The organism is Paraburkholderia sp. BGA-UO-ETr-F21, assembly GCF_059567925.1.
The window spans coordinates 454,648-512,318 of sequence record NZ_JCAQOY010000029.1 but is presented as its reverse complement, the minus strand read 5'-3'; the positions used below and the strand labels follow the sequence as shown (position 1 = coordinate 512,318).

The following is a 57,671-nucleotide window of genomic DNA, read 5'->3' as shown; positions in this document are numbered from 1 at the left end:
GGCTGGCCGAGCTACTTCAAGCCGATCGACGGCGAAGTGATCGCCGAGAAAACCGACCGCTCGCACGGCATGTTGCGCATCGAGGTGCAATGCAAGAACTGCGGTGCGCATCTGGGCCACGTATTCGAAGACGGACCCGCGCCGACCGGCCTGCGCTACTGCATCAATTCGGCTGCGTTACAATTCGAGCCCAAGTAACGCAGCGCGGAGTCCGGCGCGTTGCCGGCCGGCGTCTGCTCAATCGCGCGCACGCCGGCCGCGACACCCTTCATCCAGCTTGCGAGCCGGTCGATCCGGTCGACCCGTTCCGCACCGCGTCCCTATTCTCCGACTCGCTCTCCGATTCCCCGACCAGATAATGAAATTCCTGTTCGATCTGTTCCCGATCATCCTGTTTTTCGTCGCCTTCAAGATCTGGGGCATTTTCACGGCGACGGCAGTGGCGATCGTCGCCACGCTGGTGCAGATCGCATGGGTGGCTTTCCGCCACCGTAAGGTCGACCCGATGCTGTGGGTGAGCCTCGGCGTCGTCACCGTGTTCGGCGGCGCCACGCTCGTGCTGCACAACGACACGTTCATCAAATGGAAGCCGACCGTGCTGTACTGGGCTTTCTCGGTCGCGCTGATCGTCTCGCAACTGGCCTTCAACAAGAACCTGATCGAGGCGATGATGGGCAAGCAGATCACGCTGCCGCATGCGATCTGGGGCAAGCTGAATGTGGTGTGGGCGATCTTTTTCGTGCTGCTCGGACTCGTCAATCTCTTCGTCGCGTACAACTACACGACCGACCAGTGGGTCAATTTCAAGCTGTTCGGCGCAACCGGCTGCCTCGTCGTGTTCATCGTCGGACAGAGTTTGTGGCTGTCGAAGTATATGAAGGAAGAGTGACATGTCGAGCAACGCCGATGTATTCATGCACGCTACCACCGCCGAGCGCGCCGCGCTGATCGAGGCCCGCCTCGTCGCCGCTCTCGCGCCGGTCACTTCCATCCAGATCACCGACGACAGCGCGCAGCACGCAGGCCATGCCGGCGCGTCGGCCGGCGGTCATTTCAGTGTCACGATCGTGGCTGCCGCATTTGCCGGCAAGGCCCGCGTGGCGCGGCATCGCATGGTGTATGATGCGCTGGCCGATGCCATGCAGCGCGGCATTCACGCCCTTGCAATCACGGCGTACACGCCCGAAGAATTCGCTTTGTTGCCCCGCTAGGAAAATTTTCGATGACCTTGAAGAAAACCCGCCTCTGGGTATTGCTGGCTGCATTTGCGGCCGCACCTGCATTCGCACAGAACATCGCCGTCGTGAACGGCACGCCGATTCCGAAAGCGCGTGCCGATGCGCTGATCGATCAACTGGTCCATCAAGGCCAGCAAAATACGCCGCAACTGCAAACGGCTGTCCGCGAAGAGCTGGTGAACCGCGAGATCCTGATGCAGGAAGCGCTGCGCCGTGGCCTGCCGAACCGTCCGGACATCAAGGCCCAAATCGCCGTCGCCCAGCAAACCGTCGTGCTGCGCGCGCTGATCGAAGATTTCGTGAAGAACAACCAGCCGACCGACGCCGAAGTCACCGCACGCTACAACGCGCTGATCAAGGACGCAGGCGGCAAGGAATATCACCTGCACCACATTCTCGTGGACAACGAACAGCAGGCCAAAGACCTGATCGCGAAGATCAAGGCCGGCGCGAGCTTCGAAGACCTGGCCAAGCAATACTCTAAGGATCCGGGATCGGGCAAGAACGGCGGCGATCTGGACTGGTCGGACCCGAAGGCCTACGTACCTGAATTCGCGGACGCGGCCACGCATCTGCAGAAAGGCCAGATGACCGACACGCCGGTGCATACGCAATTCGGCTGGCACATCATCCGTGTCGACGACGTGCGCAGCATTACGCCTCCGCCGCTCGAACAGGTGCGCCCGCAGATCGTGCAACAGATCCAGCAGGAAAAACTGCAAGCGTTCGAAGAAGGTCTGCGTAAGAACGCGAAGATTCAGTAAGCGGAGTTGGCCGCTGGATCAACGTGGCGCTTCGCATTAGCGCTTCCGCTGATCAGCGGCATTCGAGTCTGCGCAAGGCGCTGTTCGGTCAATGACTGAACAGCGCTTTTTCATTTGGGATTGGGATTGACCGTCCCGGCGTAACCGCCGCACTTACTTGCGCAAGGCTGCGCTCATCTCCGCAAGCGGCATCGCCACTATCGAGTCGAGCAGCCGGACTTCGCCGGCATTCGGCCGCGCGATCTCGTCGACGGCACGCCGTGTGTCGGCCACGCGCGCGTCGAGCGTGACGAGCATGTCATCCAGCAACTTTTCCGAGCCCTTTCGCGCAAGACGAAGCGCCTCGCCGAATGCAAGCATGTTCTTTCTGGACATGTCTGCGAACTGCGTGGCGTCGCCCACGGGCATGGTCAGGTCGCAGCGCGGCCAACGGTCACGCTGTTGCGGCTGGTAGGTCGGCGTATGGTAGACGACCGTGCTCACCAGATCGTAAAACGGAGCCAGCATGTAGCCGCGCGGGCTGACAAAGAACGAGAGGTTCTTCAGATGCGAGTCGGCGTTGCCAATCAGTACGTTGAAAACCGCCCATCGAAAAACGTCGAGACGCGCCATTGCCCGAGTGCTCGTTTTTTCGATGGCATCACTCAGTACCTGCGCCGTCGCGTTCTGATATTTGAAGCTGCGGTCGTAGTTCAACAACTGCATGGCGTCGACGGTATGCAGTCGCCGAGCCGGCTCGCTGGTCGTGTCACGGTCAAAGCGATCGATCACGTAACAGGCCGAAGGCACGCGCAAGAAATGCGTAGGCGGTACGCGCACACCCATTGCGCGGGCAAGACGCATGCAGAAAAATTCGTTGATCGCCGAGTGGGGATAGCCCGTGCTTCGCATGTCGGGCTTGAGCAGATGCATGGACGGCTCACTGCCCACAGGCTCGAAGAGCGCGTAATCCGGCGCGTCGCCTCGCAAGGTCAGAAGCAGCTTCTGTTGGGCGCCCGCCGCGGACATGCGTTTAGGTGCCGTGGCGGTAAGCGCATGCTGCGGCATGGCCTGGATGCGCGCCTCCAGATTCGCGTATGACAAAGGCTGCAGACCGCTCGATGCCTCCTGTTCACCCTCTGCAAGCAGCGTCAAGGCACCCGCCGACTCACGGCCGTAATAAGCAAGGAGCCCCCACGCATCGCTCGCATCGACTTTGGCTTCGCGAGCGAGCGCAATGCGCATCTCCTCTTCCGGCAACAGGTTGTCGAAGAACCATTGCACCGGACGCTGGCTCGAGGCGTCTATGAAAGACTGGGCATTCAGCGGGAATGCGGGTGAAAGCGCAAACGCGTCCTCACGACCCAGCCAGTCCTTGTCGTAGGTCAATGACCAGATACCGTTGTCATCGCTGACGGTGCCTACGCGCAGGCCGTTCGCATAGGCGACGAGCGTTCTAGCGGCCATGCGTAGTCCGCCTGCGATGAAGCGCCTTGGTGGCCGAGTCTGGGGGAATGTCCACGGAAACTTGCGCGCGCAGCCTGATGCCCAGTTCGCTGAGGAGATGCAGCACCTTGCCGATCTGCGCTGTCGGCTTACCGGCCTCGATATGCGTGATGAACTTGGGAGACAGACCCGTCGCAATGGCGACGTCGTCGCGTGTCAGCCCTTGGGCGAGCCTCGATGCCCGGACAAGATCGCCGAGCGCCGTCATGTCGTCAATGAAAACGTCGGATTGCGGCACTGTCACCCCTTTGTACGTTCGTACCCGCTCGGGAACATTATGCCACGTCACAAGGGTGTCGGCCTGATCTCGTACCCGATCGGGTACGAAATGGCGTATTAGCGGCTCATGCACCGATTTCGTACCCGCTCGGGTACGAACAGCAAAAGATTATGGAGCGCCCGCCCTTCACGTACCAGAGCGGATACGCGGCGGGTGTCGCTCGTCTTTCTGATTACTGCGGCAAGGCGGGCGGCGCGGGCCCTGACCGGCTTGCTCGCGCCACGGCGGCACAGCCGCGTGGCGCGTCACATCATCAACCCAGCCAGCGGCGCGCGTTCTGGAATACGCGCATCCACGGGCTCGCGTCAGTGCCGCCCTCGCCCCAACCTTCCGGATGCCAGCTCATCTGCACCGCGCGATGGACGCGCTCCGTATGCGGCATCAGCACCGTAAAGCGACCATCCGGCGTCGTCACCGAGGTGATGCCGTCCGGCGAACCGTTCGGGTTGAACGGATATTGCTCGGTTGCCTGACCACGGTGATCGACATAGCGCATCGCCACCGCGACCTTCGACGCATCGCCTTGCTGCGAGAAGTCCGCGTAGCCTTCGCCGTGCGCGATCGCCACCGGAATGCGCGAGCCTTCCATGCCGTTGAAGAAGATCGACGGGGATGCCTGCACTTCCACCAGCGAGAAGCGCGCTTCGAACTTCTCCGACTTGTTGCGCGTGAACTTAGGCCAGGCTTCGGCACCCGGAATCATCGAGGCGAGGCTGCTCATCATCTGGCAGCCGTTGCAGATGCCGAGTGCGAACGTGTCTTCGCGGCCGAAGAACGCGGCAAACATGTCGGCCAGTTGCGCGTTGAAGCGGATCGCCTTTGCCCAGCCTTCGCCGGCGCCCAGCGTGTCGCCGTACGAGAAGCCGCCGCACGCCACCGCGCCGGCAAAATCCGCCAGATTGGCGCGGCCGGTCAGCAGGTCGCTCATGTGCACGTCGTGCGCGTCGAAGCCGGCGCGGTCGAATGCGTAAGCCGTTTCGAGGTGCGAGTTGACGCCCTGCTCGCGCAGAATCGCCACACGCGGACGCGCGCTCCTGCCGATGAACGGCGCGGCGACGTCTTCCGTCGGATCGAAGCTCAGCACCGGCGTGATGCCCGGATCGGCCGCGTCGGCGAGCGCCTCGTATTCGGCGTCGGCGCAAGCCGGGTTGTCGCGCAGACGCGAAATCCGCCAGCTCACTTCGCTCCACGTGCGATGCAGATCGGTACGCGGCGCTTCGTAAATCTTCTTGGCGTCGCGATAAATTTCGATCGTGTCGCGCTCGTTGATCTTGCCGATCACATGCGAGCACGCCGACAGGCCGTGTTCACGCAACGCGCCCAACACCGCGTCACGTTCGGACGCGCGCACCTGAACGACAGCGCCGAGTTCCTCGGTGAACAGCGCGCGGATCGTGCGGTCTTCGCGGCGGCCGCTGGTCTGCTTCGCCCAGTCCTTGGCGTCGCCGTAATCGGATTCATGGGTCGGATCGAGCACCAGCATGTCGACGTTCAACGACACGCCGACGTGGCCCGCGAACGCCATTTCGCACACCGTCGCCCACAGGCCGCCGTCCGAACGGTCGTGATAGGCGAGCAGCTTGCCGTCCTGGTTCAGCGCCTGGATCGCGGCGAAGAAACGCTTCAGGTCTTCCGGATCGTCCACGTCCGGCACCGTGTCACCGACCTGCTGCGTGACCTGCGCGAGAATACTGCCGCCCAGGCGATGCTTGCCGCGGCCGAGGTCGATCGCGATCAGCACCGATTCGCCCACGTCGCTCGCGCGGCGCAGTTGCGGCGTGAGATGGCGGCGCACGTCTTCGACCGGCGCGAACGCCGAGATGATCAGCGAGACCGGCGCGACCACTTCCTTCGCGACGCCGCGGTCTTCCCACTTCGTGCGCATGGACAGCGAATCCTTGCCGACCGGAATGCTGATGCCGAGCGCCGGGCACAATTCCATGCCGATCGCCTTGACCGTGTCGTAAAGCGCGGCGTCTTCGCCCGCTGCGCCGCACGCGGCCATCCAGTTTGCCGACAGCTTGAGCTTGTCGAGCGACGCGATCGGCGCCGCCGCGATGTTGGTCACCGCCTCGCCGACCGCCATGCGGCCCGACGCCGGCGCGTCGATCACGGCGAGCGGCGTGCGCTCGGCCATGGTCATGGCTTCACCACGGAAACCCGCATAGTCCATGGTGGTGATTGCGACGTCGGCCACCGGGACTTGCCACGGGCCGACCATCTGGTCACGCGCGGTCGTGCCGCCCACCGAGCGGTCGCCGATCGTGATCAGGAACGACTTGCTCGCCACCGTGGGGTGACGCAGCACGCTAGTCGCCACCTCCGACAGTGCGAGGCCGGTGACGTCGACCGGTTCGAGCTTCTGCTCGACGCGTTTGACGTCGCGATGCATGCGAGGCGCCTTGCCGAGCAGCACTTCCATCGGCATGTCCACCGGTTGGTGCGCCGCGTCGTCGTTCAGTTCGGAGTCGATCAGCTTGAGTTGACGCTCGGCGGTGGCCGTGCCAATCACGGCAAACGGGCAGCGCTCGCGCTGGCACATGGCTTCGAAGGCCGGCAGATCGGCCGGCGCGATGGCCAGCACGTAGCGTTCTTGCGCCTCGTTCGACCAGATTTCGCGCGGCGACAAGCCGCTCTCTTCCAGCTGAATCTTGCGCAGGTCGAAGCGCGCACCCTTGCCGGCGCCGTCCACCACTTCCGGGAAGGCGTTGGAGAGACCGCCCGCGCCGACGTCGTGAATGCTCAGAATCGGGTTCTTCTCGCCGAGCTGCCAGCACGCATTGATGACTTCCTGCGCGCGGCGTTCGATTTCCGGGTTGCCGCGTTGGACCGAGTCGAAGTCGAGTTCAGCGGTGTTCGTGCCGGTCGCCATTGAACTCGCCGCGCCGCCGCCCATGCCGATGCGCATGCCCGGGCCGCCGATCTGGATCAGCAGCGAGCCTTCCGGCAGATCGTGCTTGTGCGTGTGCTGGTCCGAAATGTTGCCGATACCGCCGGCGATCATGATCGGCTTGTGATAGCCGCGCACCAGACCCGCGACATTCTGCTCGTAAGCGCGGAAATAGCCGCCCAGGTTGGGCCGGCCGAATTCGTTGTTGAACGCGGCGCCGCCGAGCGGGCCGTCGATCATGATCTGCAGCGGCGAAGCGATGCGGTCGGGCCGGCCATAGGCTTCGTGCTTGTCGTCCGGATTGCGGTGCGCGAGCGGCTGCGCGGCGTCGCGCGCGTTTTCCCACGTCTCGACGCCGTCCGGCAGTTCCAGATTCGACACCGTGAAGCCCGCCAATCCAGCCTTCGGACGCGCGCCGCGGCCCGTCGCGCCTTCGTCGCGGATTTCGCCGCCCGCGCCGGTCGCGGCACCTGGGAACGGCGAGATCGCGGTCGGGTGGTTGTGCGTCTCCACCTTCATCAAGGTGTGCGTGAGTTCGGTGCTGCGGCGATAGTGCTCCGGCAATTCGCTCGCGCCGAGGTCGGCGGGCGTGCGCGGGAACCAGCGCTCGGCCATGCCGCCCGCCATGATCGCCGAGTTGTCCGAGTAGGCGACGATCGTGCCTTGCGGATTGAGCTTCTCGGTGTTGCGGATCATGTTGAACAGCGAGATGTCCTGCTTTTCGCCGTCGATGGTCCAGTCCGCGTTGAAGATCTTGTGGCGGCAGTGTTCGCTGTTGGCCTGCGCGAACATCATCAGTTCCACGTCGGTCGGGTTGCGGCCGAGTTTCGTGAACGCGTCCACCAGATAGTCGATTTCGTCCTCGGCGAGCGCGAGGCCCAGTTCCGTGTTCGCCGCCACCAGCGCGCCGCGGCCCTGGCCGAGCACGTCGACGGTTTGCAGCGGCTTGGCCGGCAGTTCGTCGAACAGGTGCAGCGCGTGGTCGCGCGACGGCGACACGCTCTCGGTCATGCGGTCGTACAAGGCTGCCGCGACGGCCGCGCGGGCTTCGTCGGAAAGCGCCTTCTTGCCGCCCAGCAGGCCGCTTTTCAGCGTGACCGTGTACTCGACGCCGCGCTCGATGCGGCGCACCTGCGTGAGGCCGCACAGATGCGCGATATCCGTTGCCTTGCTCGCCCACGGCGACACCGTGCCGAAACGCGGCACCACGAGGAAGGTCTCGGCCGTGCCGCGCTCTTTGGTTTCTTCGAGCGGATCGCCGTAGTGCATCAGCGCTTCGATCTTCGCGTTGTCTTCAGCGGAGAGCGGCGACTGGGCGTTGACGAAGTGCAGATATTGCCCGCGCACGCCGGTGATGTTCGGATCGATGCGCGTAAGCGTTTCGAGCAGGCGGGTTTGACGGAAATCGGAAAGGGCCGAAGCGCCGGGGAAACACGAGAAGTGGGCCATGGACTTGACGTTGCGTCGCTAATGATGCCGATGAGTGATGCCGATGAATCGCGCGTGAAGGCGACGTGAGGCGGAACGGAAGTCCGAGATTATACCCCGGGAACGGGCTTCCGGCGGCCACGCGGCGTGTCCGGGCGGCCGGCGGCCGCGTGCTTGCGAATGTGTTCTTCCGATACGACATCCCGTCGACATGCCGATGCTTTAATCGACGCGCAAGTGGGGCAATTCATTCGCCCGGACGCGTCGGCGGGGCCGCGTGATGCGCGAACCCGCCCGCGGCGCGAACCGCAAACTCATCTGAACAGGCATGTCATGAACGTGAACCGCTATGGCAGTACCCATCAGACTTCGCATCCGCTGGCTTCGATGCAGCCGCCGCGGGGCATGGCCGCAGCACCCACGCGGCAGGCGCCTCGCATCCATGCGCCGGACGAGACGCTGCGTGCGCCGGTTGGCAATGCGCCGGACTGGACTCGACACGGCAAGACGGACGACCGGGCACCGAGGGTTGGAGGCGGGGCTGAGCCGCTTGAGCGCATCGCCGGCACAGCGGTGCCGTATACGCTGGACGGTTCGGGTGAGCGGGTCCGGGACACCAAGGATGCCAAAGGCAATCCAGTTCGCGACACGTGGGACGCGGACGGCAAGCACACCCGCGACAGCGTGGACGTCAACGGTGCCCCTATTCACGACACGTGGGACTCGGATGGCAAGCACACTCGCGACAGCGTAGACGTCAACGGTGCCCGCATTCGCGACACATGGGACTCGGACGGCAAGCACACTCGCGACAGCGTGGACGTCAACGGCGAACACATCCGCGAGAGTTGGGACGCCAACGGCGAACACATCCGCGAGAGTTCCAACGAAAGCGGCAAACATGTTCGCGACAAATGGGATTCGAGCGGCAACCATCTACGCGACACTTGGGACGCGAACGGCAACCACATCCGTGACGTCTGGGACGTAAACGGCAAGCACAAACGCATCGCCTGGCACGAAAAGCCCGACAACATACCTCCTTCGATGGACGCCGAGGGTCTCACGCCCGAACCTGCGGGCCGCAACGGACGCCCGATGCCTCCACCCGTGGCCGGCGGCGCTCCGGCGTCATCGCCACTCCCGGGTCATGGCGACGGCAGCAGCGAGCCGTCGGCACCTGGGGGCGGCGGCCAGCCCTCAGCGCCAATTGGCAACGGTGGCGGTCAACCCTCCGCGCCTATCGGCAACGGCGGCGCCCAACTCCCCGTGCCCATCGGCGATGGCGGCGGCCAGCCCTCCGCGCCTGCCGGCAACGGCGGCGCTCAACTCCCCGCGCCGATCAGCGATGGCGAGGGCCAGCCCTCCACGCCCACAGGCGATAGTGGCGGCCAGCCCTCCATGCCCACAGACGGCGATAGTGGCGACATCCAGGCGCCCGACAACAACAACGACCACACCGACTACGATCAACCCGCCCCCGGCTCCGCGCCGACCCCGGCGCTGATCGGATTCACGCCGGCGCAAGGCGGCATAGTGAACCGCGCCTATCAACACGTGAAGCGCATGATCGACAGCGCGCTCGACAAGCTCGAATCCGGTCATCCGGACAGCAACTTTGCGCGCTGGTTCGGCAGCCCGACTCAGCGGAACGTGCAGAAAGTCGAACAGGTCTTCACCCGCATGCAGCACGCCATGTCGCACGACCGGTTCACCTTCGTCCTCGGCGCGGCGCACGACAACTCGGAGCTGGCGCACGTGCAATCCAGTTCCCCGCATCAGATCAACCTCAAACCGCATTTCTTCGATCACGCGTTCGGCGCCAACACGCCGGAAGCGACGATCGCCCATGAATTGAGCCATTTCCCGTACATCGGCAACACCAAGGATCACCTGTATGGCCCGGCCGCCGTCGCCGGCCTCGCGGCACGGAACAGCGACATAGCCACAGACAACGCCGAAAACTACGGCATGTTCATTCGCGCGCAGGCAACGGCATGAGCCTCTGAGCAGCACCGGCACTCGCCGCGTCCGCGACGGATCACGAAGGACGACGACGCGTCCCGTGCGCTCCGGGGCCCTCGCCGTTCCGCCCGCCGCGGCCGGAGCCCGCGCCGCGCGCGTGGCAGGCGGGCCGGTTTGACTGCTATCATTCGCCCTTTCACCAGATCGGCGCGGACGGCCCGAGCAGGCCGGGCAGCGCGCCGCATGTCACGCTCAATGGGAATACGCCGCTTCGGCGCCCCGTCGGCAAATCGAATCAGAACATGGATGTCATCGTCATTGGCGGCGGGATTTCGGGCGTCGCCACCGCTTATCAACTGCGCGCGGCCGGCCACCGGGTATGCGTCGTCGAGCGCCACGCCACTGTCGCGCAGGGCGCGACCTACGGACACGGCGGCACCGTGCTGCCCACCCCGCTGGACGTCTGGTTCGGCCCGACCTTCATGGCGAGCCGTCAAAACGCCAAGAACGGCGTAGTCAATAAAACCGGTTTCAACGGACCGGCGCGCCAGCTGGTCAAACAACTCGCCGAACTGCAGGACCCCGACGCTTTCGGCCATCAATTCGGACTGCTGCGACCGCTGATCGAGCTGTCGCGCGACACCATGGCCGACATGGAAGCGCGCTTCGGGCTCGAGTTCGAACAGGCAAGCGGCGTGCTCTATCTGGTGCGCTCTGAACAGGAGTGGCAACAGACGCGGCCGGCCCTCGGCCTGCTCCGGCTCTTCGAAGTGCCGCACCACGAGTTGACACCCGAGCAATGCGCCGCGTTCGAGCATTCCGTACGCACGGAGCCGGAATTCGCGGGCGGCGTGCTGTTCGACCAGGAGCGCACGGCCAACTGCCCGCTGTTCACGAAACTGATCAAACAGACGCTGGATACCCAGGGCGACGTCCAGTTCATGCTGGGCTGCGAAGTCTCCTCGATCCGCCTCGAAGGCCAGCGCGCCGCGGTCGAGTTGGCGCCGCGGCCGGGCGCGGCATCCCGCTCGCGCGAAGTGGATGTGATCCACGCCGACGCCGTGGTCGTGGCCGCGGGCCACGGCAGCCTGCCTCTTCTCGAGCGCCTTGGCTTGCGGCTGCCGCTGCATCCGCTGCGCCTGCACACGCTGGTCGCACCGATCGCGCATGAGGAATGCGCGCCGCACGTCGCCATCGTGGATGCGGTAAAGCGGATCGCGATCAGCCGGATGAACCATCGCCTGCGAATCGCGGGCGGCGCAGTTTTGCAAAGCGCCGGCCAGATCGACAAGCCGCTGGGCGAAGCCGTGACGAAAGAAGCGCTCGCCCTGCTCGGCCAGGCCACGCACGACTGGATTCCGGGCGCGGCGCGCATCTCCGCGGCCTTGCCGTGGGAAGGCGCCAAACTGTTGTCGCCGGACGGCTTGCCGGTGATCGGCAATGCGCTGCATCCGCGCCTTTTCGTCAATGTCGGTCACGGCCCTGCGGGCTGGGGCCTCGCCTGCGGGGCCGGCAAACTGGTTGCCGACCTGATTTCGGGCGGCACGCCGGACGTTCCCGCGGACACGCTGGCCGCATTGCGCGCGGACCGCTTCCACTGAACGAGGTAGGCCCGCGCATGAGCGGGCTGCTTCCACTGACTGTGAGGCGGGAGCGCGCATGAGCGAGCCGCTCGCTACCGCTGACTGAGGCAGGCGCGCGCATGAGCACGCCGCAAGAGGCGCCCGCCGGGCGCCTATCGGCACTACCATAGCGATTCCCAAGCTTTCTCACCTAACTCCAGGTGAACCGCCGAGCCCCGCCATGACAGATGCCGACCACACGCCGCCAACGCTCATCAGCCCGCACAACCGCGCATTGCCGCTACTGACGCTGACTGACCTGCGAATCGCGGAATCGCAGGCGGCGACAGCGTTGCCGCAGCACACGCTGATGTCGCGCGCCGGGAAATCCGCCGCGAGCTTCCTGCAGGAGCAGATCACCCGCGACACCTCGATCGGCAAATCCAGACAGAAGGTGTGGCTCATCGCGGGGCCGGGCAATAACGGCGGTGATGCGCTGATTCTCGCGACGGAACTGCACGAAGCCGGCATTGCCGTCGAACTGTGCATGCCGGTCGAAGTGAAGCCGGACGACGCCCGCTGGGCTCTCGATACGGCGCGCGCGGCGGGCGTCGCGATCACCGCAACAGTGCCCACCTCGCTCGACGGCTATACGTGGCTCGTGGACGGCATGTTCGGCATCGGTCTGACACGTCCGCTCGAAGGTGTCTTCGCGGACGTCGCGCGCCGCCTCTCGCAACGAACGAAAACGCGCCCCCGCAAAGGCGGCGTGCTGGCGCTCGACGTGCCGAGCGGACTCGACAGCGACACCGGCACGGTCGTAGCCAATGGCGACGGCGCCGCCGTCCATGCCACGCATACGATCACCTTCATCGGCGCCAAGCCGGGACTCTTCACTGCGCAAGGCCGCGACCTCGCGGGCGCGGTCACTGTCGCGCCGATCGGCGTGGACACCAGCGGCCGTACGGCCGTCCAATTGAACGCGCCCGAACTCTTCGCCGCCTATTTGCCGCCGCGTGATTTCGCGACCAACAAAGGCAGCTTCGGCAGCCTTGCCGTGGTCGGCGGCGACACCGGCATGTGCGGCGCGCCGATTCTCGCTTCGCGCGCGGCGCTATACAGCGGCGCGGGCAAGGTACATGTCGCGCTTCTGGGCGAAGGCGCCCCGCCCTACGACCCGCCGCACCCCGAACTCATGCTGCATGCGATCGACGCTCTGCCGCTCGATCAGATGGACGCGCTCGCAGTCGGCTGCGGCATGGGTCACCGCGACCGCGCCACCCAGGTCATGCACGACGTGCTGCGCCTCGACGTGCCCAAGCTGTTCGACGCGGACGCGTTGAACCTGATCGCGAAAGATCCCGCGCTCGCCGCCGAAGTCACCGCGCGCGGCGTACAGGGCGACCCGTGCATCCTCACGCCGCACCCGCTCGAAGCCGCGCGCCTGCTCGGCACCGACGCGCCGGGCGTGCAGCGCGACCGCCTCACCGCGGCACGCGCGCTTGCCGCACGCTTTGCCAGCGTCGTGGTCCTGAAAGGCACCGGCACGGTCGTCGCGGCACCGGACGGCCGTCTCGCGATCAATCCGACCGGCAACGCCGCGCTCGCGACGGGCGGCACCGGCGACGTGCTCGGTGGCATCATCGGCGCGCTGCTCGCGCAACATCTGCCGCGCTACGAAGCGGCGCTTGCGGGCGTCTATCTGCACGGCCTCGCCGCCGACACGCTGAGCGCACAAGGCCACGGTCCCGCCGGCCTGACTGCGGGCGAACTGGCGCCGATGGTGCGCACCTTGCTGAACCGTCTGTTCTATCCGGCAGCGGAGTCCTGAAAGCGTTCGTCCCAACCTATGGGCGCACCGTCCAAAGCGCTGCCGCCCGTCACGCAACGCCGTTATACTGACTGACTGCGCCGCGCGTCGGAGCCAGCACGGGTAACGGCGAAGTTTCTCCCGAGATTTCCGCCGAAGCTTCGCCGCCACCCACGGCGAACCCGGCCGCGCGGCATCGCTCTAACAGCATCGTTGCATCATCCTCGGCAGCGCTTCACGCGCGCGCCTTTCTTCGTGCCCCTTGGTTAGACGGACGCTATGACCCAGAACTCGCTCCCCTCCTGGTCCTCGCTGCAAACGCATTACGAGAAGATTCGCGATGCGCACCTGCGCGACTGGTTCGCCCCCGAGAACGATCCCGCTCCTACCCGTGCCGAGCGCTTTGCGTTCGCGGGCGGCGGTCTCGCGGCCGATTTCTCGAAGAACCGCATCACCGACGAGACGCTGAAACTGCTCGTGCAACTCGCGCGCGAAGCCGGCGTCGAAAAACGCCGCGACGCCATGTTCGCGGGTGAAGTCGTCAACCCGACGGAAGGCCGCGCCGCGCTGCACACGGCACTGCGCGCCACGGATCCGAAAGCGCCGTTCTACGACCAGATTCAGGCCGAGCGCGCCAAGATGGCCGCGTTCGCCGATCAGGTGCGCAGCGGCGAGTGGAAAGGCTATACCGGCAAGCGGATCCGCTACGTGGTCAACATCGGCATCGGCGGCTCGGACCTCGGGCCGAAGATGGTCGTGCACGCGCTGCATCATCTGGCCTCACCGGAGATCACCACGCACTTCGTGTCGAACGTCGACGGCGCCGATCTGTACAACGTGATGCAGCAGATCGATCCGGAAGAAACGCTCGCGATCATCGTCTCCAAGACTTTCACCACGCTCGAAACCATGACCAACGCGCGCTCGCTGCGCGACTGGTTCGTCGAGAAAGGCTGCCCGGAAAGCGCGCTGGCGAAACACTTCGTCGGCGTGTCGGCCAATCCTGCGGAAGTGGTCAAGTTCGGCATCGCGAAAGAGAATGTGTTCGAGATGTGGGACTGGGTCGGCGGGCGCTATTCGTTGTGGTCGGCGGTGGGACTGTCGATCATGATCGCGATCGGACCGCAGCAGTTCGGCGAACTGCTCGCGGGCGCCAACGAGATGGACCAGCATTTCCGCGACGCGCCGCTCGAAAAAAATCTGCCGGTGCTGCTCGGCATGATCGGCATCTGGTATCGCAACTTCTTCGGCTCGCAAAGCTACCTGGTCGCGCCGTATTCGGAAGCACTGCATTTCCTGCCCTCGTATCTGCAACAGCTCGAAATGGAGAGCAACGGCAAGTCCGCGCGCCTCGACGGCGCGATGGTCGACTATCCGACCGCCGCGGTGACGTGGGGTGAACCAGGCACGAACGGTCAGCATGCTTTCTTCCAGATGCTGCACCAGGGTCCGACGATCGTGCCGATCGATTTCATCGCCGTGTTGACGCCGGAGCATCCGCTCGTCAGCCATCATCCGAAGCTGCTCGCCAATTGCTTTGCGCAGAGTGAAGCGTTGATGCTCGGCCGCACGCTCGAGGAAGCGAAGAAAGTGGCCGGCGCGGACAAGCCGGAGCTGGCGCCACACCTTGTGTTTCCGGGTAACCGCCCGACCAGCACGTTGCTGGTCGATGCGCTCACCGCGCGGTCGCTCGGCGCATTGATCGCGTTGTACGAGCACAAGGTGCTGGTGCAAGCCTCCGTGTGGGATATCAACCCGTTCGATCAATGGGGCGTCGAGTTGGGCAAGATCCTCGGCAAGGTGGTCGAGGCTGATCTGACCGCGCCGAGCGTCGATGAAAAGAAGCATGACTCGTCGACGTCCGCGTTGATCGCGCGAGCACGCGCGGCGTTGAAGAAGTGACGGTGAGCGGCGCGGCGTATCGCGCCGTCGAGTCGGTGATGAATTTGCCCTGAATGTGTTTCGACTCTGCGCTGAACCTGGTCAGTGCGCTCACCTGCCGACGCGGTAAGCCTCCGCAATGAAAAAGCGGGCCCCTGTGGCCCGCTTTTGCTTTGGCTGCGACGCCTTTTGCGCCCACGGCTCGCTCACACGAGACGCCCCGCCTCGATCGTCACCGTCGTATCGCAGCGGCGCGCCAGTTCGATGTCATGCGTGACGAGAATCAACGTCGCGCCGTTCGCGCGGTTCATTTCGAACATCAGATCGATCACCGCGTGACCAGTGGCCGCGTCGAGACTGCCGGTCGGTTCGTCGGCGAACAGGATCGCCGGATGCGTGACGAACGCACGCGCGAGCGCGACACGTTGTTGCTCGCCACCCGACAGCAGCTTGGGGTAGTGACCGGTCCGCTTGCCGAGCCCCACCTGCTCCAGCAAGCCACGCGCACGCGTCGCAGCTTCGCGGGTGCTGATGCCGCCCTGCAGTTCCAGCGGCAAGGTGACGTTTTCAAGAGCCGTTAAATGCGGCATGAGTTGAAACGACTGAAACACGAAACCGACGGAGCCGCTACGCAATGCGGCCCGCTCGTCTTCGTTCAGCTCTCCGAGTTCTCGGCCGAGTAGCCGAACCGAGCCCGAACTCGCGCTGTCCAATCCTGCGAGCAAGCCGAGCAGCGTAGACTTGCCCGACCCGGATGCACCGACGATAGCCACACTGCTGCCGGCAGCGATAGCAAGATCGATGTCGTCGAGAATCGTCAGTTCGCCCGTTGCATCCTTAACCTTCTTGCACAAACCCCGCACTTCAATGACTGGATCAGTTTTGTTTAGCATGGTGAAGCGTAGGTTGAAAGTGCGTGCCATGACGTCTCGCGCCACGGCGCTGACGAAGGCTTGCGGCTGCACCGTGATGGCCGCCACCCTGTTTTCAGCGAGCTTCGCGGCCCGGGCCGCCAATGCGCCCGAACCGGCCAAGCCGGTGATCGTCGTGCTCGGCGACAGCATCTCCGCCGAATACGGCCTGCCCCGCGACACTGGCTGGGTTGCGTTGATGCGCCAGCGTCTCACTGACGAGCGAATCGATTATAGCGTCGCCAATGCGAGCATCAGCGGCGACACCACGAGCGGCGGACGCGCCCGCTTACCCGCGCTCATGCAGCGCCTGAAGCCGAGCATCGTGATCGTCGAACTCGGCGCCAACGACGCATTGCGCGGCGTGCCCCTTTCCACCACCGAAGACAACCTGCGCACGATCATCGAGCAGGCTCAGCAAGGTCACGCGAAAGTCGTACTGGTCGGCATGTATGTGCCACCCAATTACGGCCCCGACTACACGCAAAAGTTCCACGGCCTGTACGGCGAGTTGTCGAAGCAACTGCGCGTGCCGCTCGTGCCGTTTCTGCTCGCCGGCATCGCCGACAAACCGGAGATGTTCCAGGCCGATCAGATTCATCCCACCCAGCAGGCACAGCCAGTGCTACTTAACAACGTGTGGCCCGCAGTCAAGCCACTCCTTCGCACAAGTTCGCCGCGCTGAAAAGCCTGCTAACAACTTGTTTCCAGAACTTCGGGAACGCGGATCGGTAAGTTCTATCTGACACTTTCGTAATCCCGTGTAGCCCGGCTCGATTTTGAGCGACTTTTGAGGAGATAACGTGAAATATTTACCGTTAATCGCTTTGACCGTGGCAATTTCCGCCTGTGCCGCTCAACCGCCTGCTGGCGTTCAGTCCGTTGGGCAAAGCCAGCAGCCGCCTAAGGCTGTTGCAACCTGCATCGCGCAAAAATGGGCAGACAGCTCGCAGCAACAAGTCGTGTCGCAAGACACGCTGGCTAACGATCAAGCCATGGACGTGTATGTTCCGGGTCAGCAGCCGCCTAACGGCGCCGCGGCTGTCGTACGCCCTTCGTACACCGGCAAGGGCACCTGGGTCGGCTTCCGCGCCAATGGCGCCGCAGGCAGCGACGCCACGAGTGCAATCAGCGGTTGCCTGTAACGCGCTGCTGCCAACCGTTTGACGAGCTTGCACTCGTCAAATGAAAAAGCCCCGCCATAGCGGGGCTTTTTTGCGTTCGCGCGTGGGCTTACGCGTGGGCGTTACTCGCCGCTTGCTTGCGCATTGCTGCTGTCGAGCGAACCGTAGAACTTCACCTTGGAACGCGCGCGCACGGCTGCGACATACGCCTCTGCTTCAGATTGCGCATCGACCTGCGCGATCTGTTGCTGTGCGGCGGCCAAACGCTGCGGATCGACCGTCGTGCCGGCTACCACCGCGTTCACACGGTAGATCGCATAGCCGTCGTCACCCAGATCCACACCGACATAAGCGGGCAATTTTTGCGCGTCCGCCTTGTAGATTGCACTCAATGCCGCCGGCGGCACGCCCTGCGCGTCGTTGCGCGATACCTTAAGCGACGACGAGAATCCCGTGGTCGCCTTCGACTTCTCGAACTCGGCGAGTTTGGCCACGCCGTCTTTGTGAGCCGCGTCATTCGATTGAACCGCGATCACCTTTTGACGCACGGCGTCCTTGACGGCCTCGAGTGACGGCACCGCTGCCGCCTTGTAGTCAGTCACGCGCGCCGCGATCAACGTATTGCCGCCGACGTCGATGGCCTGCGTGTTGTTGCGCGCCGTCACCGCGTCGTTCGCGAACACCGCGGCGAGGAATTTCGCGTTGTTCAGCGGGCTGTCAGGTGCAAGCTTCGGGTCCGGCTGCGGCGTGACCGTAGCTGTTTGCAATTGCAGCTTGTACTTGTCGGCAGCCGGCTGGAGGCTCTTCGCCTTTTCGTAGACGATCGACGTGAAGCCTTCCGAATCGTCGCTGAAAGCCTTGCTTGCCAACTGCGACTTCAGGTCTTTCGAGATCTGATCTTTCACTTCGTCGAACGGCTTCGTAACGGCCGGCTTCACGTCTGTCACCTTGACGATGTGATAGCCGAAATCGGTCTGCACGATGCCGCTGACTTCGTCTTTCTTCAGCGCGAACACAGCGTCGTCGAACGCCTGGCCGCCCGCGATCATGCCGCGGCCGAAGTAGCCCAGATCGCCGCCCTTCGACGCCGAACCCGGATCCTGCGAATTCTGCTGCGCGATCTGCGCGAACTGGTCCGGATGCGCCTTGATCTGCGCGAGCAACTCCTCGGCCTTCTGCTTCGCCTTGGCCTTGTCGGCCGCGCTCGCGTCTTTCGGCGCTGCGATCAGGATGTGGCTCGCACGCACCTGACCGTCGGTACGGTAGTGCGCGATGTTGTCGTCGTAGAACTTTTTCAGGTCGGCGTCGCTCGGTTGCACGGAAGCGGCGAGCGTTGCCGGCGACATCACGAGATACTGGATCGTGCCGGTGGCCGGCGTGGCGAATTCATTGCGATGCGCGTCGTAATACGCTTGCAGTTGCGCGTCGGTAGGCTGCACCTTCGCCGCGTAATCGCGCGGATGGAACGCGATGCCCTGCACTTCGCGCTGCTGTTCCGCGAGTTCGGTCAGATGCTGCGCGAGCGTCTTCGACGTGAACGCACTGCCTTGAATGCTGGCCGGCAATTGCTGCGTGGCGATGCTGTAGCGCACGCGTTCGTCGTACTGGTCGGGCGTCATGCCCTGCATGGCGAGCAGCTGCTTGTAGCGGTCGACGTCGATCGTGCCGTCAGGATTCTTCAGCGACGAGATCACCGGATCGTTGAGCAACACGCGACGCACAGCGTCGTCGGATGCGGTCAGGTGCAGGCGCTGCGTTTCATCGGCCAGCACACGCTGTTCGATTAGACCGTCGAGCATTTCGCTGCGACGCTCCGGCGTGTCGAACGACTTCATGTCGAACTGGGCGCCGAGCATCTGACGGGCGCGGTCGAGTTGCTGACGCATCGCGTTATCGTATTCAGCGCGCGTGATCTTGTGACCGTTGACGCTCGCGACGTTTGCACTTTCGTCAAAGAAGCCGCGAAAGCCCTGAATACCCACAAAACCCAACCCCGGCACAATGACGAGGATGAGCATGAACATCATCAGGCGTTTGTGATTGCGGAAAAAATCGAGCATGCGTGAGGAGTGCCAAAAACAGAACGCCCGATCTTACAACAGCGGGCAATAAAAAAGGCGAACCGGAGTTCGCCTTTCGAGGATACTGGCGGAGTGGACGGGACTCGAACCCGCGACCCCCGGCGTGACAGGCCGGTATTCTAACCGACTGAACTACCACTCCTTATGCAGCAACTGCGCTGCGCTGAAACATTCAGCCGAATCTGAAACTGGTGGGTGCTGAGAGGCTCGAACTCCCGACCTACGCCTTGTAAGGGCGCCGCTCTACCAACTGAGCTAAGCACCCGTTTCACGATTCAGTGCTGCCGCTGCGTGACTTCCGCCTACTGACTTCTATCTACCGACGTCCCTCAAGCAGCGAGCCCATTAGTTTAGCGCATCCTTCAGAGCTTTGCCAGGCCTAAATTTAGGAACCTTTGCTGCCTTGATTTTGATGGCGGCGCCGGTGCGCGGATTGCGCCCGGTGCGCGCGGTACGCTTGCCGACCGCGAACGTGCCGAAACCGACCAGCGTGACCGAACCGCCCTTCTTCAACGTACCTTTGACACCACCGATCACCGCATCAAGTGCACGGCCCGCCGCTGCCTTCGAAATGTCGGCTTCCTGTGCAATGTGATCGATCAATTCCGTCTTATTCATCCCAACCCCCGAGAATGTTATGGCGATCGTGACGGCGCTCTATAGCGCCTGATATCACGCGGCCGGCGGCCAACGCCGGGCGCAATCATTAGAATGGGCCGAAACCCTTGTGTCAAGCGGGGTTGAGCCTGATTCGAGTGGTTTTCGAGCGGGCTTTTCATAACCGGATGTTGCCGCAATTCGATGCGCACACAACCAATCGGCCGACGCATCAAGGCTTTGCTCAATAGATGGGAAAACGTGTCTCACGACACTACTGGCCGGCATTGAGCGAACAATAAAAAAAACCCGCGGCCGTGACCGCGGGTTTTGTTCCAGCTAGCAGCTTCGTTGCCGGCTGCGTTAGTGCTTAACGACTTCGGTTGCTGCGGCGTCTTTGCCAGGTTCCGCTGCAACCGGCGCAGCAGGCTTCGGCTCTTCATCCGGCAACGCCGACGGCACACGTTCGAGCGCAAGTTCGAGCACCTTGTCGATCCACCGGACCGGCACGATTTCGATCGCGTTTTTCACGTTGTCCGGAATCTCCGTCAGATCCTTGACGTTTTCTTCCGGAATCAGCACCAGCTTGATACCACCGCGATGCGCCGCCAGCAGTTTTTCCTTCAGGCCGCCGATCGGCAGAACTTCGCCACGCAGCGTGATTTCGCCCGTCATTGCGACATCGGCACGCACCGGAATACCGGTCAACACCGACACCAGCGCGGTCGTCATCGCGATACCGGCAGACGGACCGTCTTTCGGCGTCGCACCTTCCGGTACGTGGATGTGAATGTCCTGCTTCTCGAACGCTTCGTCCTTGATACCGAGACGACGCGAGCGCGAACGAACCACCGAGCGTGCCGCTTCGACGGATTCCTTCATCACGTCGCCCAGCGAACCCGTGCGGATCACATTGCCCTTACCCGGCATCACCGCGGCTTCAATGGTCAGCAGATCGCCACCCACTTCCGTCCACGCAAGACCCGTAACCTGGCCAACCTGATTTTCCTTCGCAGCCAGACCGAAGTCATACTTGCGCACGCCGAGGAACGTGTCGAGGTTGCTGCCGTCCACCTTCACCGCGCCTTCCGCCTTCTTCAGCAGAAGCATCTTCACGACCTTGCGGCAGATCTTCGAAATTTCACGCTCGAGCGAACGTACGCCCGCTTCACGCGTGTAATAACGAATGATGTCGCGGATCGCGGTTTCCGTCACATCGACCTCGCCGTCCTTGAGGCCGTTGTTCTTCTTCTGCTTGGGCAAAAGATAACGTTGCGCGATGCTGACCTTCTCGTCTTCCGTATAACCCGACAGACGGATCACTTCCATCCGGTCGAGCAACGGCGGCGGAATGTTCAGCGAGTTCGACGTCGCCACGAACATCACGTCCGACAGATCGAAGTCCACTTCGACGTAGTGGTCGGCGAACGTATGGTTCTGTTCCGGATCGAGCACTTCCAGCAGAGCCGACGACGGATCGCCGCGGAAATCCTGACCCATCTTGTCGACTTCGTCGAGCAGGAAGAGCGGATTGCGCACGCCGACCTTCGTCAGGCTTTGCAGAATCTTGCCGGGCATAGACCCAATGTACGTACGACGGTGGCCGCGAATCTCGGCTTCGTCGCGCACGCCGCCGAGCGCCATACGCACGAACTTGCGGTTCGTGGCGCGAGCGATCGACTGACCCAGCGACGTCTTACCGACACCCGGAGGCCCAACGAGGCACAGGATCGGCGCTTTAACCTTGTCGACACGTTGCTGGACCGCGAGATACTCGAGAATGCGTTCCTTCACTTTCTCGAGACCGAAGTGGTCTTCGTCGAGCACGCGCTCCGCATTCGAGAGGTCGTTGTTGACCTTGCTCTTCTTGCGCCACGGCAGGCCGATCAGCGTGTCGATGTAGTTACGCACGACGGTCGCTTCAGCCGACATCGGCGACATAAGCTTGAGCTTTTTCAGCTCGGCGTCGGCCTTCTTCTTGGCTTCCTTCGGCATGCGGGCAGCCGTGATGCGCTTCTCGAGTTCTTCGAGGTCCGCACCTTCTTCGCCTTCGCCGAGTTCCTTCTGGATCGCCTTGACCTGTTCGTTCAGGTAGTACTCGCGCTGGCTCTTCTCCATCTGGCGTTTGACACGTCCACGGATGCGCTTTTCAACCTGCAGGATGTCGATCTCGGCTTCGAGTTGCGCGAGCAGATGCTCGAGGCGCTCGATGACCGGGAACATTTCGAGGATGTGCTGCTTCTGGTCGAGCTTGAGCGGCAGATGCGCCGCGATCGTGTCGGCCAGACGACCGGCTTCGTCGATACCCGACAGCGATGTCAGGATCTCCGGCGGGATCTTCTTGTTCAGCTTCACATACTGGTCGAACTGCGACACGATCGCGCGGCGCAGCGCTTCGGTTTCAGCGCTGTCGGCGTGGTCGGGTTCGAGCGGCATGACTTCGCACGAGAACTGCGTTTCCTGTTCTTCGATGGAAAGCGTTTTCGCGCGCTGCAAGCCTTCGACCAGCACCTTGACGGTGCCATCGGGCAGCTTGAGCATTTGCAGGATGTTAGCAACGCACCCTACTTCGTACATGTCCTTTTCGGTCGGCTCATCTTTCGCAGCCGTTTTTTGGGCGACGAGCATGATGTGCTTGCCGCCTTCCATCGCTGCTTCGAGAGCCTTGATCGACTTCGGGCGGCCTACGAAGAGCGGAATCACCATGTGCGGGAAGACGACTACGTCACGCAGCGGGAGCAGCGGGAGCGTAATGCGTTCCGGCGGAAGGAGTTGGGTTCCTGACATTTCATTTCCCCATGAGTGGAATCAGTTCGTTCGATAGGTGAGGCCAGCAGAAAAGATTGCAAGCCTCCGCGTGTGGGAAAAGTTCAGTGACTCCGAAGGTTCAGTGACTCCATAGTGAAAACAACCATCCTGACCACACGATAAACGAAAAAAGCCGTTCACGTTGCCATGAACGGCTTTTTTTGCAAGAACCCGAAAGCCGATCAGTTCGAACCCGCGACCTTGGGCGCGTCTTCGTAGATCAACAGAGGTTTGCCGTCGCCGTCAATAACGTTGTCGTCGATGATGACCTTGCTAACGCCTTTCATCTGCGGCAGGTCGTACATCACATCAAGCAACGCCTGTTCCAGGATGGAGCGCAGACCACGAGCACCCGTCTTGCGACGAATTGCCTTACGCGCCACAGCTTGCAACGCCGCCGGGCGAATTTCTAGCTCGACGCGTTCCATATTGAACAGCTTGTGGTACTGCTTCACCAGAGCGTTCTTCGGTTCGACGAGAATTTTCATCAACGCGACTTCGTCTAGCTTGCCGAGCGTGGCGACCACCGGCAGACGGCCGATCAGTTCGGGAATCAGGCCGAATTTGATCAGATCTTCCGGTTCCACTTCGCGCAGCACTTCGCCAGCGTCGCGGTCCTGCTTGCTCTTTACGCTTGCGCCGAAGCCAATGCCGGTCTTCTCGGTACGATCGACGATGACCTTTTCGAGGCCGTCGAAAGCGCCACCGCAAATAAACAGAATATTGGTGGTATCGACCTGGATGAAGTCCTGATTCGGATGCTTACGCCCGCCCTGCGGCGGCACCGACGCCATCGTCCCTTCAACCAGCTTCAGCAGCGCCTGCTGCACGCCCTCACCCGAAACGTCGCGGGTGATCGACGGGTTGTCGGACTTGCGGCTGATCTTGTCGATTTCGTCGATGTAGACAATGCCGCGCTGGGCCTTGTCGACTTCATAATTGCAGTTTTGCAGCAGCTTCTGAATGATGTTCTCGACGTCTTCACCGACGTAGCCGGCTTCCGTCAGCGTGGTTGCGTCGGCAATCACGAACGGAACGTTCAGAAGGCGCGCGAGCGTCTGCGCAAGCAATGTCTTGCCGGAACCGGTCGGGCCGATCAGCAGAATGTTGCTCTTGGACAGCTCGATCTCATCCTTCTTGTCGAGATGCTTCAGGCGCTTGTAGTGGTTGTACACCGCCACGGCGAGAATTTTCTTCGCGCGCTCCTGACCAATCACATACTGATCGAGGATTTCACGGATTTCCTGCGGACTCGGCAGATCGGACTTGGACAAGCCCGCCTCGATGCCCGCACCTGCAGCCTCATCGCGGATGATTTCGTTGCACAGGTCGATGCATTCATCGCAGATGAACACCGACGGGCCGGCAATCAGCTTTTTGACTTCATGCTGGCTCTTGCCGCAAAACGAGCAATACAACAGCTTTTCGCTGTTAGAACCTTTCTTGTCCGCCATAGATGTGTGAGCCTCCGGACACTCGATTACATAATACGCCGTTTGCCCCCGCCTCGCAGTTTGGGCGCGGCAGGGACTGAGCCAAGGTGACGGCGTTTGCCGCAGGCGCTCAAACGAGTCTTGATTGTTTCACAATAGATCGTGTAACGGTTTTGCCCCAATTCAGGGCAAAACCGCACCAGATCAAGGACGCTTGTGCGCCACCTGGTCAACCAGACCGTAAGCTTGCGCGTCGTCGCCGGACATGAAGTTGTCGCGATCGGTGTCGCGTGCAATACGTTCGACCGGTTGGCCGGTGTGATGCGCCAGCAGATGATTCAGCCGCTCCTTCAAATACAGGATTTCGCGCGCCTGAATTTCAATGTCTGACGCCTGACCGCGAGCACCGCCGAGCGGCTGGTGAATCATCACCCGCGAATTCGGCAGAGCAAAGCGCTTGCCCTTCGCGCCTGCTGCCAGCAGGAACGCGCCCATACTGGCAGCGAGACCCATGCACAGCGTGGAGACGTCCGGCTTGATGAACTGCATCGTATCGTAAATCGCCATACCGGCAGAAACCGAACCACCCGGGCTGTTGATATAGAAACTGATGTCCTTGTCCGGGTTCTCACTTTCAAGGAACAGCATCTGCGCAACCACGAGATTAGCCGTCTGATCGTTCACTTCGCCGACCAGGAACACAATGCGTTCCTTCAGCAGACGCGAATAAATGTCATACGAGCGTTCGCCCCGGCCGCTCGTCTCCACGACGATCGGCACCAGACCGAGCGCCTGCGCTTCGAGATCCCGCGACGACTGGGAGGTCAACGTGTCCAGCATTTGAGCGCGAAAGGTCATGCAGTGGATCCTTGTCTGAAATATTCTGAATATTAGATGCTAGACAGGTGTGGTCGACGACCCCGTATTCAAGTGCGCGATCAGTGCGAGCGGAATGCCTGTGCCTCGCACAACGCTCCACACTTTTGCAGCACAAAAAAACGGCGTGCGGGCCGTCGCTCCGACAGCCGGCACGCCGTTGCAGCGACGCTTACGCTTGCGCCGTTGCGCTTGCCAGTTCTTCGAAGCTCACTTCCTTGTCCGTCACCTTGGCCTTGCCAAGGACGAAATCGACGACGTTGGCTTCAACGACGTACGCTTCCATTTCGGCAAGGCGTTGCTGGTTGGAATAATACCAGCGGACGACTTCCTTCGGGTCTTCATAGCTTTTCGCGAATTCGTCCACTTCGGCACGAATCTGCTCCGGCTTGGCTTGCAGTTCATTGGCCTTGACCAGCTCGGCCAGCACGAGGCCCAGCTTGACACGGCGCTCAGCCTGTTCCTTGAACATGGCAGCCGGAATCGGTGCGTCTTTGGCGTTCGGCACGCCACGTTGCTCCAGATCCTGACGCGCCATCGCGACGAGGCGCTCCTGATCCTGCTCGATCAGCGCGTTCGGTACGTCGAGTTCCGAAATCTTCAAGAGCGCATCCATCACCTGGTTCTTGACGATGGCTTGCGTGCGGCGCTTCGCTTCACGTTCGAGATTGTCTTTGATCTCAGCGCGCATCTTGGTCAGGTCGCCGTCTTCGATACCGAGCGACTTGGCGAATTCGCCGTCGATTTCCGGCAGATGCGGCCACTCGATCTTCTTCATCGTGATCGTGAATTGCGCGGTCTTGCCGGCGACTTCCTTGCCGTGATAGTCCTCGGGGAAAGCCAGGTCGAATTCCTTCGCTTCGCCGACCTTCAGGCCAGTGGCTGCCTTTTCGAATTCCGGCAGCATGCGGCCTTCGCCCAGCACGAACGCGAAGTCCTCAGCGCTGCCGCCCTGGAACACTTCACCGTCGATCTTGCCGACGAAGTCGACCGTCACGCGATCGCCTTCTTTGGCTGCCGTGTCCGCGCCGCCGTCACCGTGCTCGCCGGATTCACCGCGAGCGTGGAAGTGCACGCGCTGCTTGCGCAGGATCTCCAGCGTGCGGTCGATTTCCGCTTCGCTGATCGTGGTCGTGGTGCGCTCGATTTCCGCCGTGGCGACGTCGCCCAGCTTCACTTCCGGATACACCTCGAAGGTCGCGTCGAACGCGTAGTCGCCTTCAGTGGCGTCTGTCTTCGGCGCGAAGCTCGGCTGACCAGCGACGCGCAGGTTTTCGGCGCGGCTGATGTCGAAGAATTCCTTGCCGACCTTGTCGCTCAGCACTTCGGCTTCCACCTGGCCCGAATACTGTTGCGTCACCATCTTGAGCGGCACCTTGCCCGGGCGGAAACCCGGCATGCGCACGTTCTTCGCGAGTTGACGGATACGCGAGTCCACTTCCTTCTGCACGGCGTCCTTCGGCAGGGAAATCGTGACGCGGCGTTCGAGCTTGCCGAGGTTTTCAACAACGTTAGCCATGGCTTCAATCGTCCTAAAATTATTCGAGCGAATCAGTTATCTTCTCCGTGCCGCTTTTCGATGCTGCGCGGTGTCGCGCAGTGTGGCGATCACGTCTTTAGCATCGATTGCGCGCCTGCGCCGCGGGCTTGCAGGCCACCGGCAGCACGGTTGGGTCCAAAGAGCCGAATATTTTAGCAAACTATTTGCGCGACTAGCCGGGATTCGATGAATGCGCGCTTTTTTATCGGGATTTTGATCGGTTTCCGGCCGCTTTCCGATCTGTTTGATGCCAGTTTCCGCCCCGTTCCGGTGCGCCCCCGGCGGCGTGCCGCCGCCCCTGCGCCACCTGCTCTCACGCGCAAGCCGGGCGCTTTGCGCCACTTCACATCGATCATTCAGCGTCGCCGGACTGATGCGCCGCGTGGTAGCGCGCGCCGCCGCCGACGATGCCCGCTATGCCGTTCGACATATTCAGTCAGCGCGCCCATGCTGATAAGCTAATGGACGCGCTCGGGGCTGCGCCCGCATCGTCATTTCACCCGCCCTCGCAACGACTCCAACCATTCAGAGACACCATGCCGAATTCGCCGTCCTCGCCCGTCGTCGTCATTGCTCCCGATTCCTTCAAAGGCTCGCTTAGCGCGGAACAGGTCGCCCAAGCAATCGCGTCGGGCATCCAGCGCGCCCGCCCCGACGCGAGCGTGCGCATCTGCCCGATGGCCGACGGCGGCGAAGGTACGCTCGACGCCATGCTCACGAGCGGCGGCGAGCGCCGCAAGCTAATCGTGCGCGGTGCGGCCGGTCCGGTGCGCGAAGCGCTCACGGGCCTCCTTGCGGACGGCAGCGCGATCATCGAAACGGCGGAGATCGTCGGCATTACGGATCCGGTGGGAATGGGCGTGCCCGTCGAGGCGCGCAGCACACGCGGCATGGGCGAAGCGATTCGCGCGCTGATGGACGCCGGCGTGCGGCGCTTTTTCGTCGCGCTTGGCGGCAGCAGCACGAACGACGGCGGCGCGGGCCTGCTGGCGGGCCTCGGGCTCAAACTGTTCGACGCGCAGGACAAGGAACTCGACGCCACGCCTGAACAACTCGCGCGGCTTGCGCGAGTGGACGTGTCGCAACTCGACGCGCGCCTGGCGAACACGCTGTTCGTCGGCATGTCGGACGTCGACAATCCGCTTACTGGCGACCACGGCGCAACCGCGGTGTTCGGTCCGCAAAAGGGCGTGAAACCCGAGCAGATTGCTTCAATCGACGCAGCGCTTGCCCGCTTCGCCGATCTGCTCGAACCGGCGCTCGGCCGCACGGCGCGCGACCAGCCTGGCGCGGGCGCGGCCGGCGGCCTCGGCTTCGCGCTGCATATGCTCGGCGCGCAGTTCGAACCGGGCGCGGAAACCGTCGCGCGGCAAATCGGTCTGGACGCCGCGCTCGAAGGCGCGAACTGGCTGATCACCGGCGAAGGCCGCTCGGACGTGCAAACGCTGCACGGCAAAGCGCCCTTCATCGCGTGCCGTCATGCGCAGGCAGCGGGCGTGCCGGCCACGCTGCTCTCGGGCGGGGTCGACTCCGCGGCCTTGCCGCGCCTTGCCGAATATTTCAGCGGGTGCTTCTCGCCGGCACCCGGGCCGATCACGCTCGAGGTCGCGATTCGCGACGCGGCACGCCTTCTGGCGGACGAAGCCGAACAGTTGACGCGCCTGAAGTACGGCACGCGTTGACCGGCAGGACGGTTGCGGCAACAATCACAGCGCCGCGACCGCTCACTCACTACGGGAAGACCATGAAGGCACCCAAAGCCGGGCTCGAACAATTCCTCACGTACCGTCTGCATGTTCTCAACAAACTCGCCGAGCGCGGCATCAGCGAACGCTATCAGGACAAGCTCGGCGTCACGTTGCCCGAGGCGCGGGTGATTGCGTCGGTGGGATCGTTCGGCCCGTTCTCGATCATGGAACTGGCAAGGCATGCCAATCTCGACAAAAGCCAGGCAAGCCGCGCCGCTGAAGCATTGATCAAACAAGGACTCGTGAAGCGCGAAGCGAGCGCCGAAGACGGCCGTGTCGTGCTGGTCTCCCTCACGCCCGAGGGCCGCGCGTTGTATCGCAAGGTGATGCCGATCGCGCGCAAGTGGAACGGCGACATGTTCGGCTGCCTCGACGAGCAGGAACAACTCGCGTTCGGCCACGCGCTCGACAAGATCATCGGCACAATGACCGCGCGCGAGGAAGAGTGACCGGCGCGGCAAAGGCGCGCGCCGAGTTCAGCCGTTGCCGCCTTGCCCGTTCGTGTCGCCCGTGGCGGCATCGTGAGTCGTCGCGCTCGCCACGCCGGACCCTGTGGACCCGCCAGACACGCCACCAGACGCAACGCCCGCTCGAACCTGAGCGCGGCGCGCGAGTCGCCAGGCGATCGCCCCGAGCGAACCGACGGCCAGCAGCAGCGCCGCCCACACCAAATAGCGGCGCATCGCATCCGGATCGTGGCTCGCGGCCTGCGCGCTCGCCACCTGCTCCGCAGATAGCGCGTCACCCAGACGGGCCGTCGCGGGCACTGCTGAGGCGCCCATCAACAACTCGCTCCGGCTCACCGCTGCGGATGCCGTTGCCGCGCTCCCCACGGCCAGCGTGAACGGCGCGGCGCCACGCGCGGCGAAAGTCAGCGTGGCCGGACGCCAGCCCGCGGCAATAGTAAGCACTCCGCTGCCAAGCCCACCGTTGCGCGTGTCGACCACCACACGCCATTGCCGATCCGCGTCGGGCGTCAATTCGAGTGAAGGATTGCTCTGCTCCACCGCGCCGTTGTGCAAGCGGAACAACATCGCACCGGCGACTTCGCGCCACGGCGCCTCCAGCCCCGAGCGTGAATAGACGACGGCAGGCGCGACGGTATTCGGCTGAGGCAGATTCAGCCGCAGCCGGTCGACGGGATACGGGCCGCCGGTGTTGAAGAAGTACTCGCCGGGTTTCACGCCCGCGTGGGCGACGATGCCTTCGCGCCACGCCCGCTCCGCGCGTTGCACGGGCTCGACGGCAAGCGCCTGCACCTCCATCTCCATCGAGTCGACGTACGGCGCGCCGTCGAGCCAGCGCATTCGCAGGTACCGCGCAGGTGTGCCGCCCAGTTCGATCCGGTCCTGACTCAGTGTGCTGCCGTTGTAGCTGACCTTGAGGAGTTGTGCGTCGCCCGCGGGCTGCCAGTGACGCAAATCGTCACTGGCTTCGACGCTCACGCGCCCCTGGTAATTGTCGTCGCGCAGATGCACGAGCAACGCGCTCACGCGGCTCGTGCGCGACACGCGCCCGGTATCGATCAGGTCGGTGTCGTGCTGCGCGCGGGACGGCGGCGCCGACGTTGCGCGCAACGAACCATCGCCGGCAATCGTCACTCCGAGCGGCGCGCCAGCGCTTTTGGCGGCCGTGGACGGCAACGGAAACCAACGCGCCGGACGCAGCGTGGGCGGCGTGCGAGCGGGTTCGCGAGGCGCGTCGAGCGAGTACGGCACCGGCTCGCCCGCACCGTTGAAGATGCGCACGTCACCCAGATCGCTGCGCTGGCTTGCCGCGTAGACGGCTGCCGGCAACGTCATGCTGTAATGCGCGGCGCCCTCGTCGAGTTGGAGCGCAAAGCGTTGTGCGAAATCATCTGCCGCAAATGCGGGCGCGCACGTCCATGCCGCGACGATCGCAACACCCCAGCCAGTCAATGCGAAGACATGTTTCATTGTTCAGTTTCCAGGACCATAGCCTTGGGCAGCAACGGCGAGAAGAAGCCGATGAAGCCGATCAACAGCACCATCGACCCGATGCCGATAAACGATGCGGTCCTCCCGATTTCCGTCACGTGGGACAGGTCGAACAGAACCCGCTTGAGCAAAGTCGCCGCGAGCAGCGCGGCGCCAATGAGCCAGAACAGCCGGCTCAACAGGCTCACCCGGCTCACCCGGCGCTTCGCCCAGATCGTCACGGCGAAGCGCGCACACCGTCCAGAATACCGATATTGACGCCTGCACGAGCATGAAGTGACATTGCATCGAGCGCATACGGCAGGCGGCCACGATAAGCCGCCAACCATGTCAAAATTCGGCACCGGCCATCGAGCCTCCAATCTCCCACATTTCATCCAAGGAAGTTGCAGTGGACATCAACAAACAGGTCGCGGCCCTCACCGCTTCGGAACTCCAGACGGCCGGCGCAAGCCAGGCCACGGCGATTGCGGTCAGCGTGCTGCTGCGTCATCTTCGCTCGCCTGAGCTCGCGAAACTATTGTCGTCGGCCTTCGAAAATCACCAGGCGGTCATGCTGCAAACGCCGTGGCCCGATCAGATGCTGCAGGCGTTCGAATCGACCCGTCGCTTTCTCGAAGGCGCCGCACAAGCGGATCTGCCAGGCGCGCAAGCGCCTGCGCAAACACCGGAGGCCTGAGCGCGGCCGAATCGCGCCTGCGGCATTGCCGAAAAAGCAAAAAACCCCGTCAGCCCAAAGACTTGACGGGGTTTTTCACTACGAATAAATGGTGCGAGGGAGGGGACTCGAACCCCTACACCCTTGCGGGCGTCAGGACCTAAACCTGGTGCGTCTACCAATTTCGCCACCCTCGCAGCCGGGCAATGCGCGATGCGTTTGCCCGTTGTCCTGCATACTGTCAGCCGCGTCTGAAACACGCGCCCGAAAGCGTAAGCGCGAGATTCTAACCGATTGATTCGCGCTTGTCTGCATTTGCCCGGCATCTGTCGAAGCGGCGCCGATGCTACAATTTTTGGCTTGATGCACGCACGACGTGCCCCCTCTTCGCCTGCCCTTCCCCACATTCCCAATCCAGTGAATTTCGAAGAATATTGCCAGCAGAAAGCGGCGCCGCCCGGATCGAGCATTTACTATGCGCTTCGGCAGGCGCCCGCGGCCAGCCAGCCGCTGTTGACCGCGCTGTTCGCGCTGCGCCGCGAGTTCGAGGAAACGGTCAAGGAGACGAGCGATCCTGCCATTGGCCGCACGAAACTCGCATGGTGGCAAAACGAAATCGCCGCGCTGGCTTCGGGTTCGCCGTCGCATCCGGTGTCCAAGGCGCTGGCCGCGCATCTGCCCGACGTGAAAGCCGAGTATCCGGCGCTGCAAACGTTGCTCGCGGGGTTCGAAATGGACCTCGACCAGGCCCGTTACCTCGATTACCCGAATTTGCGGCGCTATGTGCAAGGCGTGGGCGGCACGTTCGCCTCGCTGGTCGCGCGCGCCACGGCGAAAGACGCCGCCCAGGCGTCGAACTGGTCCGCACCGCTCGGCGAGGCGCTAATGCTTGCGCAATTCGTCGTGGAAACGGGCCATGACGCGCGCCACGGCCGCATCTATATTCCGATCGACGAAATGCAGCGCTTCAATGTGACCGCCGCGGATCTGATCAATCGGAAATACACCGAGGCATTCACGGAGTTGATGCGCTTCGAGACGAAGCGCGCACGCGATGCACTGCAAAGCGCCCTCGGCGCCGTGCCCGCCAACGAGCGCCGCACGCAACGCACACTCGTCGCGCAAGCCGCCTTGGCGTTGGCTCTGCTGGATGAAATCGAACGTGACGGCTATCACGTGCTGCATCAACGCATCGCATTGACGCCGATTCGCAAGCTTTGGATCGCGTGGCGCGCAAAGTGACCAGGCGGCGCGTCGATCTGGCGGCGGTCTGGCGTCGGAAGCGGTCGGCGTCTCACTCACCGCGTCGCTAGAAAAGGACGTCGGTAGACGGGTTCGCAAAAAACCGCTGCCTAGGTGTCGACAAAAGCTGCCGTCAAACCCGCAGCAACGGCAGCGGCTCGAACCGCTGCTGCAGAATCGCCGGCGCGTCGAGCCCCCACCACGGCCCGAGCACCGTGGCATAAAGCTGCCGGAAATCGACACCGACCGGCAAGTTGCCATTGCCGTCGAGCCGCGCCAGCACCGGCGGCACGCCGTACAGACCACCTCGCACGCGTCCGCCCATGACAAAATGCGGCGCCACGGTGCCGTGGTCCGTGCCGTTGCTCTGGTTCTCACGCGGACGCCGGCCGAACTCGGCATAAGTCATCACCAGGGTATCGTCCCAGCGACCGAGTTCAACGAGCGCCGATTTCATCGACGCGACTCCTTCCGCCAGTTGCTTGAGCAGCACCGCCTGCTGACCCGGCTGATTCTGGTGTGTATCGAAACCGTTCAGCGTCAGGCGGATCACCGCAACGCCGTGGTCGTTTTTTGGTGCGTCGCCGGCCGCGAGCACTTGCATCGCTGCCTTGATCGAACTGCCAAAAGCTCCACCCGGAAACACGGTTTTCAACTGAGGCTGCCCTTGCGTTGGACGCAGCCGGTCGGCGGCTCTCACAATGTCGTTTTCGACGTCGAGAATATGCGCCAGCTCGGGATTGCGCTCGTGCAGCGATACGGGCGTGGCGAGCCGCGAAGCCGCCACGAACTGCGCCGGATTGACCAGCGCGATGGCGCGCGCGCCGTTCGCGAGCGGCCCCATCTCGGCGCTGCCGATCACCACGCCGTCGGCGGCGAACCCGGCGGGCACCGGCATTTGTGCAAACGCGCGGGTGAGCCATCCTTCGCGCAGATACTGGTCGGAACGCGACGCGGTGTCCCAGATCTCGATCGAACGGAAATGCGACAGGTTGGGCTGGGCATAGCTCACGCCCTGCACGATCGCCAGTTGCCGGTCGCGCCACAGCGGCATGAGCGGTTGCAAAGACGGATGCAATCCGGTGCGCTCGTCGAGTTGAATCGCCTGGTCGCGTTTGATGCCGATGTTCTTGCGCAACTGATAGTAAGCAGGATCGGCAAACGGAATCACGGTATTCAAACCGTCGTTGCCGCCTTTCAATTCGATGAGGATCAACAGGTTCTCGTAGCCGCGCGCCGACGATGCGTACGGTTCGGCCGGCTGCGCGCCGTATGCGCGTGGCAGCCAGAACGTGACGCTCGAAGCCGCGCACATCGAGAGAAAGCTGCGTCGTTTCATCCTGCACCTCGTTCGATTGTCACGGCGCGGGTCATGTCGGCTTCGACACTCCCATTCTTTTTCACCGCTTGGCGCGTACCTGTTTCAGTGGCTCACTTCAATTGATACGCCGGGTCCATCAGCAATGCTTGCAAATAGGCGCCCGCGGTCGAATCGGTCTCGATCGCGTCCACCGGCGTGAGCGGCAAGACCGCGTGTTGCAACTGCAACTCGGCCGACAATCCGGGGCGCGCCGTCGGTGCGGTGTTGTAACGCGCGAGCCATGTTCCAATGTCGAAGCGTACGCCACCTTTGCCACCCTGAGCGGCATGCACCGTTGCGCGCTGCAGCGGCGCTGCGGTCTGCATGCCGGACATCGTGTCGCTTGCCGCGATCCTCACGCCCGCCAGATTCGCCGTACGCGGCGGACCCGCGGCCTCGGTCGCGCGGAACAACTGCTCGACGAACTGCTTGCGGGCAAGCAGTGTGGAACTGTTGATCCATGTCGTGCCGCCCGGCCATCCTTTGACGTTCGGCGGATAGAACAGGTTTTCGCCGAGCGTGCGGATTTGCGCGGCAAACGGCGCGGTATTCTCATAGCCGATGTCAAATGCGCGCAGCGTGCCGACCACGAACTCCGCAGGTGACTTCACGAGGACGCCGCGATGATCGTCGTCCCAGAACGCGTCGCTCAGGAAAATGCCGCGCAACGCCACCTTGATATCGTAGCGGCTCGCGTGGAAGCGCGCCGCGATCGGCGCGATACTCTGCGGGTCCGGCGTATCCGAGACGAACTCGCGCCACAATTTCGTGGTCACGAAGGTGGAGGTCTCTGGCTGCGCCAGCAGAATATCGAGCACCTGATCGCCATCGAACGGCCCGGTCTTGCCAAGCACGGTCTTCTCACCTTCGTCATGCTGGTTGGAGCGCCACACGTAGGCCTGCGTGTCGGGATCGAGACTCCACCCGGTGTAAGCGCGCGCCGCCTCGGACACGTCACGTTGCGAGTAATGCCCCTCGCCAAGCGTGAATAACTCCATCACCTCACGGGCGAAATTTTCGTTGGGCTTGCCCTTGCGATTACTCGCGCCATCGAGGTACTGCAGCATCGCAGGATCTTTCGCGACGTCGTGCAGAAGCTCGCCGAAATTGCCGAGCGCGTTTCGGCGCAACAGCAGGTTCTGCAGCGCCATTTGCTGCGGATACTGGACCTTGTCTTGCCCCGACGTGAAGTGGTTATGCCAGAACAGCGTCATGCGCTCGGTAAGCGGCGACGGTGTGGCCAGCATCTCGCGCACCCACCATGCGCGTAATAGTTCGTAACGCTGTCCGCGCAATCGCTGCGCTTCGCGACGCTGATCATCGGTCCATGCCTTGCGCGTTTCGCGTGTCGGTATCGGCTCGAGGACCCAGTCGGGCAGCGGCGTGACCGCCTCGGTTCTGGCGCTCGCGAGCACTGTGTCGACGGCCTGCACTCGCGTGAGTCCGACGTATTGCGCGAGCTCGGCGGCATCTGGTGCGAAGCCGACGCGCGTCAGAAAGAAGCGCGCGTCGTCGGCATCGAGAATGCTCTGCTCGCGTTCGGAAGCCGCACTGTCGCCGGCAGTGGGCGCATGATGAGTGCGATGCCCGACATGCGACGCTGCCGACGGCACGGCGGCGGGCGGCAAACCCACGGCCGCAGCCGGTAAACCGATTGCGAGGACCGTCATGGCAGTGGCCCATGCTGCCAACCTGCGGCGGCAATTACCACCTGTGAGCAATCTCATCATCGATCATCCGGATTGACGGGACACGTTGAACAAGCGGCGGCGCACGCAATGCATGCTTAGCGCGATTCGCATTGACGATTCAATGGCAGACGGGCCGGGAAGTTGACGAGGGAAGTGCAACGAATTTTTTCACGCACGGCGGAACGCGAAAGATGTTGCGGGACGAAGAGTGAAGCGCGTGCCAACGCAGGCACGAAAATAGCTACCGCTTATAGAGTTCGCGGACAGCGTCTTCGATATGCTGCCGTAACAGACGCCGTTCGTCGGGCGTCATATGACCATCACGACGGCGTTGATCGAGATCGGGGGGAACAGCGGTGCGCAAAATCACATCCGACGCGGGCCGTTCGGTCGAAGGATCGTGGCGATTGGATCTGCCTGACTTAGGCGCGCGCTCGCTCGCAGCTCTGTCGGCCGAAGGCTGGGCATGGGCGAGCGTTGGTCCCAGTGAGCCTGCAAGCGTACCGGCTACCGCCAGTGCAATCACGCTGAGGCGCACATTCGGCCAAACCCCTCCCTTCATGTTGTTCCCTTCGTGGCGCGGCAACCGGCTACCTCAAATGCGTATACAGACCCCGGTAACGGGCCGGGTACGAGAGTTTTATTCGAGTGAAGTATCCACCGAACAGCCGCATTCAGTAAAGGAGTCTACCTGCCCCCGCTTTACGTCGTGCCACACTGCGGGTAAATTTTGTAACTGACTGTAACCCCGAAAACGATGCAAACGCGCACCACTTTCTAATCGCGCTAAGATGCCGACCATGGAAACCAAAAACCCTTCGAAAATTCTCGTCGTCGACGACGATCCGCGCCTGCGCGATCTGCTGCGCCGCTACCTCGGTGAACAGGGCTTCAATGTCTATGTCGCCGAGAACGCTCCCTCCATGAACAAGCTCTGGGTGCGTGAGCGCTTCGACCTGCTGGTGCTCGATCTGATGCTGCCCGGCGAAGACGGTCTGTCGATCTGCCGCCGTCTGCGCGGCAGCAACGACCGTACGCCGATCATCATGCTCACGGCCAAGGGTGAAGACGTCGATCGTATCGTCGGCCTCGAGATGGGCGCCGACGACTATCTGCCCAAGCCGTTCAATCCGCGCGAACTGGTTGCGCGGATCCACGCGGTGTTGCGCCGCCAGTCGCCTTCGGAGTTGCCGGGCGCGCCGTCCGAAACCACCGAGGTGTTCGAGTTCGGTGAGTTCGCATTGAATCTCGCTACGCGCACGCTCACCAAGGCCGGCCAGGAAATTCCGCTGACCACGGGCGAGTTCTCGGTGCTCAAGGTGTTCGCGCGTCATCCGCGTCAGCCGCTGTCGCGTGAAAAACTCATGGAGCTCGCACGCGGCCGTGAGTACGAAGTCTTCGACCGCAGTCTCGACGTGCAGATTTCGCGTCTGCGCAAGCTGATCGAACCTGATCCGGGCAGCCCGCGTTTCATCCAGACGGTTTGGGGTCTGGGTTACGTGTTCATCCCGGACGGTGCAGCCTGAGTTTGCTCTCACCTCCAGTGTCGACCAGAGTGGGCGCTTCAGCGCTTACTCTGGTCCCATGCAAGGCCATTGCCTGCTTTGATTTCAGATAAGAAGGGCCCATGCGGATCGACCGGCGCCTCCTGACGCTCGCGTTCGGTGGCCTTTTCTGGCGGACCTTTCTGTTGATCGCGCTGTTGATCGCAGTCAGTCTCGCCGCGTGGTTCCAGAGCTTCCGGGTGATCGAACGCGAGCCGCGCGCGCAGCGCGTCGCGTTGCAGCTCGTCGCGATCGTCAAGCTGACGCGCACCGCACTCCTCTATTCCGATCCCGACCTGCGGCGCGCCCTGCTGCAGGATTTGGAAAGCAATGAGGGCGTGCGCGTGTACCCGCGCGAAACCACCGACAAGTACAAGCTGCAGCCCGACGAGTCGCTGAACCGGCTGATCGAACACGACATTCGCGGCCGCCTCGGCGACGACACCGTAATCGCGCAAAGCGTGAACGACATTCCCGGCGTGTGGATCAGCTTCAAGATCGACGACGACGATTACTGGGTCGCGCTCGACCGCGATCAGCTCGACAACGCCACCGGCTTGCAGTGGGCGGGCTGGGGTGTGTTCGCGCTGGCGTTGTCGCTGTTCGGCGCGGCATTCATCACGAGTCTCGTGAATCGTCCGTTCGCGCGCCTCGCCATGGCCGCTCGCAAAGTCGGCTCGGGGCAATCGCCAGAGCCGCTGCCCGAACGCGGCATGGGTGTGGCCGCGGAAACCAATCGCAGTTTCAACCAGATGGTGCAGGACCTCGAACAGCTCGAGGCCGACCGCGCGCTGATGCTCGCGGGTATCTCGCACGATCTGCGCACGCCGCTCGCGCGGCTGCGTCTCGAAACCGAAATGAGTCCGTCGGATCAGGCCACCAAAGACGCAATGGTCGACGACATCGAGCAGATGGACATGATCATCGGCCGGTTCCTCGATTACGCGCGGCCGGTGCAGCGCGTGCCGGAACCTGTCGACCTTTCCGTGATCGCAGGAGAACTGGCCGCGCGCATGCAGAGCGAAGACAGCATGCGGCTGATTACGCGGCTCGCGCCGTCGGCGGTGATCGAGGCCGACGAAACCGACATGCGGCGCGTGGTCGGCAACCTGCTGGAAAACGCGCGCAAATACGGCCTGAGCGACGGCGACGGCATTCCGCACGTGATTCTCGAGACGCGGGTGTCGCACTCGCGGGTCGAACTTTCCGTGGTCGATGAAGGGCCGGGCATTCCAGAAGACCAACTGGCGCTTGTCACGCGGCCGTTCTATCGTGTGAATTCGGCGCGCACCCAGGCGAACGGCACTGGACTCGGCATGGCCATCGTTCAGCGCCTCGTGGGCCGATACCGCGGCGCGCTGCGCTTGCGTAACCGCACGCCAGGACCGGGGCTCGAAGTGACTATCGAGTTTCCACTGGCCAAGGGTGTCTGAGCGCAATAGCCTCATCCGCCCTTTTCCGCCATCTGCCGCACTGGATAACAACTATTTCGATAGTTAGTTAAAAACTATTGGATTAATATATCAATAGAGTTATAGTGAATCACGTGTAACGCGCTCGTCTGCACGAGCTGGTAGCCTCAACATGCTGTTTTTCCAACACACGAAGGAGCACTCGCATGAAAACCGTTGGCGATAAACTCGAAGCGTTCACCGTCACTGCTGCAAAGCCGGGCTTCAACCATCCTGAGGAAAACGGCGTCTCGGCGTTCGAAGACATCACGGAGCAGTCGTTCCCGGGCAAGTGGAAGATCATTTATTTCTACCCGAAGGACTTCACGTTCGTGTGCCCGACGGAAATCGTCGAGTTCGGCAAGCTGGCCAAAGATTTTGAGGAACGCGACGCGGTGCTGCTGGGCGGCAGCGTCGATAACGAATTCGTGAAGCTGGCCTGGCGCCGCGAGCACAAGGATCTGGACAAGCTGAACCATTACGCGTTCGGCGACGTGAAAGGCGAGTTGATCGACCAGCTCGGCGTGCGTGACAAGGAAGCAGGCGTCGCGCTGCGCGCCACTTTCATTGTCGATCCGGACAATACGATCCAGCACGTTTCGGTAAATAACCTGAACGTCGGCCGCAACCCGGAAGAAGTGCTGCGTATTCTGGACGGCCTGCAAACGGACGAGCTGTGTCCTTGCAACCGCGCAGTCGGCGGCGCAACGCTCTAAACCGTGCTACCTGTCAAAAGCCCGCTGAGCTTGAACGAGCCGCGGGCTTTTTTTATCGACGAACTGATAGGAGATCTCAATGGAATTCCTGGCTTCGATTAAGGCGCGTGTGCCTGACTATGCGAAAGACATCCGGCTGAATCTGGATGGGACGATCGCGCGCTCATCGCTCGAAGGCAATGACGCCGTCGGGGTCGCGCTAGCGGCCGCCTTCGCAGCGAAGAGCACGGTGATCGTCGACGCGATTCGCAATGCCGGCGTGTTGTCGGCCGAAGAGACCCAAGGCGCGCTGACGGCCGCTGCGCTGATGGGCATGAATAACGTCTGGTATCCGTACGTCGAGATGACGGAAAGCGCTGACCTGAAGTCGCAGCCGGCGCAGTTGCGCATGAACGCTTATGCGTCGCACGGCGGAGTGGATAAGCGGCGCTTCGAGATGTATGCGTTGGCGGCGTCGATTATCGGCAAGTGCCATTTTTGCGTGAAGTCGCACTTCGACACGCTGGTCGCCGAAGGCATGAGTTCCACGCAATTGCGTGACGTTGGCCGGATCGCCGCTGTGATCAATGCGACCGCGCAGTGCATTGCCGCCGAAGACAAGTAAGCCTCGATATGCGCGCAGTGCGATGCCTTTCCCGCAGCTGCGCGCGATCTCAAACCAATCAGTTCTTGACCAGCAGAACGGCGGCCTGAGCCTCAATGCCCTCGCCTCGGCCGAGGTAGCCGAGCTTCTCGTTGGTCTTGGCCTTGACGTTGACCCGCTCGACCGGCAAACCCAGGTCGGCGGCGATATTGGCGCGCATGCCCTCGATATGCGGTGCCAGCTTCGGCGCCTGCGCCACCACGCTGCTATCCACGTTGGCGATGGAAAAACCCGCCGCCTTTACGCGCGCGACGCATTCGCGCAGCAAAACCCGGCTGTCCGCGCCGGCGAACTTCGCATCGGTATCGGAGAAATGGCGGCCGATATCGCCCATCGCGGCCGCACCGAACAGGGCATCGGTAATGGCGTGCAGCAACACGTCCGCGTCCGAATGACCGAGCAAGCCACGCTCATAGGGAATCGTCACGCCGCCGATAATCAACGGACGTCCCGGCACCAGCGCGTGCACGTCGTAGCCTTGCCCAATTCTGAAATCCATATGCGTCAAATCCTCAAGTCCGCTCGTTAAATTTGAAATTGCCCGTCATGAAGCCGCGGGGCGGCTGAGAATCGCCTCGGCCAGATCGAAGTCTTCCGGATAAGTCACCTTGAAGTTGCGCAAGCTGCCCTGCACCAGTTTCGGCGCATGACCCAGCCACTCGATTGCGCTTGCTTCGTCGGTCAGGTCGTGACCGTCGGCCTGCGCGCGCAGGATCGCCTCGCGCAACATGCCGATGCGGAACATCTGCGGCGTCTGCGCCTGCCACAAGCCGTCGCGCGCCTCGGTGCGCGCGATCCGGCCGTCGGTCGAGTTCGCGTCGATCCGTTTGAGCGTGTCCGCGACCGGCAAGGCCATGATGCCGCCCACCGCGTCGTCCTTCAGCGCGCCGATCAGCGTGCGGATCAGCGCGGGGGTAATGCCGGGGCGCGCCGCGTCGTGCACCAGCACCCAGTCGTCGTCATGGGCGCCGAACTCGGCGAGCGCGTGCAGGCCGTTGAGCACCGAGGCCTGGCGCGACGCTCCACCGCTGCGGCGCACGGCGAAACGCAAGCCGCCGAAGCGGCGGGCGTCGAAATGGGCGTCGTCAGGGGCGATCACGACGACGGTTTGCGCAAACTCGCTGCAGGCGTCGAACGCCGCCAGCGAGTAATGCAACATGTCGCGGCCGGCGACAGTGCGATATTGTTTGGGCATCGCGGCGCCGGAACGGCTGCCGGTGCCTGCGCACGGAATCAGGGCAAATAGACGGGAAGTCACGAGTGCGGATGCCGCGAAGTCAAAGTAAAGGACGGATTTTATAATAGGTCCTTCGCATCCACGCCCCGACACGCGTAAACTTGCCGGTCACGTGTGAGCCTGAGGCCGTTTTTTCTCATCTATGCCAGACATCGCCGCATCATCGCAGTACTCCCCGCCCGTCGCGCTCGTCAAGGCCGGCCAGCGTTTCGCCTTCGACGGCACGCACGGCTCGTCCGACGCGCTGCTGATCGCCCGCTACCATCTCGCCTATCGCGAGAAGGTGCCGCTGCTCGCGGTCGTGTGCGAAAGCGCCGTCGATGCGCAGCGACTGGCGCAGGAAATCGGCTTCTTCGCGCCCGAGGCGCGCGTGCGCCTGCTGCCGGACTGGGAAACGCTGCCTTACGATACCTTTTCACCGCACCAGGACCTGGTCTCGGAGCGTCTCGCCACGCTGCACGATCTCGGCGAAGGCCGTTGCGACATCCTGCTGGTGCCCGCCACCACAGCGTTGTACCGCATGCCGCCCGCGTCGTTCCTCGCGGCTTATACGTTCTCCTTCTCGCAGGGCCAGCGCCTCGACGAAGCCAAACTCAAGGCCCAGTTGACGCTGGCCGGCTACGAGCACGTGAGCCAGGTGGTGCGCCCGGGCGAGTACTGCGTACGCGGCTCGCTGCTCGATCTCTATCCGATGGGCTCGCCCTTGCCCTACCGGATCGACCTGTTCGACGACCAGGTCGACTCGATTCGCGCATTCGACCCGGACACCCAGCGCAGCCTGTATCCGGTGAAAGACGTGCGCCTGCTGCCGGGCCGCGAATTTCCGTTCGATGAAGCCGCCCGCACCGCTTTTCGCAGCCGCTGGCGCGAGACCTTCGAGGGCGACCCGAGCCGCGCGTCGATTTACAAGGACATCGGCAACGGCGTGCCGTCCGCGGGCATCGAATACTATCTGCCGCTCTTCTTCGACGAAACCGCCACGCTGTTCCACTATCTGCCAGAAGGCGCGCAACTGGCATTCGTCGGCGATCTGGACGCGGCGATCCGGCGCTTTACCAACGACACGAAGCAGCGCTACAACTTCCTGTCGCATGACCGCGACCGGCCGATTCTGGAACCGCAGCGGCTGTTCCTGTCGGACGAAGATTTCTTCACGTTCGCCAAACCCTTCGCGCGGCTCGCGCTGCCTGCGAACGCCGCCGGTGGCTGGTCGACGCCATTGCCCAATCTCGCGATCGACCGTCACGCGGAAGATCCCGTCGCGGCCTTGCGCACGTATCTCGACACCACGCCCAATCGCGTGCTGTTCGCCACCGAATCGGCAGGCCGGCGCGAAACGCTGTTGCAGTTGCTCGCCGACAATCATCTGCGACCGGTATCGAGCGACAGCTTCCAGGACTGGCTCACGAGCGACGAGCGCTTTTCATTGGGCGTCGCGCCGCTCGCCAACGGTTTTGCCGTGCCCGTCGACGGTATCGCGATCATCACCGAGACCGAGCTGTATGGTCCGCTTGCGCGTCGCGCGGGGCGCCGCCGCCAGGAACAGGCGAGCAACGTCGATTCGATGGTGCGCGATCTGTCCGAGCTGAAAGTCGGCGATCCGGTCGTGCATTCGCAGCACGGCATCGGGCGCTATATGGGCCTCGTCACCATGGATCTCGGCGAAGGCGAGACCGAGTTCCTGCACCTCGAATACGCCGGCGACAGCAAGCTGTATGTGCCGGTCGCACAGTTGCACGTAATCTCGCGCTATAGCGGCGCTGATCCGGAAAGCGCGCCGTTGCACTCGCTCGGCTCGGGCCAGTGGGAAAAGGCCAAACGCAAAGCCGCGCAACAGATTCGCGATACCGCCGCCGAATTGCTGAACCTGTACGCCCGTCGCGCGCTGCGCGAAGGCCATGCGTTCGCGCTCGAACCGAAAGACTATGTGAAGTTCGCGGAGAGCTTCGGCTTCGAGGAAACGCCGGACCAGGCCGCCGCGATCGCGGCCGTGATCGGCGACATGACGAGCGGCAAACCGATGGATCGGCTCGTGTGCGGCGACGTCGGCTTCGGCAAGACGGAGGTCGCGTTGCGGGCCGCGTTCATCGCGGTGATGGGCGGCAAGCAGGTGGCGCTCCTCTCGCCCACCACGCTGCTCGCCGAACAGCACACGCAAACTTTCAGCGACCGTTTCTCCGACTGGCCGGTGCGGATCGCCGAACTGTCGCGCTTCAAGTCGACCAAGGAAGTCAACGCGGCGATCCAGCAGATCAACGAAGGCACGGTCGATATCGTGATCGGCACGCACAAGCTGCTCTCGTCCGACGTGCAGTTCAAGCGGCTGGGCCTTGTGATCATCGACGAGGAACACCGTTTCGGCGTGCGCCAGAAAGAAGCGTTGAAGGCGTTGCGCGCCGAAGTGGACGTGCTCACGCTTACGGCCACACCGATCCCGCGCACGCTCGGCATGGCACTCGAAGGCCTGCGCGATTTCTCCGTGATCGCCACCGCGCCGCAAAAGCGCCTTGCGATCAAAACCTTCGTGCGCCGCGAAGAAGACAGCGTGATTCGCGAAGCCATGTTGCGCGAGTTGAAGCGTGGCGGCCAGGTGTACTTCCTGCACAACGAAGTCGAGACGATCGAGAATCGCCGGCAAATGCTCGAAGCGTTGGTGCCCGAAGCACGTATCGCGGTCGCGCATGGTCAGATGCATGAACGCGAACTCGAACGCGTGATGCGCGACTTCGTTGCGCAACGTGCCAACGTATTGCTGTGCACGACGATTATCGAAACCGGCATCGACGTGCCGAGCGCCAACACGATCCTGATTCACCGCGCCGACAAGTTCGGTCTCGCGCAGCTGCATCAGTTGCGTGGCCGTGTGGGCCGCTCGCACCACCAGGCGTATTCGTATCTGCTGGTCCACGATCCGCAAGGGCTCACCAAGCAGGCGCAGCGCCGCCTCGAAGCGATCCAGCAGATGGAGGAACTCGGCTCGGGCTTCTATCTGGCCATGCACGACCTGGAAATTCGCGGCACGGGCGAAGTGCTTGGCGACAAGCAATCGGGCGAGATTCACGAGATCGGCTTCCAGCTTTATACCGACATGCTGAACGACGCCGTGAAGGCGCTCAAGGAAGGCAAGGAGCCCGACCTCACCGCGCCGCTCGCTGCGACCACGGAGATCAACCTGCATGCGCCGGCAATTTTGCCAGCGGACTATTGCGGCGATGTGCAGGAGCGTCTGTCGCTGTACAAGCGGCTGGCTAATTGCGAACACAACGATTCGATCGACAGCATTCAGGAAGAGTTGATCGACCGTTTCGGCAAGCTGCCGCCGCAAGCGCACGCCCTCGTGGAGACGCATCGTTTGCGGCTTGCCGCGAAGCCGCTGGGCATTTCGAAGATCGATGCCGGCGAAGCCGTGATCGGCTTGCAGTTCATTCCCAATCCGCCGATCGACGCGATGCGGATCATCGAGATGGTGCAGAAACACAAGCACATCAAGCTCGCGGGCCAGGACAAGCTGCGTATCGAAACGCGCAGCCCCGATCTCGCGGTGCGTGTCGCCACCGTCAAGGAAACCTTGCGCGCACTCGGCACACCGAGCCGCGGCACCGCCGCCAGTGTCGCCGCACGCTGAGACCGTGGACGGCGACGGCCTGGCGCCGCGTTGAAAAACCGCGGTACGTGTAGCATTTTTCGTTCATGCTGCGGTGCGCAAACGCGCACCGCAGCGTACGGACGGGCTTTTTTTTGGGTATGATCGAAAGACTCAAATGCCGGAGTCTTGTCATGTCGCACGTCGCTGAATCAGCGCAGTCTTCCCCGTCTCCCGACTCTGTTTCGAATCCCGCCTCCTCTGCGTCACTACCCGCTTCACTGCCTTGGGTCACCCGTCTCGTGTCGATGGACACGGTCAGCCGCAACCCGAATCTCGGCCTGATCGAAACCGTGCGCGACGAGCTGCGCGCCGTTGGTATCGAGGCCACGCTCACGCACGACGAGAGCGGCAAATGGGCCAACCTGTTCGCGACGATTCCCGCACACGACGGCGAAACGAACGGCGGCGTGGTGCTGTCGGGTCACACGGACGTCGTACCCGTGGACGGCCAGCAATGGGACAGCGATCCGTTCAAGCCGGAAATTCGCGGCGACAAACTCTACGGCCGCGGCACTTGCGATATGAAAGGCTTTATCGGCGCGGCGCTCGCGCTCGTGCCGGACATGCAGCGCACCAAACTCGCCAAGCCGATTCACTTCGCCCTGTCGTTCGACGAGGAAGTGGGCTGTGCGGGCGCGCCCCTACTGATTGCCGACCTGATGAAGCGCGGTGTGAAGCCGGACGGCTGCATTGTCGGCGAGCCGACCAGCATGCGGCCCATCGTGGCGCACAAAGGCATCAACGCCTACCAGTGCTGCGTGCGCGGTCAGGCCGCGCACTCGTCGCTCACGCCGAAGGGGTTGAACGCGATCGAATACGCCGCGCGTCTGATCTGCTACATCCGCGACATGGCCGACCAGTTCCGCGAGCAAGGCCCGTTCGACGAACTGTACGACGTGCCCTTCACCACCGCGCAAACCAGCACGATCGTGGGCGGCAATGCGATCAACACGGTGCCGGCCGAATGCAAGTTCCAGTTCGAATTCCGCAACCTGCCCACGCTCGATCCCGAGCCGATTTTTGCGCGCATCGATCAATACGCGCGCGAAACGCTGCTGCCGAAAATGTTGCGCGAGCATCCATCGGCGGCGATTGAAATTACAAAGATTGCCGCTGCGCCCGGCCTCGATTCGTCTGAACAAGCCGCGATCACGCAACTGGTGCGCGCGTTGACCGCCGATCAGGACAAGCGCAAGGTCGCTTACGGCACGGAAGCCGGCCTCTTCTCGCTGGCGGGGATTCCGAGCATCGTCTGCGGTCCGGGCAACATCGAACAGGCGCACAAGGCCAACGAATTCGTCGCGCTGGATCAACTGGTGGCGTGCGAGCGCTTCCTGCAGAAATTCATTCACAGCATGTCGGTCGACGCGCACGCGCACTGAAACCGAGCCGCCCGAAAAGAGTCTTACTCATACCGACTTTCGCACACCCACGCCATGTCAACTGCCGCGCCGCAACACACCGACCATACGATCGACGGCGAGCCGATCCCCACGCTCGACGACATCGCCGCGCAGCACTTTGCGTTGACGCCGTGGGTGACGCGAACGCCGGTATTCGACAGGGTGGACTTTCCGTCGCTGGAAGGCACGCTGGTGAATTTCAAGTTCGAACTGCTGCAGGCGGGCGGCAGCTTCAAGGCGCGCGGCGCATTCACCAATCTGCTCGCACTCGACGAAGCCCAACGCAGCGCGGGCGTTACGTGCGTGTCGGGCGGCAATCATGCGGTGGCGGTCGCGTATGCGGCCATGCGCCTTGGCATCAGCGCCAAGGTCGTGCTGTTTCGCGCGGCCAATCCGGCGCGCGTGGCGCTGTGCCGGCAGTATCGCGCCGAGATCGTATTCGCGGAGAACATTGCCGAGGCATTCGAACTGGTCCGCCGCATCGAGGCGGAAGAAGGCCGCTATTTCGTGCATCCCTTCAACGGCTATCGCACGGTGCTGGGTTCGGCCACGCTCGGCTACGAGTGGGCCACGCAAACGCCCGATCTCGAAGCGGTGATCGTGCCGATCGGCGGCGGCGGCCTCGCCGCCGGTGTCGCGACGGCCATGCGGCTCGCGAATCCGAACGTGCATATCTATGGCGTGGAGCCGGAAGGCGCAGACGTGATGGGCAAGAGTTTCGCCGCCAATCACACGGTCAAGATGGGCCAGATGCACGGCATTGCCGATTCGCTCATGTCGCCGCACACCGAGGAATACAGCTACGAATTGTGCCGCCGTCATATCGATCAGCTCGTCACGGTGTCCGACGACCAGTTGCGCGCGGCGATGCTCACCTTGTTCGGACAACTGAAGCTTGCCGTCGAACCGGCCTGCGCGGCAGCCACCGCCGGCTTGCTCGGCCCGCTGCGCGAACAGTTGCAAGGCAAGCGCGTGGGCGTTCTGCTGTGCGGCACCAATACCGACCCGGTCACATTTGCAGCGCATATCGAGCGCGCGCGGCATAGCGAGTCACTGTTTCCGCAATAAAGAAACAAACGTCGCGTTCCTGGCCAAAAGACTAGCCTATCCTTCTCAGGTTGGTATCATTCGAACATCGACTTCTGGGAGGAACCTCTATGAGCATGGTCAAGGAATTCAAGGAATTTGCCCTCAAGGGCAACGTGATGGATCTCGCGGTCGGTGTGATTATCGGCGGCGCGTTCTCCACCATCGTCAATTCGATTGTCAAAGACCTGATCATGCCGGTTGTCGGGGTTGCCACCGGCGGCCTCGATTTCTCCAATAAGTTTGTTCGCCTCGGCGAGATTCCTCCTAGCTTCAAAGGCAGCCCCGAGTCGTATAAAGACTTGCAAACGGCGGGCGTCGCCGTATTCGGTTATGGCTCGTTCATCACCGTACTGATCAACTTCCTGATTCTCGCGTTCATCATTTTCCTGATGGTCAAGTTCATCAACAATCTGCGCAAGCCGGCTGAAGCCGCACCGGCAGCACCGCCGCCGACACCGGAAGACGTGCTGCTGCTGCGCGAAATCCGCGATTCGTTGAAGAACTCACCGCGTTAAACGTTCCGGCGCGTCAGCCGCCGGCAAAGCAAAAGGCCTGTTGCGAGTCAATCGCAACAGGCCTTTTTCATATCGTGAGCCGATGCGCGCGGCGTGCATCCTTAAATCTCTTTCTGCTCCTTCCGACTGACCGCGCCTTCGATCATCGTCTCGAGCTGGCTGAAATTGACAGGTTTGGTCAAATGCGAAGTAAAGCCGGCACTGAGGCAACGACGCACGTCTTCGTCGGTGCCGAAGCCGGTCAACGCCACCGCGGGCGCGTCCGAGTGTTCGCGGAACGCCTTGATGAAGTCGAGGCCCGTGCCGTCGGGCAAACCCACGTCGCTGACAACCAGATCGAAATTCTGCAATTGAGTAGCGGCCAGCGCGTCGTCCACCCGGCCCACCGTCGTCACCTCGTGGCCGAGGCTGCGAATCAGTTGCGCCATGACCTCGGCGGTGTCCACGTGATCTTCGATCAGCAGGATGTTCAGCAGGCCGGCCGGATGCACGGCGTCCGGCACCACGACGGGTGAAGTTACCTCCGGCGGCATGGCCGTCGGCAAGGTGATCGTGAAGGTTGCGCCGCAATGTGCGCCGGGGCTTTGCGCGGTCACCGTGCCGCCGTGCACGTCGGTCAGCGCCTTCGTGATCGCGAGCCCGAGGCCGAGGCCGCCGAACTGCCGCGTCATGTTCTGGTTGCCCTGCTCGAACGCATTGAAGAGTTTGCCGATCTGCTCCGGCTCGATGCCGATCCCCGTATCTTCGACCGAGATCTGCACATGCATGCGTTCGTCGCGCGTGCGTACGTAAATATGGCCGCCGTCCGGCGTGAACTTGGCGGCATTGCGAATCAGATTCCACAGCATCTGTTGCAGCCGGGCGCGATCGGCCAGCACGTAATGATGCCGGGCGTTCTTGTGAACATGCACGTCCTGCTGCTTGACCTGAATCTCGCTGCGAAACAGTTCGAGCACGCTGTCCATCACGTCGTGCACGTCGACGGTTTCCAGCGTCAGGCGCAATTTGCCGTTCGCCACTCGCGTCAGGTCGAGCAGGTCGTCAATCAGCCGCGCTTCGAGTTCGACGTTGCGGCGGATCATGCGCACGCTCGCGCGCGCCTGATCGGGCAGCCCCGGAATCATCTCCAGCACGCTGGCGCCCGCGAGCACCGGCGTGAGCGGCGTACGCAATTCGTGCGACAGCATGGCCAGAAAGCGGTCCTTGGCTCGGTTGGCTTCTTCCGCAATCTGGCGCGCGGCCTGTTCCGAAGCAAGCAGCCGCTCGCGCTCCTCGATCGCCTCGCGCTGCGAATGAATGTCCGTGCAACTGCCGAACCATTTGCTGATGTTGCCTTCAGCGTCGCGCATCGCCACCACCCGGGCGTCGAACCAGCGGTATTCGCCGTCGTGGCGGCGAATCCGCAGCTCGTGCCGGTAGTCGCCGGCGTTGCCCGACACCGCCTTGAGCCAGCTGCGGCGAATCGCTTCGCGGTCGTCCGGATGCACGGCGTCGAGCCAGGCGAGACCATGCGAGCTGCCTTCGGCAAGGCCCGTGTAGTCGTACCACTGCTTCGACAGAAAATCGCAGTCGCCCGCGGCGTTGCAGGTCAAGACGAGGTGCGGCAACGCCTCCGACAAGGTGCGGTAATGCTGCTCGCGATCGCGCAACAGCAAGGCTTCGTCCGACGCTCTCTGCAGACGCACTTGCGAGAGCACCCGCTCGACGGCTTCAGGAAGGTAATCGAGGTAATCGCCGGATTTCGGCACCACGTCCGACACGCCCGCGCGCAGCGCTTCAATGACGCGCGATTCGTCGGTAAAGCCGGTCACGAGGATGGCGGGAATCCGCACGCCTTCCGCGCGCAACCGGCGAAAGAAGTCGAGGCCGGTCTCCGGCCCGCTGAGTTGATAGTCGAGCACCAGCAAATCGGGGCCGCCGCCCGCGAGCCGCTCACGGGCCGCGTCGACGCCGGCGCAGATGGCGACCCGGCAGCCGGCGCGCTCGAGCGACTTGCGCGCGAGCCGCAGGATGCCTTCGTCGTCATCGACGACGAGCACGTAGGCGGCATGCTGCGTGGACACGTCTTCGGTCATGCGGAGTCTTCTCTGGCTAAGGTCTTCAAGTGGTCTCTATCTTGTCACGAGCGGCTTTCGGCCACCTTCATGCGAGTGTTGCATTACGGCGCCGCGAGGCGCTGCCCGGACGGCAGTTTGACCACTTGCAGGAAAAACCCGAGGCGGCGCACGGCTTCGATGAACGCATCGTATTCGACCGGCTTGGTAATGTAGACGTTGCAGCCGAGTTCGTAGCAGCGCGCGATTTCCCGCGGATCGTCGGTGGTGGTCAATACGATCACCGGCACGGCGGCCGTCTGTGGCGATTCTTTGAGACGTCGCAAGACTTCGAAGCCGTCTACCCGCGGCATTTTCAGATCGAGCAGGACGACGAAATTCATCAGATCTTCGCGCGCCGGGCAAGACTTGCCCGCCTGGTCGACGCCGGCACTCGCGGCGGCGTCCGCCGGCGCCGGGCCGAAGAAATAATCGAGGGCCTGCTGGCCGTCGTGAAAACGCACGAAACCGTTCGAAATGCCGGCACGGCGCAAATTGCGCTCCACGAGCGTGGCGTGGCCGTCGTCATCTTCGATCAGAACGATGCTGACCGTTTCCCCGTGACTCATATGCTCTCCGTGCTGAACGATGCGTGGATGCCTGCCCGCCCGTGATTATCTTCGCTGCCGCCGCGTCTGCGCGCTCATGTCATGTTCAAAGGCGTGCGGGCTGTTCCGGCAATACGACGAAAAAGGTCGAACCCGCGCCTTCCGCCGATTCGACCCACACCCGCCCGCCATGCCGCTCAACCATGCGCCGCACCACGGCGAGGCCGATGCCGTCGCCTTCGGCGACGTCGCCGTGCAGGCGCTGAAATGCCCTGAACACTTTCGACATATACGCAGCCGGAATGCCGAGGCCGTTGTCGCGCACATAATACGTGCGCATGCGCACCGAGCGCGGCTCCGTGTCCTCGACCGGCTCGGGTTCCAGCGCGCCGACTTCGATGCGTCCGTTGCGCGCCGGATCCAGATAATTCAGTGCATTGCCGATCAGGTTGCTGAAAATCTGCTCGATCGCGCCCGGGTCGCCCCATGCGGGCGGCAGCTCGCGCACGGTCACCACGGCCGAGCGTTGGCCGATCACGCCTTGCAGCGCGTCGACCACCCGGCCCACCACGCGCCCGACGCTCACGCGCTGCCACTGATATTCGAGCCGGCCGGCGCGCGAAATCCGCAACAGCGCGTCGATGATGGCGGCGGCTTGCGTCACCGCGGTGCGCAAATAGTGCAAGGACTCGCGCACGTCGCCATCGAGAATATGCACCATACGTTTATGCTCGGCTTCCGGCAATCTGGCCGCCTCGACGACGCTATCCAGTTCATTACAGGAGACCTGCAACTCCTTCGAGAAACCTTGCAGATTCACCAATGGCGAGCGCAGATCGTGCGACACGCTGTAGATGAACATTTCATTGTCTTGCGTCTCCTGACGCAACTCCTCGTTGACGCCGGCCAGTTCGCTCGCGCGCGCTTCGAGCCGCGTTTTCAACATGGCCTGCTCGGCCTCGGCCTCGCGCAGACGCGTACCGGTCTGATGCAGCACCGTGTCGAGCGCGGCGATTTCGTCGCTGCCCGACAAAGGCGCGGCGAGCGTGCGCCCGCTGCCCAGACGCTCCGCGTTACCGGTCAACACTTCCAGCCGGCGGCCGATGCTGCGCGCAAACACCACGGCGGTCGCCGCCCAGATCAGCATCGAGCCCAGCACGGCGCCGATCAGCGCGTATTGCTGACGCGCCCGCCGTCGCGCGAGCGCCGCCGAGCGGTCCGCGTCGAGCCGCGACGCTTCGTCGCCGAACGCCGCGAGTTCCTCGCGAAATAGCGCGATCTGCTGCGGCAACGCGCCGGTCTCCAGCGCGGCGAACGAATTCGGCGCGCGTCCCGCATGCAGCGCCTGCGAGATCGCGACAGTCTGCGCGCGATAGGCGTCGATCGCCCGCTGCATCTTGTGCACGCGCTCGACCTGTTGCGGCGCATCGGCAACCAAAACTTCGAGCTTCGACAGACGATCGCCGAGATCGACCCAGACGGTATGGCGGTCGATCAGCGACGCGTCGCCGATCACCATGGCGGTGCGAACCCGCGCCGCCTGACGCAACAACGGATCGACAATGGCCGACGACTGATAAAGGATCTGCTTGCTGTTGGTAACCCACTGCGCGGCCTGCGCTGTCTGCTCCTGGGTATCGAAGACGACGCCGAGAAGCGCCAGCTCGACCGCGCTTGGCACGGCGATCAGCAGCAGACCCTTCGTGAATAGTTTCATGTTCGCCCGAAGGGTCGCAAAGGGTCGCTCAAGCCGCGGCGCTCGTAATGCCGGCCATGCCGCGCCGCGCTGGCGGCCTTGGCGGTGACGGGATCGGCGAGCATGGCGCAGTGCAGCCGGACGGGCCATTATCGACGTGAATTGGAGATATTTCAACGTAGCGGCAAGATGCGCTCGCCCACACAAAAATGACTTTTTTATTGGTATGAGATGTTTTTTCCGCGCCTCGTGCGTCTATGATGGAGACAGATGTGCTGGGAAGCGAAAGCGCGCGGCGAGGCGGTTCGGCATGATTCGTGCGGGAGGCGGTGGGGCGGCGCAGTCGTCGAATCACCGTGAATCCGGCCTTGTCGTATGCTATAAAAGATCGACGTGCGGCGCGCGAAGCCGGGAGTGGTCGCATGAGGACGCTGCGTTTCTTGCAATTCTTTTTCAGGCGAATTTTTATGTCCTTCCCGAAAAAGCGTAGACGCGCGAAGGTGGACGGCGATGAGTCGTTCCTCGCGGTACTACGGCATTTCAAGCCGTTCGGTCAGCTCGACACCAAAATTGCGCGTGCTCGCGCGCAAGACGAGCCGGTCCTTTATGCGCACGTGCTGCCTGGGCTCGACGTACTCTTGTGCAGTGTGCGTGGCGCACAACCGCCCTATCCGGCTCCCGCCGAATTGCGGCGCCGCTGCATCGAATCCATTACCAATGCACTGGAGCAACCGCTCGACGGGCTCGAGAACGGCGGTTACTGGTATGAGGCGGATGGCTTCGGTTTCCTGGTGTTCGCCAGCCGGGCTCGCGGCAAGATTCTCACGGAATTCGGCGCGACCCGCATTGGCGGCGCCCGTCGTGGGGTTCGCCGTCAGGACGCGGCCGGGGATGCGGCTCCGCGATCGCTGCGATAGACGGCTGCGCTCGGCCTCAACGGTAGATAATCAAGTTCGCAACGCCAGCGCCTGATCGCGGAGTCGATCAGGCGTTGGCGTTGTGTCGTTTCTCGTTGTGTTGTTTTCCGCGGTGTGCCGGCTGCGTCGTACCGTTACGTGGCTGCGTCACGACATTCCGTGACGTGACGGCGTGACGTTTCCGTTACCTCATTGCTGCTTCGCATTCGATCCGCGCCGCGGCCCGGCTTTAATCGCGTCCACGCGTGCCGAACTGGCCGATCTCATTTCGTCGCGATGTCATCCATGCGGTCGCGCACTGGCGGCACGCTGATCAGCCACAGAAAAATCAACGACAGGCCACCGCCCAGGCTCCAGCTCAACCACTCCGCAGGCAGAACGAAAGGCATCAGCTCCCCTTGTATGCAGCCGCGCTAGCCGGCGACATCACCGCCGGCTTCTTATCCGCGGCACCGGGCGACGATGCGCCACCCGAAGACTTGTTGACCGGCGCGCCATCCAGAGAAATAGCGACCTTCGGCTGCTGCTTCACGCCCGGCGGCGGCGCCGTCGGCGCCTGCCGGACCTGCGCCAGCAACTGGTTGCATGGCAACGGCTTGTTGTTGCTCGGCGCGAGCAACGGAATCAGCGCCGCGAACGGATTGATCAAGCCGAGGCCGACGGCCGCGCCGCCGCGCAACGCCAGCGCGGCAGCGTTCACGCCAACATGCGGATCCTTGAAGGTGCCTTTCACATAGAGCGGCGAGCGCAGCGAGAATACCCGGAAGCCCTTGGTATGCGGATGCACGCCCAGGTCCATCGACTCGTCGCGCAGATTCACATTGCCGTCGATGTCGATCACCGCGTCGTCCGTATCGAGCGCGAAGACACGCGAATCGAGCACGCCATTGGTGGCGACAAAATCGGCGGCCGCGCAGTTGATCTTCACGTCTCGATTGCCGAACAGCTTTTCATACACGACGTTCGCCACGTTCAAGCCGGCCGCTTCCATCAGCAGGCGGCTTACCGTGCCGTCCGTCACCAGCGCCTTCACCTCGCCGTTCGAGGTGGCCGCGAGCGCGGCCGGCGAATTGCCCGTCGCCGTCAGCGCGGCGTCGCCGTTAATTTCGCCGAGCGCGTTCTGCATCGTCTTGAAGTTCGGAAACAACTGCTTGAGCTTGAGATGCCGCGCCGATGTGGCGAAACGGCCCTTCAGCGGCGTCGCACTGCCGTCCAGATGGATGTCCGAAGCGAGCGTGCCGCCCGCCACGCCGAACTTCAGCGGCTCCAGCGAGAGCACGCCGTCGGTCATCACGATATGCGTATATAGATCCGTGATCGGCAGATTGACGTCCTTCACGATGCGCCGGCCGGTAAACTTCACGTCGGCGTCGATCGCCTTCCAGCGGTCGGTGCGGAATTCTTCGACCGGCAGCGCCTTGTTGGAAGGTTGCGCCGTTGCGTCACCGCGCTTGGCCTTGCTCGCGTTCGAATCCGCGCCGATCACCGGCGCCAGATCCGAGAATTGCAGCAGATGCGAGACCAGTTCGCCCTGCAACAACGGACGCGATTCACGCGCCGTATAGGTCAACGAGCCGTTCAGATCGCTGCCGCCGACCCGGCCTGTAAAATTTTCATACTTGAAGACGCTGCCGCTGGACTTGAACTGGCCGACGAAGCGTCCTTCGGTCGCATACGGCGGCGTGTCGGGAAGGGTCACGCCCGTCAGCGAATAGAGACGCGCCATGCTGTTGCCTTGCAGCCAGAGGCGCAGATCGACCGCAGCAAGATGCGCCGGGTCGGTGATCGTACCGACGAGACCGACATGCAGATCGCCCGCCTTGACATCGGCCTGCACCGGGAACGGCCGGTTTGCGTCCTGTAACGCCAGCACGCCGCCGACCTTACCGCTGCCCGACACCGGCGTCTTGTTGTAAGTCCCTTTGACGGTCCAGCCGATGGCGTAGGGTGGAATCTCCCGTTTCGCTACTGCCTGAGCCTCGGCACTGCTTGCACCGCTTGCTCCGCTCACACCCGTAGCCGGTGCCGACGCCACGACCGCGCTGCTCGCGCCCGCGCCAACGGCAGCGCTGGCGCCTTTCGAGCCGCCCGCGACCATCGCACCCGAGGCGCCGGTGGCCGCCGTCGTGCCCGACGCCGTGATATCCGTGGCCGATGCGCCCGAGGCCGCCGCTGCGGAAGCCGCTGCGGCTTCGGATGCCGCCTGCGCATTCGCCTGCGCGGTTAGCTTGTTCGCGCCCGACTTGCCGATCGCTTCCGCCGACGCGCTGCGCGACGCCGCTTCCTGCTGCTTCATCGCCTCACCGATCGGAATCGGCTGCCCGAGCGTATCGACGACCATCTGCATGTCGACTTTCTTCTGCTGATCAGACAACGCAATGTTGCCCTTGGCGAAAGCGATATCGTGCAGATCGAGTTTCCATTCGGAAGGCCCGCTGGACGAAGCCAGTTTGAAAGTCCAGTTGTTGCGCCCATCGAGCAGGCGCTCGAGGTCCACCGAGGGATTCACGAGGTTGATCGCGGGAATCACGATATCGTGCGCGAGCAGCGGCAACACCTTGACCTGGAAGTCGATCTCGTCGAGCGTGGCGAATTGCGGCTGCCTGGTCCAATCCGGATTGCCGACGGTAATGTTGGCCGCCGAGAAACGCGGCCAGGGTACCCAGCCACGCCAGCCGGTCTCACCCACCGGATGCCGCCAGCCCACTTTCAGGTCGCCGTTAATGGCGAACGGCCTGCCGATCGCCTGCGTGACCTTGTCGTTGATATAGGGCCTTGCCCGGTTCCAGTCGAAAGTCAGGATGAAAATGGTCAACGCCACAATCAGAATGACGATGATCGCCAGCAACCATGCGATGATTTTTCCGATCCGTCTTCCGATCGTGCTCGACACTGCCATTGATAGGCTCCGCTGTTGGTTCCAGGTTGATCACCGACCAGCACGTTGCGTGCCCGCTGGGTGGCCGTCAAGTGCTAGTGCATTGCCGTTTTATCATGCTGCACCGCCGGCCGCGCATTCACCGCGGGAACGGTTGCTAACGCGTCATTACCCCATCACCGCGAGCTTCGACCTCATGCATTGCCTATTACGGTCCCACTCATGACCGACGTTCCCTTGGTTTTCGCTGACGGCATCGTGCGGCGCGATGCCGTGCGCGGCCAGACGCTGCTGCAACCCACCACCTTCGCGTTGCATGCGGGCGACCGCGTCGCGGTCACCGGGCCGTCCGGTTCGGGCAAGAGCGTGTTCCTGCGCGCCCTCGCCCTGCTCGATCCGCTCGATGCGGGACGCATTATGTGGCATGGCGCGGCGGTGGAGCGCGCCGCCATACCGCGCTACCGGCGCAACGTGGCGTATATCCGGCAGCGGCCCGCGCTGCTCGACGGCAGCGTGGAAGACAATCTGCGCTATCCGTTCGAACTGCGCGCCTATCGCGACGTGCGTTTCGATCGCGCGCGCGCCGCGAGCCTCGCCGCTCAGGCCGGCCGTGGCAACGACTTTCTCGACAAGAGCGCCAGCGAACTGTCCGGCGGCGAGGCGCAGATCACCGCGCTGATTCGCGTGTTGCAACTGACGCCCGAGGTCCTGCTGCTCGACGAACCCACCGCCTCGCTCGACCCGGAGTCGTCGCGCGCGATCGAAGGTCTGGTGCATGCCTGGTTCGACGCCGATCCTCTGCGTCATGCGTCGACCTGGGTATCCCACGATCCGGCGCAAGCCATCCGCATGAGCGAGCGGCATCTGGTCATGCGCGCAGGCGTCCTCGGTGAAACGGCGCGGCAGGAAGAGCCGACCGAGCGTCACGATCATCCGGAGTTCGGCCAATGACATTGCAAAACCTGAGTCTCTGGGATGTCGCGATTGCGGCGTTGCTGATCGTCGTGAACGGCGTAGTGTCGGTTGCGCTCAGGCTCGATCTGGAACGCAAGCTGGCATGGGCCGCCGTGCGCACCGTCGTACAGTTGCTGGCGATCGGCTACGTGCTCGGCTGGGTGTTCCGTTACGACCGTTGGTACGTGGTGCTGCCGCTCATGATCCTGATGACGCTGATCGCCGGCTTCGCGGGCGCGCAGCGCGGCAGCCGCACCTATCACGGACAACGCGCGGACAGTGTGCTGTCGATCTGGATCAGTTCGTGGCTGGTGGCCGCGGTCGGGCTGTTCGTCGTGATCCGCATTCACCCGTGGTACGAGCCGCAGTATGCGATTCCGATTCTCGGCATGATCCTCGGCAATACGCTGACCGGCGTGTCGCTCGGTATCGAACGGATGACCGAGGAGTTGACCGCGCGGCGCGACCGCGTCGACATGGCGCTCGCGCTCGGCGCGACGCGTTGGGAAGCCGCGCAGGCGCCGGCGCGGCAAGCGGTGCGCGCGGGCATGATGCCGACGCTCAATCAGATGGCGGTAGTCGGCGTGGTGAGCCTGCCCGGCATGATGACCGGCCAGGTACTGGCCGGCCAGTCGCCGCTACAGGCCGTGCGTTATCAGATCGTGATCATGTTTCTGATCGCTGCGTCGTCGGCCCTCGGGACGGTGGGCGCAGTGTTGCTCACGTACCGGCGGCTCTTTTCGGCGGAGCACCGGTTTCTGTCCGCGCGGCTCGTGGAGCGGACCACGGCGCGGCGTTAAGCGCGTCCGCCCGCTCTTGCGCGCGCCCGACTCAACGCTTCGCGCTGATCGCGATTTCCGTGCCGTCGCTGAGCGTGAGCGTTTTCGTGCTGCCGTTGACAGGCATCGTGAATCGCACGATCTGACTGACGCTGACGTCGTTCGGACACTTGAGCGTTTTGCCGCCGCTCGTCACTGATTTCACGCCGTGCGGTGTCTGTGCCTGGAAGCT

Annotated in this window: 47 protein-coding genes, 3 tRNA genes and 1 pseudogene (2 of these 51 only partly in view); 25 read left to right on the top strand and 26 right to left on the bottom strand. The window is 63.0% G+C overall.

All coding sequences use genetic code 11. The annotated features are described in order from the left end of the window. From msrB to AC57B1_RS18730, 4 genes are all read left to right on the top strand, one after another. Positions 1-198: the final stretch of a peptide-methionine (R)-S-oxide reductase MsrB gene (msrB, locus tag AC57B1_RS18745; RefSeq protein ID WP_496418263.1), read on the top strand. 225 nt of this gene lie to the left of the window's left edge; the window shows 198 of its 423 coding nt (coding positions 226-423); its start codon lies beyond the left edge, outside the window; its stop codon occupies positions 196-198. Positions 199-358: 160 nt separating this feature from the next. Next, positions 359-889 carry a septation protein A gene (locus tag AC57B1_RS18740; protein ID WP_091794362.1) on the top strand — a complete coding sequence of 177 codons (531 nt, stop codon included), beginning with the start codon at positions 359-361 and terminating at the stop codon, positions 887-889. A gap of 1 nt (position 890) precedes the next feature. Further along, positions 891-1,211, top strand: a complete 321-nt coding sequence (locus AC57B1_RS18735) for a BolA family protein (RefSeq protein WP_091794364.1) — start codon at positions 891-893, stop codon at positions 1,209-1,211. A gap of 11 nt (positions 1,212-1,222) precedes the next feature. Next, entirely contained in the window at positions 1,223-2,002 is a 780-nt protein-coding gene (locus tag AC57B1_RS18730; protein ID WP_091794366.1) for a peptidylprolyl isomerase, read from the top strand. 153 nt (positions 2,003-2,155) lie between these two features. Here the strand turns inward: AC57B1_RS18730 and AC57B1_RS18725 are convergent, their stop codons facing one another. The 3 genes from AC57B1_RS18725 to purL all read right to left on the bottom strand — a co-directional run bounded on the left by AC57B1_RS18725 (position 2,156) and on the right by purL (position 8,106). Beyond that, positions 2,156-3,448 (bottom strand): HipA domain-containing protein, encoded by a 1,293-nt coding sequence (locus AC57B1_RS18725; protein ID WP_496418262.1) that lies wholly within the window; start codon positions 3,446-3,448, stop codon positions 2,156-2,158. Beyond that, positions 3,438-3,725: a helix-turn-helix domain-containing protein gene (locus tag AC57B1_RS18720; protein ID WP_408184667.1), complete on the bottom strand. Its 288-nt coding sequence runs from the start codon at positions 3,723-3,725 to the stop codon at positions 3,438-3,440. Before AC57B1_RS18720 ends, AC57B1_RS18725 begins: the two co-directional genes overlap by 11 nt. Positions 3,726-4,020: 295 nt before the next feature. Further along, positions 4,021-8,106, bottom strand: coding sequence for a phosphoribosylformylglycinamidine synthase (purL, locus tag AC57B1_RS18715; protein ID WP_496418261.1), 4,086 nt, complete (start codon positions 8,104-8,106; stop codon positions 4,021-4,023). A 312-nt stretch (positions 8,107-8,418) separates the two neighbouring features. Here purL and AC57B1_RS18710 point away from each other — a divergent pair, with 312 nt between their 5' ends. The 4 genes from AC57B1_RS18710 to pgi all read left to right on the top strand — a co-directional run bounded on the left by AC57B1_RS18710 (position 8,419) and on the right by pgi (position 15,324). Then, positions 8,419-10,086, top strand: coding sequence for a M35 family metalloendopeptidase (locus tag AC57B1_RS18710; protein ID WP_496418260.1), 1,668 nt, complete (start codon positions 8,419-8,421; stop codon positions 10,084-10,086). Positions 10,087-10,352: 266 nt separating this feature from the next. Further along, entirely contained in the window at positions 10,353-11,651 is a 1,299-nt protein-coding gene (locus AC57B1_RS18705) for an FAD-dependent oxidoreductase (RefSeq protein WP_408343502.1), read from the top strand. Positions 11,652-11,853: 202 nt separating this feature from the next. Continuing rightward, complete coding sequence (locus tag AC57B1_RS18700; protein WP_496418259.1) at positions 11,854-13,443, top strand: NAD(P)H-hydrate dehydratase; 1,590 nt, start codon at positions 11,854-11,856, stop codon at positions 13,441-13,443. Positions 13,444-13,701: 258 nt separating this feature from the next. Next, positions 13,702-15,324 (top strand): glucose-6-phosphate isomerase, encoded by a 1,623-nt coding sequence (gene pgi / locus AC57B1_RS18695; protein WP_496418258.1) that lies wholly within the window; start codon positions 13,702-13,704, stop codon positions 15,322-15,324. A 185-nt stretch (positions 15,325-15,509) separates the two neighbouring features. Here pgi and AC57B1_RS18690 read toward each other — a convergent pair whose 3' ends face one another. Beyond that, positions 15,510-16,196 (bottom strand): ABC transporter ATP-binding protein, encoded by a 687-nt coding sequence (locus tag AC57B1_RS18690; protein WP_007182003.1) that lies wholly within the window; start codon positions 16,194-16,196, stop codon positions 15,510-15,512. A 28-nt stretch (positions 16,197-16,224) separates the two neighbouring features. Between AC57B1_RS18690 and AC57B1_RS18685 the strand changes: the two genes are divergently transcribed. Continuing rightward, the gene (locus tag AC57B1_RS18685) at positions 16,225-16,899 is read left to right on the top strand and encodes an arylesterase (RefSeq protein ID WP_496418257.1); all 675 of its coding nucleotides are present in this window, start codon (positions 16,225-16,227) and stop codon (positions 16,897-16,899) included. A gap of 118 nt (positions 16,900-17,017) precedes the next feature. After that, on the top strand, positions 17,018-17,359 hold the full coding sequence (locus tag AC57B1_RS18680) for a hypothetical protein (protein WP_091794382.1): 342 nt from the start codon (positions 17,018-17,020) through the stop codon (positions 17,357-17,359). Between the two features lie 101 nt (positions 17,360-17,460). Here AC57B1_RS18680 and AC57B1_RS18675 read toward each other — a convergent pair whose 3' ends face one another. From AC57B1_RS18675 to tig, 8 genes are all read right to left on the bottom strand, one after another. After that, positions 17,461-19,398 (bottom strand): SurA N-terminal domain-containing protein, encoded by a 1,938-nt coding sequence (locus AC57B1_RS18675; RefSeq protein ID WP_496418256.1) that lies wholly within the window; start codon positions 19,396-19,398, stop codon positions 17,461-17,463. A gap of 86 nt (positions 19,399-19,484) precedes the next feature. Further along, positions 19,485-19,561 (bottom strand) — tRNA-Asp (locus AC57B1_RS18670). 47 nt (positions 19,562-19,608) lie between these two features. Continuing rightward, positions 19,609-19,684, bottom strand: a tRNA-Val gene (locus AC57B1_RS18665). 80 nt (positions 19,685-19,764) lie between these two features. Continuing rightward, entirely contained in the window at positions 19,765-20,037 is a 273-nt protein-coding gene (locus tag AC57B1_RS18660) for an HU family DNA-binding protein (RefSeq protein ID WP_091794386.1), read from the bottom strand. Between the two features lie 342 nt (positions 20,038-20,379). Further along, entirely contained in the window at positions 20,380-22,803 is a 2,424-nt protein-coding gene (gene lon, locus AC57B1_RS18655; RefSeq protein WP_091794388.1) for an endopeptidase La, read from the bottom strand. Between the two features lie 203 nt (positions 22,804-23,006). Beyond that, positions 23,007-24,278: an ATP-dependent Clp protease ATP-binding subunit ClpX gene (gene clpX / locus AC57B1_RS18650; RefSeq protein WP_007182009.1), complete on the bottom strand. Its 1,272-nt coding sequence runs from the start codon at positions 24,276-24,278 to the stop codon at positions 23,007-23,009. Positions 24,279-24,461: 183 nt separating this feature from the next. After that, entirely contained in the window at positions 24,462-25,115 is a 654-nt protein-coding gene (gene clpP, locus AC57B1_RS18645) for an ATP-dependent Clp endopeptidase proteolytic subunit ClpP (RefSeq protein WP_007182010.1), read from the bottom strand. Between the two features lie 190 nt (positions 25,116-25,305). Continuing rightward, positions 25,306-26,652 carry a trigger factor gene (gene tig, locus AC57B1_RS18640; protein ID WP_091794390.1) on the bottom strand — a complete coding sequence of 449 codons (1,347 nt, stop codon included), beginning with the start codon at positions 26,650-26,652 and terminating at the stop codon, positions 25,306-25,308. Positions 26,653-27,209: 557 nt separating this feature from the next. Between tig and AC57B1_RS18635 the strand changes: the two genes are divergently transcribed. Beyond that, on the top strand, positions 27,210-28,355 hold the full coding sequence (locus AC57B1_RS18635; protein WP_496418255.1) for a glycerate kinase: 1,146 nt from the start codon (positions 27,210-27,212) through the stop codon (positions 28,353-28,355). 62 nt (positions 28,356-28,417) lie between these two features. Continuing rightward, a complete protein-coding gene (locus tag AC57B1_RS18630) occupies positions 28,418-28,870 on the top strand; it encodes a MarR family winged helix-turn-helix transcriptional regulator (RefSeq protein ID WP_091794395.1) in 453 nt (150 codons plus the stop codon). 27 nt (positions 28,871-28,897) lie between these two features. Here AC57B1_RS18630 and AC57B1_RS18625 read toward each other — a convergent pair whose 3' ends face one another. Next, positions 28,898-30,358, bottom strand: coding sequence for a DUF3999 domain-containing protein (locus tag AC57B1_RS18625; protein ID WP_496418254.1), 1,461 nt, complete (start codon positions 30,356-30,358; stop codon positions 28,898-28,900). After that, positions 30,355-30,652 (bottom strand): annotated as a pseudogene (locus AC57B1_RS18620) (DUF2339 domain-containing protein); the annotation flags it as partial. The pseudogene AC57B1_RS18620 and the gene AC57B1_RS18625, both read right to left, overlap by 4 nt. 118 nt (positions 30,653-30,770) lie before the next feature. Between AC57B1_RS18620 and AC57B1_RS18615 the strand changes: the two are divergent. Further along, complete coding sequence (locus AC57B1_RS18615) at positions 30,771-31,058, top strand: hypothetical protein (RefSeq protein WP_408343485.1); 288 nt, start codon at positions 30,771-30,773, stop codon at positions 31,056-31,058. 89 nt (positions 31,059-31,147) lie between these two features. Here AC57B1_RS18615 and AC57B1_RS18610 read toward each other — a convergent pair. Continuing rightward, positions 31,148-31,234: transfer RNA gene (locus AC57B1_RS18610), tRNA-Leu, on the bottom strand. 220 nt (positions 31,235-31,454) lie between these two features. Here AC57B1_RS18610 and AC57B1_RS18605 point away from each other — a divergent pair. Beyond that, positions 31,455-32,279 carry a squalene/phytoene synthase family protein gene (locus tag AC57B1_RS18605; protein ID WP_496418253.1) on the top strand — a complete coding sequence of 275 codons (825 nt, stop codon included), beginning with the start codon at positions 31,455-31,457 and terminating at the stop codon, positions 32,277-32,279. A gap of 133 nt (positions 32,280-32,412) precedes the next feature. Here AC57B1_RS18605 and AC57B1_RS18600 read toward each other — a convergent pair whose 3' ends face one another. From AC57B1_RS18600 to AC57B1_RS18590, 3 genes are all read right to left on the bottom strand, one after another. Then, on the bottom strand, positions 32,413-33,618 hold the full coding sequence (locus tag AC57B1_RS18600) for a DUF1501 domain-containing protein (protein WP_496418252.1): 1,206 nt from the start codon (positions 33,616-33,618) through the stop codon (positions 32,413-32,415). 92 nt (positions 33,619-33,710) lie between these two features. Further along, positions 33,711-35,309 carry a DUF1800 domain-containing protein gene (locus AC57B1_RS18595; RefSeq protein WP_496418251.1) on the bottom strand — a complete coding sequence of 533 codons (1,599 nt, stop codon included), beginning with the start codon at positions 35,307-35,309 and terminating at the stop codon, positions 33,711-33,713. Between the two features lie 262 nt (positions 35,310-35,571). After that, the gene (locus tag AC57B1_RS18590; RefSeq protein WP_408343478.1) at positions 35,572-35,892 is read right to left on the bottom strand and encodes a hypothetical protein; all 321 of its coding nucleotides are present in this window, start codon (positions 35,890-35,892) and stop codon (positions 35,572-35,574) included. Positions 35,893-36,121: 229 nt separating this feature from the next. Between AC57B1_RS18590 and ompR the strand changes: the two genes are divergently transcribed. The 4 genes from ompR (at position 36,122) to AC57B1_RS18570 (ending at position 39,645) form a co-directional block, all read left to right on the top strand. Further along, positions 36,122-36,856, top strand: coding sequence for an osmolarity response regulator transcription factor OmpR (ompR, locus tag AC57B1_RS18585; protein ID WP_006048917.1), 735 nt, complete (start codon positions 36,122-36,124; stop codon positions 36,854-36,856). A 101-nt stretch (positions 36,857-36,957) separates the two neighbouring features. Beyond that, positions 36,958-38,307, top strand: a complete 1,350-nt coding sequence (locus AC57B1_RS18580; protein WP_007182020.1) for an ATP-binding protein — start codon at positions 36,958-36,960, stop codon at positions 38,305-38,307. Positions 38,308-38,492: 185 nt separating this feature from the next. Further along, positions 38,493-39,041, top strand: coding sequence for a peroxiredoxin (locus tag AC57B1_RS18575; protein WP_091794410.1), 549 nt, complete (start codon positions 38,493-38,495; stop codon positions 39,039-39,041). Between the two features lie 79 nt (positions 39,042-39,120). Continuing rightward, positions 39,121-39,645, top strand: a complete 525-nt coding sequence (locus tag AC57B1_RS18570) for a carboxymuconolactone decarboxylase family protein (protein WP_496418250.1) — start codon at positions 39,121-39,123, stop codon at positions 39,643-39,645. A 58-nt stretch (positions 39,646-39,703) separates the two neighbouring features. Here the strand turns inward: AC57B1_RS18570 and ispF are convergent, their stop codons facing one another. Both ispF and ispD read right to left on the bottom strand, forming a co-directional pair. Then, entirely contained in the window at positions 39,704-40,183 is a 480-nt protein-coding gene (ispF, locus tag AC57B1_RS18565; protein ID WP_408343474.1) for a 2-C-methyl-D-erythritol 2,4-cyclodiphosphate synthase, read from the bottom strand. A 45-nt stretch (positions 40,184-40,228) separates the two neighbouring features. Then, positions 40,229-40,942 (bottom strand): 2-C-methyl-D-erythritol 4-phosphate cytidylyltransferase, encoded by a 714-nt coding sequence (gene ispD / locus AC57B1_RS18560; RefSeq protein ID WP_496418249.1) that lies wholly within the window; start codon positions 40,940-40,942, stop codon positions 40,229-40,231. A 121-nt stretch (positions 40,943-41,063) separates the two neighbouring features. Here ispD and mfd point away from each other — a divergent pair, with 121 nt between their 5' ends. From mfd to mscL, 4 genes are all read left to right on the top strand, one after another. Continuing rightward, positions 41,064-44,546 (top strand): transcription-repair coupling factor, encoded by a 3,483-nt coding sequence (gene mfd, locus AC57B1_RS18555; RefSeq protein WP_496418248.1) that lies wholly within the window; start codon positions 41,064-41,066, stop codon positions 44,544-44,546. Between the two features lie 152 nt (positions 44,547-44,698). Beyond that, positions 44,699-45,949, top strand: a complete 1,251-nt coding sequence (gene argE, locus AC57B1_RS18550) for an acetylornithine deacetylase (protein WP_408343470.1) — start codon at positions 44,699-44,701, stop codon at positions 45,947-45,949. 54 nt (positions 45,950-46,003) lie between these two features. Beyond that, positions 46,004-47,038, top strand: a complete 1,035-nt coding sequence (locus AC57B1_RS18545) for a threonine/serine dehydratase family protein (protein ID WP_408343468.1) — start codon at positions 46,004-46,006, stop codon at positions 47,036-47,038. A gap of 89 nt (positions 47,039-47,127) precedes the next feature. Further along, positions 47,128-47,574: a large conductance mechanosensitive channel protein MscL gene (mscL, locus tag AC57B1_RS18540; protein ID WP_408343466.1), complete on the top strand. Its 447-nt coding sequence runs from the start codon at positions 47,128-47,130 to the stop codon at positions 47,572-47,574. A 101-nt stretch (positions 47,575-47,675) separates the two neighbouring features. Here the strand turns inward: mscL and AC57B1_RS18535 are convergent, their stop codons facing one another. From AC57B1_RS18535 to AC57B1_RS18525, 3 genes are all read right to left on the bottom strand, one after another. Next, complete coding sequence (locus AC57B1_RS18535) at positions 47,676-49,649, bottom strand: hybrid sensor histidine kinase/response regulator (protein ID WP_408343464.1); 1,974 nt, start codon at positions 49,647-49,649, stop codon at positions 47,676-47,678. A gap of 83 nt (positions 49,650-49,732) precedes the next feature. Then, positions 49,733-50,236: a response regulator gene (locus tag AC57B1_RS18530; protein WP_408184648.1), complete on the bottom strand. Its 504-nt coding sequence runs from the start codon at positions 50,234-50,236 to the stop codon at positions 49,733-49,735. 85 nt (positions 50,237-50,321) lie between these two features. Continuing rightward, positions 50,322-51,932, bottom strand: coding sequence for a sensor histidine kinase (locus AC57B1_RS18525; RefSeq protein WP_496418247.1), 1,611 nt, complete (start codon positions 51,930-51,932; stop codon positions 50,322-50,324). Positions 51,933-52,333: 401 nt separating this feature from the next. Here AC57B1_RS18525 and AC57B1_RS18520 point away from each other — a divergent pair, with 401 nt between their 5' ends. Beyond that, entirely contained in the window at positions 52,334-52,828 is a 495-nt protein-coding gene (locus tag AC57B1_RS18520) for a hypothetical protein (RefSeq protein WP_091794435.1), read from the top strand. Between the two features lie 263 nt (positions 52,829-53,091). Here the strand turns inward: AC57B1_RS18520 and AC57B1_RS18515 are convergent, their stop codons facing one another. Together AC57B1_RS18515 and AC57B1_RS18510 are read right to left on the bottom strand one after the other, a co-directional pair. Further along, complete coding sequence (locus AC57B1_RS18515; protein WP_496418246.1) at positions 53,092-53,217, bottom strand: hypothetical protein; 126 nt, start codon at positions 53,215-53,217, stop codon at positions 53,092-53,094. After that, positions 53,217-55,727 carry an AsmA family protein gene (locus AC57B1_RS18510; protein ID WP_496418245.1) on the bottom strand — a complete coding sequence of 837 codons (2,511 nt, stop codon included), beginning with the start codon at positions 55,725-55,727 and terminating at the stop codon, positions 53,217-53,219. Before AC57B1_RS18510 ends, AC57B1_RS18515 begins: the two co-directional genes overlap by 1 nt. 201 nt (positions 55,728-55,928) lie before the next feature. On the opposite strand from AC57B1_RS18510, the gene AC57B1_RS18505 reads away from it, so the two are divergent. Continuing rightward, complete coding sequence (locus AC57B1_RS18505; protein WP_496418244.1) at positions 55,929-56,657, top strand: ABC transporter ATP-binding protein; 729 nt, start codon at positions 55,929-55,931, stop codon at positions 56,655-56,657. Beyond that, positions 56,654-57,460 carry an ABC transporter permease gene (locus AC57B1_RS18500; RefSeq protein ID WP_496418243.1) on the top strand — a complete coding sequence of 269 codons (807 nt, stop codon included), beginning with the start codon at positions 56,654-56,656 and terminating at the stop codon, positions 57,458-57,460. Before AC57B1_RS18505 ends, AC57B1_RS18500 begins: the two co-directional genes overlap by 4 nt. 31 nt (positions 57,461-57,491) lie before the next feature. On the opposite strand, the gene AC57B1_RS18495 is transcribed toward AC57B1_RS18500, so the two are convergent. Continuing rightward, positions 57,492-57,671, bottom strand: the 3' portion of a protein-coding gene (locus AC57B1_RS18495) for a DUF6013 family protein (protein WP_408343451.1). The gene runs 378 nt beyond the window's last position; only the last 180 of its 558 coding nucleotides appear in the window; the start codon falls outside the window, past its right edge; the stop codon is at positions 57,492-57,494.

What these genes read in the sequence shown, in the direction of transcription:
- AC57B1_RS18600 (WP_496418252.1), bottom strand. Translation starts at nt 33,618, where the DNA reads ATGAAACGACGCAGCTTTCTCTCGATGTGCGCGGCTTCGAGCGTCACG.
- ispF (WP_408343474.1), bottom strand. Translation starts at nt 40,183, where the DNA reads ATGGATTTCAGAATTGGGCAAGGCTACGACGTGCACGCGCTGGTGCCG.
- AC57B1_RS18575 (WP_091794410.1), top strand. Translation starts at nt 38,493, where the DNA reads ATGAAAACCGTTGGCGATAAACTCGAAGCGTTCACCGTCACTGCTGCA.
- AC57B1_RS18635 (WP_496418255.1), top strand. Translation starts at nt 27,210, where the DNA reads ATGCCGAATTCGCCGTCCTCGCCCGTCGTCGTCATTGCTCCCGATTCC.
- AC57B1_RS18500 (WP_496418243.1), top strand. Translation starts at nt 56,654, where the DNA reads ATGACATTGCAAAACCTGAGTCTCTGGGATGTCGCGATTGCGGCGTTG.
- AC57B1_RS18525 (WP_496418247.1), bottom strand. Translation starts at nt 51,932, where the DNA reads ATGAAACTATTCACGAAGGGTCTGCTGCTGATCGCCGTGCCAAGCGCG.
- tig (WP_091794390.1), bottom strand. Translation starts at nt 26,652, where the DNA reads ATGGCTAACGTTGTTGAAAACCTCGGCAAGCTCGAACGCCGCGTCACG.
- ompR (WP_006048917.1), top strand. Translation starts at nt 36,122, where the DNA reads ATGCCGACCATGGAAACCAAAAACCCTTCGAAAATTCTCGTCGTCGAC.
- AC57B1_RS18725 (WP_496418262.1), bottom strand. Translation starts at nt 3,448, where the DNA reads ATGGCCGCTAGAACGCTCGTCGCCTATGCGAACGGCCTGCGCGTAGGC.
- AC57B1_RS18625 (WP_496418254.1), bottom strand. Translation starts at nt 30,358, where the DNA reads ATGAAACATGTCTTCGCATTGACTGGCTGGGGTGTTGCGATCGTCGCG.
- AC57B1_RS18705 (WP_408343502.1), top strand. Translation starts at nt 10,353, where the DNA reads ATGGATGTCATCGTCATTGGCGGCGGGATTTCGGGCGTCGCCACCGCT.
- AC57B1_RS18710 (WP_496418260.1), top strand. Translation starts at nt 8,419, where the DNA reads ATGAACGTGAACCGCTATGGCAGTACCCATCAGACTTCGCATCCGCTG.
- lon (WP_091794388.1), bottom strand. Translation starts at nt 22,803, where the DNA reads ATGTCAGGAACCCAACTCCTTCCGCCGGAACGCATTACGCTCCCGCTG.
- clpP (WP_007182010.1), bottom strand. Translation starts at nt 25,115, where the DNA reads ATGACCTTTCGCGCTCAAATGCTGGACACGTTGACCTCCCAGTCGTCG.
- AC57B1_RS18535 (WP_408343464.1), bottom strand. Translation starts at nt 49,649, where the DNA reads ATGACCGAAGACGTGTCCACGCAGCATGCCGCCTACGTGCTCGTCGTC.
- mscL (WP_408343466.1), top strand. Translation starts at nt 47,128, where the DNA reads ATGAGCATGGTCAAGGAATTCAAGGAATTTGCCCTCAAGGGCAACGTG.
- AC57B1_RS18690 (WP_007182003.1), bottom strand. Translation starts at nt 16,196, where the DNA reads ATGCTAAACAAAACTGATCCAGTCATTGAAGTGCGGGGTTTGTGCAAG.
- AC57B1_RS18630 (WP_091794395.1), top strand. Translation starts at nt 28,418, where the DNA reads ATGAAGGCACCCAAAGCCGGGCTCGAACAATTCCTCACGTACCGTCTG.
- AC57B1_RS18580 (WP_007182020.1), top strand. Translation starts at nt 36,958, where the DNA reads ATGCGGATCGACCGGCGCCTCCTGACGCTCGCGTTCGGTGGCCTTTTC.
- AC57B1_RS18505 (WP_496418244.1), top strand. Translation starts at nt 55,929, where the DNA reads ATGACCGACGTTCCCTTGGTTTTCGCTGACGGCATCGTGCGGCGCGAT.
- pgi (WP_496418258.1), top strand. Translation starts at nt 13,702, where the DNA reads ATGACCCAGAACTCGCTCCCCTCCTGGTCCTCGCTGCAAACGCATTAC.
- AC57B1_RS18590 (WP_408343478.1), bottom strand. Translation starts at nt 35,892, where the DNA reads ATGAAGGGAGGGGTTTGGCCGAATGTGCGCCTCAGCGTGATTGCACTG.
- AC57B1_RS18735 (WP_091794364.1), top strand. Translation starts at nt 891, where the DNA reads ATGTCGAGCAACGCCGATGTATTCATGCACGCTACCACCGCCGAGCGC.
- AC57B1_RS18515 (WP_496418246.1), bottom strand. Translation starts at nt 53,217, where the DNA reads ATGCCTTTCGTTCTGCCTGCGGAGTGGTTGAGCTGGAGCCTGGGCGGT.
- AC57B1_RS18595 (WP_496418251.1), bottom strand. Translation starts at nt 35,309, where the DNA reads ATGACGGTCCTCGCAATCGGTTTACCGGCTGCGGCCGTGGGTTTGCCG.
- AC57B1_RS18545 (WP_408343468.1), top strand. Translation starts at nt 46,004, where the DNA reads ATGTCAACTGCCGCGCCGCAACACACCGACCATACGATCGACGGCGAG.
- AC57B1_RS18740 (WP_091794362.1), top strand. Translation starts at nt 359, where the DNA reads ATGAAATTCCTGTTCGATCTGTTCCCGATCATCCTGTTTTTCGTCGCC.
- purL (WP_496418261.1), bottom strand. Translation starts at nt 8,106, where the DNA reads ATGGCCCACTTCTCGTGTTTCCCCGGCGCTTCGGCCCTTTCCGATTTC.
- mfd (WP_496418248.1), top strand. Translation starts at nt 41,064, where the DNA reads ATGCCAGACATCGCCGCATCATCGCAGTACTCCCCGCCCGTCGCGCTC.
- AC57B1_RS18685 (WP_496418257.1), top strand. Translation starts at nt 16,225, where the DNA reads ATGACGTCTCGCGCCACGGCGCTGACGAAGGCTTGCGGCTGCACCGTG.
- AC57B1_RS18520 (WP_091794435.1), top strand. Translation starts at nt 52,334, where the DNA reads ATGAGGACGCTGCGTTTCTTGCAATTCTTTTTCAGGCGAATTTTTATG.
- AC57B1_RS18510 (WP_496418245.1), bottom strand. Translation starts at nt 55,727, where the DNA reads ATGGCAGTGTCGAGCACGATCGGAAGACGGATCGGAAAAATCATCGCA.
- AC57B1_RS18660 (WP_091794386.1), bottom strand. Translation starts at nt 20,037, where the DNA reads ATGAATAAGACGGAATTGATCGATCACATTGCACAGGAAGCCGACATT.
- AC57B1_RS18675 (WP_496418256.1), bottom strand. Translation starts at nt 19,398, where the DNA reads ATGCTCGATTTTTTCCGCAATCACAAACGCCTGATGATGTTCATGCTC.
- AC57B1_RS18730 (WP_091794366.1), top strand. Translation starts at nt 1,223, where the DNA reads ATGACCTTGAAGAAAACCCGCCTCTGGGTATTGCTGGCTGCATTTGCG.
- AC57B1_RS18530 (WP_408184648.1), bottom strand. Translation starts at nt 50,236, where the DNA reads ATGAGTCACGGGGAAACGGTCAGCATCGTTCTGATCGAAGATGACGAC.
- argE (WP_408343470.1), top strand. Translation starts at nt 44,699, where the DNA reads ATGTCGCACGTCGCTGAATCAGCGCAGTCTTCCCCGTCTCCCGACTCT.
- AC57B1_RS18700 (WP_496418259.1), top strand. Translation starts at nt 11,854, where the DNA reads ATGACAGATGCCGACCACACGCCGCCAACGCTCATCAGCCCGCACAAC.
- AC57B1_RS18570 (WP_496418250.1), top strand. Translation starts at nt 39,121, where the DNA reads ATGGAATTCCTGGCTTCGATTAAGGCGCGTGTGCCTGACTATGCGAAA.
- clpX (WP_007182009.1), bottom strand. Translation starts at nt 24,278, where the DNA reads ATGGCGGACAAGAAAGGTTCTAACAGCGAAAAGCTGTTGTATTGCTCG.